Genomic DNA, 54389 nt, shown 5'->3' with positions numbered 1-54389 from the left:
ACGTAGCGATGAAAAGCGCGGCATCAAACCCAAAACCTATAAGCTTCCTTTGGACACAATTGCGCGGATTGAGTTACTCGCCAGCCAGGGTGGTATGTCCCAGGGAGCGATTATAACGGCAGCCATCGATATCTATGAGCGGTCGCTTAATCAATAACAACAAGCCAGGTATATTGTCGCGGCGAGCGTAATTACGCCGCGACGATTCAGTGCAAACAAACGTTTGCACAGGTTGCGTCCATTAAGTCAGTTCTCTTACCAATCTCACACCCGCCTCTGTCAGCCTGACTTCATAGTACCGTGTGATATCAGTTGGCAAATAGGCAAACTCAACCAGACCATCGCGCAGCAGTGGTGCCAGACTGCGGCAATTAACTTCCTTTAGCTTGCGAGTTTTGTCATCACGTCTGACTTCCAGCCCTATTGCTTTGTCACCGCGGAGTAAATATTTCGCTCCTTTCAGCATGCGTTGTAGGGCGTTACTTTTCTCCAGTGAAATAATCATTAAGTTCTCCCGGCAAAAGTTGCTAACGGTAGTCACTCATATTTCCCCAACGTTTCCCGCATCTGTGACAGGTGACTAACTCCCCGACACGCCGCGGATCATGACCCGGTTGTGATTTGTGAAGATACTGTTGCGATAGTTTTAACAATATAACCGGTATATATCCGACTAATAAGCCGAAAAATCATTAGGCATTCTCCTGGATCTCCAGGATATCTGTACGTGGGAAGCGATGAAATATTAGCCTGACAGATATTACATGAGGGATTGGCTTGCGTGGTATTCAGACCGCACAGTCACGCCAGAACAAAAACAAAAAAACCGCCCTTGGGCGGTCACGACATCACTGCTTATTGCTTTGATTTTATTCGGTTTTATCGGCAGATAAATATGGTGCCCGGGGCGGGACTTGAACCCGCACGACCTTACGATCGAGGGATTTTAAATCAGGCGCTTTTCTTATTAATAACAATGCTATAAACAATATTTTCATAAAATGAGACCAATAACCTCACACCATCTATCAATAGCTTGCGGGTCATGATGCCCTGATATTATGAAGATTTTCCCTGCCACTCTGCCACTTCGCTAGCGTTTGGTAAAAGGCCGCCTGTCATCAAGTTGTCACTTCTACTTCCCTGTGATGTTGACCATGCTTTCATTGGAAATGTTTGGCATAGGATTGTGCCTAGCCCGGCCAGCCACCGCTGCCGGGCTTTTATTTTCCTGAATATCATTCATCCAACAAATCATCTGCTATTACTGTTTAGCACATACAGAAACTGCATTGAGGTGTTATATGGTCGATGATTTTTTTAAATACCGATATGGTTGGGAGAAGTTTCATGGTGCCGTTCATTCTCTCTCTGGGGAAGGCACCATTCTGGAGCGGCTAGAGAATGCATACGTTTTTCATATCATACACCTGAGAAAAGAGAACGACATTCCAATAGAGTTACATGAGCAATTTGATGAGGTAGTTTCTCTAATGACTAATGCTGATGCACCAGAAGGCCGTGTGAATGCCGCAGTCAGAGCTATGGATCAGATGACTAGAAGTCGAGTTATAGAAAATATAATTAGCTTGTACGACAGTCTTTGCCGCTACATGCCAAAACATTAATTACTCCCAAAGAAGCTCGGAAATATGCGTTTCCGAGCTTCCTTCCCCTTCCTGGTTTTAACTTTTGCATATCATGAATGTGATGTTATGAGTTAGAAAATCATCTAAGAACGTCCAGGAGCGCCGATTTATCACGGTTGGACAACCCCTTACAAAAGCATGATTATGAACTTAGTCGAACTTAGGCGTTAATTTTTGCCCCACTGGTGCCCCATGCATGCCTCAATATCCAATCGGCAGCCATTACCTATCTAACCCCCACGCCACGCTACAAGATGCAGTCACCTCGATACATACCTGACAATCACTGATCATCTGTCAGGATGGGCTAACCGCCCGGACCAAGATATTATTTAGGGTATGTAACTGAGTTAATGATAATTTATCAGCGGCATCTCAGTGGCCGGAAGAGACGCTTTGCTAAGGAAATGGCATGTCAGTTTACACGAAGATAGCAATACCGATGTTTTGCGTAGCGTTTGCCATGTTCTACCTGGCTCGCAAGAGGCGTGATAAGAACTTTAAGATACCGGGGCTAGCCATGCTATTGGCTGGCTTCGTTAACTTAGTGCTCGGTCTGACTATAGGTTAGTGGCCGGAAGAGACGTTTAGCTGAATCCCCGATTTACTGTATAAAAAAACAGGTTTAGACTAATGCACAGGATAGGCATTTATGGAAAGTGATGATATGAAGTTTCGTATAATTTATGACGGTCCAGCATTGGAAAATCACGATATGGATGTTCGTGATTTGGCTCCGGCATTGATTGCACTTTCCGATGTTTTCGAGGAGGCAGCAAAAACCCTTTACGGCAAGAAAGCGACAGTAAGCGTGAAGGTGAATGCTTCCTTTAAAGCCGGTTCTTTTGGCATAGATCTGCTAGCCAGTTCACCGTCATGGATCAAGCAAGCTGTTGAATTTCTCTCTGGTGAGAATGTCTCCGCAACTCTTAACTTGATAACCCTTTTGGGATTAACAAAGGTTGCTGGAAAGCAGGCATCAAAAGGTCTATTAGACCTTATCAAATGGATTGGCCCAAGAAAAGTAAAGTCAATTCATAAGCTTCCGAACAGAAACGTCAAGATTTTCATTGATGATGAAGAGGAGGTTTTTGAAGAGGAAGTAGTTGAACTCTATAAAAATTATAAGCTTAGAGAAGCACTGCAGGATGTCATAGCCAAGCCTCTTGAGAGGGAGGGTATTGACTCATTTGCTGCCACCGCTGATCAGGGGAAAACTTTCATAACTGTCACCCGTGCAGAATCTGAATATTTTTACGTAGATCGACCCGTCGACTCGATTCTGTCTGAAAGCGTGGCTGAGAAAGCCTTGCAAGTAATAAGCATCTCTTTTAGTGAAGGCAATAAGTGGAGGTTCTCTGATGGTTCAGCTTCTTTCTTAGCTGAAATAACCGATGAAAATTTCTTGCATGACATTGATACTATGAGATTAAATTTCTCCAAAGGAGATATGCTTTTAACGGATTTGAAAGTGACTCAGTACATGTCAGGCGACTCGATAAAAACCTCTTATGAGGTTACCAAGGTAAAAAAACAGATCAACCCGCAGCGCCAGATAGAATTCCCCTTTGAATAAGCATTCAGCATACATTCTAGCCCGCCGCTGAGCGGGCTTTTTTGTGCCTATAATGGGCGAGATCCCAAAACCATTGCGCTGACACCTGCACCACCTGCACTTTTTCGTAGTTCCTGCACTTACTTTTTCGGGAGAGCCAGCATATCCCGGTAGTCATTAGCCGCAGACGGAAATTCCATGATTTTTACCTCTGCTGTTGAACTGTATAAAATCACAGCATATAAATTAACTGTACATCTATCCAGCACCCGTTTCAGGTAGTGGACATTAAAATAGTAATCAGGGGGAAGCATGGTTGTTGAAGTGATGATCGCGAAGGAGAAGGCCAAAGGTATGCCAAAGGGCGCTATGGATGCGCTGCGGGAGGAACTCATAAAGCGACTCAGCCGGAGCTATCCCGATCTGAATGTCGTAGTGAAGACCGCGAGTAATGACGGACTGTCAGTGCTGAGAGCGAAAGATAAGGAAGGCGACAAAGAAATTGTTTCGCAGGTACTTCAGGATGCGTGGGAATCCGCTGACGAATGGTTTCATGGCTAATACGAATGCCGCCTGGCTTGCACAGTCAGCATCTGAGTTTAAACTCAAAGGGTCATGATACACCTTTAGCCCGGACAAACTTATCCCACTGCCCGGGCTTCTTTTCGGATTCACAAAAAAATGATTCGACTTAATAGAATAAAATCATAGTTCACAATATGTACCAATAATTCAATGTCGCTATTATAGTGATGCGCAGCACAAAGTAATGTGTTGCGCCGAGATGGTTTCCATTCTTTGTTTCATGCCTGCTGAGAGCAGGCTTTTTTTGCGCATTTTACTGTGATGGCTAAAATTACCTATGCGGCATTTCTGTCCATTAGCCGTGATGACCAAATACATGGATGAAATTGCCCGTGCTGATGGTATGGCGCGGGCTTTTTTATATTTATCCTTTAAATCGTCGGCCCTTCCCCATCCCAGTTTCTTGTGATCACCTAGGTAATAACACCGGTCACGGTCACCTCCCCCAGCGGCGCGCCCTCAAGTGTGTCTCCGTCCTGGAAGATGATGTAACTGGGTCCGATCATCCCAAATTGACAATCCCTTAACGCTTCAAAGTAATCCTTAAATCCCTCTTTTGGCCGGACAAATTCGTTTGCCAGAATAAACCCTCAACTGTCGGCGCAACCATTGTTGCAGCCATAGGTGTCGGGAATGAACTATGCTTAAGTAGGAACATTAAGTTGCTTGAAAGGAATTCCACATATGAGACGTTCGTTAAGTTGGCTGATGATTATCTTTGTGAGTCTGCTTGCTTTGGCGGGATGTTATCACTCTGATCGACCGATTGGCCCTGATGGTCGCCCAAATGTACCAGCTGAGCAATCAATTCCTGGGGGGCCGATGAGCAAGGGGCCGGTCGGACAACCTCAAGCATAGGTAGCTTTAATTACACCCTCTTCTAAGAAGATTTGCTGCATCCTTTGCGATGGCCTTTACGGGCAATTCTTTCGATGCAGCTGCGATACGCTCTAGTTCGTACAAAATATTGGCCCGGTTCAGTGGGATACCTTTCGCACTCAACTCAATCACTGCTGTTCCTATTGCACAACCTATCATCCCTGCTCTCTGAGACTTCAGTTCTTTCATGTATACGTTACGACCATTAATTTGACTTAGTAATAAGCATAGAACGTATCGATGAACTTTTCCCTAGAATGAACTCCTTAAAAATCATATAGATTAATCATTATGAGGATTTCTGTACCTGCTAAAACAGCATTTATTCACTTAGCAAGGACAGGTTGTACCAGTTTCAAAATATTTATGTATAATGCTTGTTCATACATTGTATGGGCAAGCTACACACAGCATGCGTAGCGAACATGAGAGATTTGCAATTTGAATTAATTATACCTGCTCTGGGCGGGTATTTTTTTGCGCGTCATTGGCATTCTGCTAAAGTTAAGAGGTGACATGTTGAACCACCATGACACTTTCAATTCAAGTATCGTATCCATGATAAATATTGCCCGCTCCTGCACTCCACCCGCAGCGCGGGCTTTTTTATGTTTTTCCTTTAAATCGTCGGCCCTTCCCCATCCCTGGTTCTTGTGATCACCCAGGTAATAACACCGATCACCGTAACCTCTTCCAGCGATTCACCCTCTATCGTGTCGCCGTCTTCACAGATGATCGCGCTTTTCTCCAGTCGGCCAATCTGATACTTATCCCAGGCTTCAAAATAGATTGTGTCACCCAGCACCGGCTTAACTGATTTGTCCACGACCACATATCCATCAGGGGTATCAAGTATGTGTGTCATCTCACCACTGGCAGATCCGAAAATCTGGTGGTGTATGCCGGAGACAGCATCTAGCGTTTCATATCCCACGCTTTCTGAATGCCCTGACCTGCGAACCATAGTTTCCCCTTCCCGCTCTGGTTAAGGCCATCAACGACTCTCATAAGCGCTTCGCTGTTAGCCTGTGGTTGGATTTCATCAAAAAGATTGAGCTGAGCAACACCCTGGCTGAAGAAGTCGCCCAGCATCACACCTGCTTTCATATAACGGTGTCCGGGTATCCAGATACGCTCCAGTGCTTCCATTGCCATCCGGATGATGTCCCGTGTGTCATTTGATGGAGTCAGCAGTTTCCCTGTGGCTTGGTTGCCATAGAACACCTCGTTTTCAGCATGCGGGCTGGTGCGAAGGAATACGGCAATCTGGCGGCAATACTGCTTTTCGCCTCTCAGTTTCTCAGCCGCTCTCTCCGCATAAGCACAGATGGCCTGCCGCATGTCGCTGTATTCCGTAATACGGGAACCAAACGAGCGTGAGCACACAATCTGCTGCTTTGTCGGCGCGAACTCTTCCATCTCAAGACACGGCTCGCCACGTAATTCACGCACAGAACGTTCCAGCACCACATTGAAATGCTTCCTGATGATGTAAGTGCTCTGCTCAGACAGGTCTCTCGCGGTTGTGATACCCATCGCATTGAGCCTTTTACTGATACGGCGGCCAACGCCCCACACATCCTCGACCGGCACCAACGCCATTAGTTTGCGCTGGCGGTCAACATTCGACAGATCAAGCACGCCACCGGTTTTAGTCCACTTTTTGGCGGCATGATTTGCCAGCTTTGCCAGTGTCTTGGTCGGCGCAATGCCGACGCCCACAGTAAGATGCGTGTCCCGCTTTATCCGTGCGCGCACTTGCCGTCCAAATTCTTCCAGTGAGTGATGCCTCTCCATGCCTGAAAGATTCATGAAGGCTTCATCGATGGAGTAGATTTCCACTGCCGGTGCCATTTCCTCAAGGGTGGACATCACGCGGTTAGACATGTCGGCATACAGCGAATAATTGGAACTGAAGACATGCACTTTGTGGCGGCGCAGCTCGTTCTTTATCTTGAAATATGGGTCGCCCATTCGAATGCCCAAAATTTTAGACTCTGCCGATCTCGCTATTACGCAACCATCGTTGTTTGAAAGAACCACTACCGGCTTGCCTCGCAGGTCTGGCCTGAATACCGTTTCGCAGCTCGCATAGAACGAGTTCACATCAACCAGGGCAAACATCATATCCCTCCGTTCGGGTTGAACACCTGAAACAGACGTTCTTCCCCCTCTGAAGTGGAGATATCACGGAAAGTGGTTGTATGCGTCTCGATCCACTTATTGGCGGCTCGCAGCGTGTAATGCCAGTTTAGCCGGTCGAGTTCCTGCACAAAGTCGAGAGTGCTGATAGTGAAGCGGCCAGAGGCATCGCGTTTTATCGCCTGTCTGAAGGCAATCATGATTTCATAGTCGCGTGGCATCGCCTGCTACCTCTTGATGATTACTGTATATGCAAACAGTATTATTGATCGATAGAATCGATCAAGTAAATCATCGGAGGTTTTTAAGAAGGGGTTGTCGGGAAAGGATATTTAGATGTGGCGCAAACTGAGGATGGTTGCACCATGATTGACATCACAGGTCATAACCTATATGGATGATCCCATGTAAAGCATTTCTCTCACTGCTAAGGATTTTTTCCCACAACTAAGCCTACACTAATGCGGCTCTATAGCGTTGTCCCGTATGGGGTTAGATTACCAGCAGACAAATAATACGACGCAACGCATATCGTTAACATCCGCTATAGAAACCCAGGATTTACCTTAGATTTATGAAAATAATTTGTTGGAATATTTAACTCATATGCAATATGGTTATCTTAGCAATTGATTATTCTGATATTAAATCTCAAATGAGGATTAAACAGCTTATGTTTTTTAATTTTCATCATACTATTAAATAGTAAAAAATGATATTCTAATTTTTAAATTTGAATTGCAAATATAAGCAAGTATCTTTTTCTACTTTATATAGCTCATTAGTAAATGCATATGGAAATAGATATAATTATTAGCCACAATCTTGTTATTTAGTATGATTAAAAAACACCAACATGACATTAAGGATGTTTAAAATGGGATACATGGTTCTTCTTGGTGCAGGTGCAAGCTTCGGTAGTGGCGACGTTACTCCCTACCCACCACCTTTAGGAAACCGTCTGTTCGAAAAGCTTGATGGGAAAGGAGGGGTTGCATCAAAACTACCTCAAGATTTAAAAGACAAGTTCATTAATAACTTTGAAGAAGGAATGGCTGATTACTACGTTCGTTACAATCAAAATATTATGAGCTTCCAGCGGGAACTGGCTGGATACCTTGTCAGCTTTACACCTGGAGATAACAATCATTACAAAAACCTTATCAACTCACTAAATAACAAAAGGGTTGTTTATAGCAGTTTAAATTACGATATATTATTTGAACTTTCTGCATTTCAATTAAATCATAATATCACTTACCACAATAAACATGAAGATGGTTACATTAGGCTATTAAAAATTCACGGTTCAAGTAACTTCTGGCCTGACCTCGGTAATACAACATTTAGAAATTGCGAAGTTTACGGAGGCGGGATCGCTGATATAGATACTTTGGCAGAACCAGTGAGTCAGGAGGAGTCAAAAAGGAGAGCTATTTTTGAAAATAGCGTAGCTCCGGCAATTGCCATGTATGCAGAAGGTAAAGCAATAAAAGTTTGCCCAAGATACATACAGAAACAACAACAAATGTGGAACGAAACTCTTACATCGACTTCAAAGATATTCATTATCGGGGTGAGAGTTCATCAAGCAGATGTGCACATCTGGAAGATGATAGCTGACTCTAAAGCAGAGGTGCACTATTTTGGGCGTCAAAGTGACGAAAATGAATTTAATGCATGGAAAAATGAATACAATAGAAAAAATACATTTTTCTGGAAGCTAGACTTTGCTGACGCAGTTAACACCATTAAGAACCTTACTCGTTCATAAAAAACATTTGATACATGTAAAAAAAGAAAGAGCAAAAACAAGCAGCTAAAATAGCTGCTCTATAACTTAGTTAATTAGTTGCCATGCTGACAACATCCATTCAGAATGGTTTGCATAATTTATTCAGCTTACTAATTGCCAGGTGACATTGGTCTTTTCTGTCAGTTCGGTATCTTCCGATACAGCATTACTGACCATGTCAAACCGTTCTTCCGTTGTCGTTGCACTGCTAAGGTCAACATCATAGTTTTTTTCAACCGGCATCGGCCCTGCAATTGAACCATCTGCCTGCGTATACCAGACTCGTACCTGAATTGTCATAAGTCACCTTAAATAAGATTCGGGATTACATCGTCATAATCAACGACAGCGCCGTTCGCGGCACGTAGGTTAATCTGCGCATACGCAGCACCGGCAGGAACCACACCACTCACAAACCCCGCGATCACTGTCCAGTCAGTATTTGCGGCGGTAAGGTTTGAGCTGTAAGAAGCATTGGGAATTTGCACTTTTTCGTAGTTATAGAAATCAATACTTAACGTTCCTGAGTTTCCACTGGCCGCAGCAGTTATAACTCTTCCCCATGCCTGCGTGGAAAACGTCACTCCTGGCGTCACAGGAAAACGCTGAACTGCGTAAATGGAATATCCAGATATGGATGTCAGTCTTAATCCATAGCTCCCGTTCTTAGCAGCCTCTGCAATAACCTGAGCGGTCTGTGATACCTGAGATGCGTTGTTAATTTCCCAGTGTGTCAGGCCACCAGTTTCAAAGCCCGGATCACTTATTGGGCTACGCCTTCTGGACAGCGGGGCCTTTACACCACCAGACGTGTAGTCGTAAGAGCATCCGGTTGCAAACACAAAAGGTGCATCGTTTACCCACGCGCGAATGCTATTAGTTGTTTCCAGAGGGTAATTATTTGACTGAACTTTGACATTGGTAAATTTGAACGTTGAGTTAGCGACACCTTTGAAAGGAGCATCAGTAAATAGCTCAGGGCTGTTCATTACAATTGTTGCATCAGTTATCGAGGCTTCAGAATGCAAACCAGTGAGTTCAACATAGTTATAAAAATTCTCTGCTTTCGGATTCTCAATATTTCCAAGATTAAAGAAAAAATGAGATGCATTACCTGACATGAGAACACGGGTATTCACTATCGATGTGTTTACAAACATTATAGAAAAGTTGCTACATGCAACTTCAATCGGGCAGTTTTTACTGTCAGCAAACCAGCATCCATCAAAAGAGATATTCTCGCCTGAGTTGGCAATCCCATACGGTGCATAAAACTGATGCTCAAGAGGTGAGTTAAATCCGCAATTAATGAATTTATATCGCCATGTGTTAGGTCCGCAGTTAATATTTTTACCAAAATCATGGAAAGAGCAGTTCTCAAGGATACTCTGCCCATTGTAATCATTCGTATCATGCCCGGTTAAAATACCGGTCTGGCCTGATGTCCTGCTGCCGTATCCATGAATGCCGATCACGCGGTTGGTGGTATTGCGGTTCATCCCGTCAGGGTATCCGGCAGACGAGAATACACGTAATCCCGCGCTGTTACTCAGGCCGGTGAAATCAATCTGCGCCGCCCCAAACGGGCAGGTTAAGCTGAAAAACCCGATATCAACAGCGATTGTCTGTGTGGCTACGTAAGCTCCGGCACCAATGCAAATGCCAACTTTATTGGCTTTTGCATACACAGCAGCGCGCGCATAGGCAGTATCAATATTCTTTGATGCCGGGATACCACACCACTCAACATATACAGCGTCAGCGATTTTACGTTTCCACCGTTTTCCGCCTGCTGTAACAATAACGCTCCACCCATCATCTGCGGATGTCGAATCAGAGGCATCACAATAAAAGTTTCCGTCTGCCCATGATTTATACCCGGATGCGTAGATAACAACCTCGATCTTTTGCCCGTCTATAGTAGGTTCAACGGACCGGAGTGTTGCGATATTCGCACAGCGCCCGATGTATTTTAAGCCGTCGCTTGAACCAAGGTTTGCGCGAAGAGATGCATCGCCAACAGACACCCAGGCACCAATAGCCACACCACCCGCAGTTGCCGGAGTTGAACCAGCCGTAACGATTTTCGGCAACGTGCCATCCCAGCGATAGTATTCCCCTGTAGAGGTATCGCGCAGAACCTGATTTGGCAGGGTCAGCGTTGCACCAGCCTGAAAGCTGTCCATCGTGATGTAGCCATAATTGGCAATGGCGCGCTGGTTCTGTTTTTCAATACCAAACCACGTTAATCGGGAAACACCCAGGCGGTCCGGCCACGTCTCGTTGCTTAAATCATTTTCGCGGTGATCCAGATTCTGCGCGTTGTCATACAAATCTTTCGCAGCAGCAGACCCCAGCGGGTTTCTGGTGTTGTAAGTGGTCATGCGGGCCTCATAAAAAGAAAACCCCGCCATAAGACGGGGTGTGCCGGATTTAGGTTGGTCAGGTTGAGGACGTTGAATCGGTGTCGCCGGGGTATACAGCATCGTCATAGCTGTAGAAGCTATCGCGGTATTCGTTTGCTGTTACCTGGCATGTTCCATCAGACTGAGGCTCTATTTCAGCGATTAGCGCGTCATACCCGACACGGGAAGAATCACAGAAAATCAGCCTCGGTGGCTCAATGGCCGGATCATTCATAACAATTTCATCGAATGCCGTAAGATAAGGCACCGACAGTTGATAATCCCCTACTCTGGTAGCCACCATAAGCCCAGATGCTGTTCCGTCCTGGTAGCGTAGAACTGCACGCGGACTATCAAAAGACCAGTCCAGCGGTTCACTGACAGTAAATGTCGTTACGTCATCCACAGTGGCCATTGCAACAGCGAGGCATGAAACCGTTTTATTTCCCGGAATATCGTCCGTGAAGATGATGCGATCGCCAACGTTGTAGCAGAGCGCATCCATTTCAGTTGTGGCCGTGAACGTCAGTCGTTGCCGCTGATATTTCATCAGGCGGCGCATGCCAATCTGATAGGCTTTATCCTGATCTAACACGCCATCAAGGGTATAGGACTCGATCTTTGTCGGTGTTGGATTCCCCGGCAACCGGCATTGCACGGTTTCCTCTGCCCAGGTACTGCCGTTGATGTAGGTTACATCAACACCATCATAATCATCATCCGAAGGGGCAGAAAAAGAGGTTTCAAGGTGGTCGGTGGTTTCCTGTGGGCTGATAATTCCGGTCCAGGTTTTCACCCCTTCACGTCCTACCGATGCCAGTCCATCACTTAACAGGAAATAACTTTTACCCGCGTTCGTGATTTTCTGAAGAATGTCGAGAGCTGACGATGAGTCGGAACCGGATGAATCGGAAGAGAAATCAAAATAATCCGCTTCGGGAGTCCACCAAGCTGATTCCAGCGCCACAATGGTTTCCTCATCCATATCAAGACCCAGCGAATTACCAACGTGCAATAGAGCGCCGGAGATCGTTCTTGCCGTTCCGGTGTCATACTGTCGCGTCGCGACTACGTTAACCCGTCTGTCTGACTGTGCGGCCAGCTTTCCACCCGTTTCAACGGTGACACCCATAAGTGTTACGCCTGTATAAGATGATGGCCTGGTAAGCAGTCGCCCACGTAATGCCTGCCAGTACATCGAATCACGGGCGTTATCGCTTCCCTGCTCATTCAGCCTGCGACAGCGAACTTCAATCAGACCCGCAGCAGACGGTGTAATTCTCTCCGTGAACCCCAGTCCGTTGATGTTCTTAAGACTGTAATTACCGGTATGGCTGATCCATCCGGTGCCCGAGCCATAGACACGATACTGAATTTCCCACTCTACGGTACGGCTCTGCTTTTTCCCTTTGCTGTTAAATCCACATATGCCACTCGGAAATGAAAAATTCACCTCAAACATATCGCAGGTTTCATTTTCAGGGCAGGCCAGAAAAGGTCCCATCCAGGTATCGTTATCATTGATGCCGCTGGCTTCATAATCGATCATCGTCCTGGACGAAAAACCGGGCCATGCCTCATCAACCACACCATCTATCAGGCGCTGAACTGTAGCTGTGGCCCCGGAGGCAGAAACAATCTGGTATTCATAACCACGATGGGAAACTGACAGACGCTGCTGGCCGGTTGGAACGCCGGTAAATGCTGTGCCGGTAGCGCTGTCGTAACCCAGAGTGACATTAGCCGTTACTGCAGCACTGCCGCCCGATGATGCTGTACCAGCCGTGTTTACAGGGGATGCTCCGAATACGCCTGATGGTAGTGACGATGTCGTGATGCTGCCGCCAGCATAGGGGCTTGATGGCTCAGTGATCAGCACCGTACCGCTGATGTCCTGCGCGGCCAGTCCGGAACCTTCCAGCGCTTCGGTAATGGCCGCAACCAGACCGGACATCGTGACGTAATCAGCTATCAGGGATACGGTGTAAGTTATACCCTGCCAGGTCACGTCAAACGTGGCTGTATTTGTCGAAAAATCATACGTTGTCGGCGCTGCGCTGGCCTGAACAGATGCCGCGCTCCCACCCGAGCCTGGAACGGCTGCCTGTGTCGGTGTATAGCTGGCAATAAAAAGCTGATAATCGATGCTGCCGTAAGTCATTGTCACCGGCATACCAACATATGGATTTATTTCAGACAGGAAGTCACTCGCCAGCACGCTGTAACCGGAAGATGAGCTGACGTTGAAGGTCGTCGGCGCAATAATCTCAACGGTCGCCCCCTCTACCCACGAATCCGGCAGTGCTTCATCATCATCGTCCGTATCATCGTCATCATCAGTATCAAGGCCGGTGAAGGACACGCTGGCACCGGAAACCGTCATACTGTCTGCAATGATGTCATCGGCTTCCGGGGCAGTCTGCGCCATATCCAGCCCTGAGCCTGATGACGTGCCTCCGACTTCGGTAGATGAAAACCAGTTTTCACTGCGCTCATCACCAGAAACATTCGCACCAGGCTGGTAAACGGTATAATTGAAACCCGTGAGAGATGATGCTGGCGTATCCCCTACCCGGATATCACCATCAGTAAACGCGAAATTACCCATCCCGACGCAGATCAACATGCTGACACGCATGATAGTGGGATCGGTGGAATCAAATCGGGTTACGGGAGAAACAACATAATCCGGGTAAATACGGGTCCGCCCAAAGACCTCACGGATCGCATCGCCAAGTTTTGCTGAGTTGGCCTCAGCCGGATTCAGGTCCAGGCTTTTCCCGGTTGATGATGTATATGAACCGGTGTCCATATTTGCCATCATAAAGATGGAATACGCAGCCGCAGCTACTGACACCGCCACGGCTATCCACGCCAGTGTTTCTATCCCGTAAGGGACCGGGTAAATACGCACATCGCTGGACGGCGAAATATGGCACTCAAACCAGACAGATGATGGTATCTGTTTACCGTCAACATCAATGCTGATGGGATGCGCTACATCAGAGTGAAATCCCTTAACATTCGCAGTCAACCAGCCATGAACTGTTGTTTCACCATGCTGATGCACCTCCAGAGGCTCACCAGGGAGACGGGAAGGAAATATGCTTATTGTCACTGCCAGAACTCCACTTTAACAAAGCGACGCCTGAAACGGGAAAGCGGCAGAAAAGTCACGTTGGTGCCAGGATTGCATTCAGCCACATGCAGAAGGCCGTTAATTTCGACCACAATACCCACATGCGTGACTGCTGCCCCTGAATAGCAAGCAACACCTGCGCCTGCACATGGCTCACATTTCTCAAGAGACAGCATTAGCTTTCTGGCTTCACGGTCGAGACCGTTCCCGTCTTTAGTTACACCTGAAAAATCAGGCCATTCAGAAAAGCCAATGTCACGGCGGATTTCATTCACAATGCCGAAACAGTCAAGTTCAGGATATACGCGGCCACCCTTCAGCCAGGTGACTGAACGGTATTTATCTGGATCAAACAAAGGATTCTCCTTAGCTGATGTACCGAAGCCCAGGGTAATACGGAAGCGTGTATCGGTTACGCGGCCACGCAGTATCAAGAATGTTCATGTAGCCTGCCTTAATCTGCACCTTCAAAGCCGTCCAGGAACCAGATTTCACAGCCAGTGTGTAGGGTTTGGATGCAGGTGCACTGAGGTCAGTCGAGATGAAATTGCGATACTTGAGCGTGGCGCTGCTCAGGTTATCCAGCGCTGCTCGGATTGCTGTGGATACCACACCTTCGATATTACTGATGGCAAACTGTAAATCCTGAGTACCATCACTGTTTCTTGCCGGAAGGGCTATATCAATAGCGCATGCCTTGAATGTTACAGTATCGCCATCCTCGGTCACTGCCGTAATGTCCTCATAACCTTTACAAAGATAATGGACCTCATCACCGATACTGATTTCCAGTGTTTCAATGATGACTTCATTACCGGATGAGGCATAAAGCCGGTTAAGCACCGTCATGATTCAGGCCACTCACGATTCATTGCACGATCAATAATGTCGTTGTTAACGACAAAATCCGGGAAATCGGTCCACTCCGGTGAAATAATGGGACGCTGCCATAATTCAATCGTGGCCGTGTACTGCCAGAATTTACCCGCCAGCAACATTGGCCCTTCATAAATATCAGTAAACCTGCACTTATACAGTTCAACACCAAGCGGTGTTTTCACTTTCATATAGAACCATGATTCACCGTCAGTAAGACGGTCTCTGTACCAGGCTTCGAAGTACTGCGCCATGCCCTGTTTTTTGAAAAACCATTTAAGCGGAACCTGAGTCGGAACTGAGGTGTAAAGCCGCCTCTGCCTTGCACGACCTGACGTTAAATTAGTTCGCAAAAAAGGGCTTACAGGCTTGAATGACAGATCGGACTGAAGAGGCAGAGGAAGATAATCATGGGGATAATAAATATCAGCCATTAACCTGTTCTCCTTTTATTGGACCATCCTGCTGCTAATGCCTTTGATACTCTCCCCCGACCGGTCGCAATATGATCCGTAACCAGTTGGTAGGTCTCTTTGCCACCCTGCGCAACAGCGTCCTGAATCATCTGCATTGTGCGCTGGTCCGGGTCTCCATTTACCTGGATGGTCGGTGAATAATGGAATGCATTTTCGCCAGCCTTTGCCTGCTGCTGACCGCGCAGACTCTCCAGAGTGGAGTCCAGTTTTGCAGATGTCTGAGCTGTCATCACCCGTTCACCTTTTTGCAGCAACCATGTGCCTGTTTCCGGCACAGCATCAATACCGTCATGCGCCATCCCCGTCAGCGCCACTGACTGGATATTTGAAACAATACTTGCCGTGGCTGCGGCCACAGAGGCCATTGCGACCAGGTTGTAGGGGAACGGATTTGCCGCTGCCTGAGCGATGCCTGTCTGGATAGCGACCATAGACTGAGCAATTGCATAGGCTTTATCCGCAATAAAAGCTGCTTTGTAGATTGCTGATTTCTCGCCAAATGCCGTGCGTGTGATATCCACAACAGAGTCCAGACTGGACTGCGTGGCGCTGCTGATGATTTTATTTTTCTGATCTTCAATGCTCTGCTCGGCCTGTGAGTGCTTCTTACGCAGTGCCTCTTCCTGCGCATCCCACTGAACATTGAGATCGGAACGCTGCTGCCTGTACTGTGCGAGCGAGGCCAGGTTGCTCTGATACCATTTTTCCAGCTCTGAGGATTGCTGATCCAGTTGCGATAACTGGTTGGCATCTCCGGCAAACGTACCCGACAGCGTGCCGCCAAATTCGCTGGATTTCCTCACAGAACGCTGAACGTCTTTAGGCAAATCCGTAAGGGATTTACTCGCCACATCCCGAGAGGTTTTATCGTAATCTGCCTGCGATATGCCACCCTCTGCTTTCAGGCGATCCAGTAAATCAAGCCGCTGTTTGGTGATGCTGAGCGTTTTCTCTTCTTTACCGCGCAGGTCTTCCTGGAGCTTAGCCAGCGCCTGCTGCGCTACAATCTGGTCACCAAGACGTGCATTAACCTCTGCCTGCGCCAGGACTTTATCTTTACTGGCAAGCAATGACTGCTCGTCTTTGCTCAGGGCACGGTTTTTCGCTGCCTCTTCCAGTACAGAAAATTTCGCTTCGGTTTCCCACAGGGTTTTACGTTGCTGGCTGATGGTGTCATTGATACCGGCATGCTGCTGGAGCACCTTCAGCTGGGTCTGCAACGCCAGGGTTTCAGCATTTACACTGTCAGCAGCCTGATCACCGGCTGAAACGCTGTATCCTTTCTGTTTTGTTGTCTTGGGGTCCTTATACTTCTCTTCAATCCCCTTTTTAATCTGCGCGATTTCCTCATCGCTCAGCGCCTGATTAAGTTTTCTGCGCTCAGAAATATACTGATTCAGACGCTGATATTCAGCGGTGCGCTGCTGTTCCTTTGTCAGACCGGCATCAGAGATGGACTGAAAATGCTGCTGATTTAACAGCGAGCTTTGTTCAAGCGTGGCCTGCTTCTGCTTTTCCTCCGTTTTCTGCTGTTCGGCATGAAGCTGGTCAGTTAACGATGACACCTGCTGCCGGGCCAGATCGCGCGCATTTTCCAGACCCACACGCTGCTGACCCTGTGCGCTGGTAGATCGCAGAGCCTGATCAAGCTCATAGAGCTTATCTGTGGCATCCGCCAGTTGTGACTGAAGTGATTTGGCACGGCCAATATCAAGCAGCGCATTCCACATGGATTTGAAGGCGTTACCGACGCTGTCAGCAGCTGTTTCCAGCGTACCCATATTGTTCTGGATATCACCGGCCATTGTCTTAAATCCCTGTGCAGCAATACCATTGGCATAACTGAGGGCGTCGGTATACTTACCGGCGTCCTGAAGGGATTTGACGTAATCCAGCTGCTGAGCAGTAACGTTACCGTACTGCTTCGCCATTGCAGTCAGACCGCTGGTCGGGTCTGATGTTATCCGGCCAAAAACCGCAGCCAAATCGGCAACCTTAGCGCCGGTTGCATCTGACAGCGAGGAAATGGATTCAGCGACTACCTGATAATCACTCCCCAGATTGGCCCCTGCCTGGGCAAGAGCAGTAACAGCTGCGGTAGCACCACTGAACGAGCTGCCCGCTTTTTCGGCTGACTCAGAAATAAATAACAGATTGTTGGCAGTCTGACCGGCACGGTCGCCCGTCATGACCAGGGCTTTATTAAACTCACTGGTAACCGCCTGACCGGTGGCAAAAGAGTAAGCCAGTGCACCGGCTGCTGCTGTCAGCCCAACAACACCGGCCATAACCGGATTGATGGCCCCAAACAGCGCGCTAAAAGTCGGGCGCAGACCGCCGAAAGAGTCTTTGATCTGGCCGCCCTGCTGCAACAGAATAAGCCAGGGACTCTGGCCCCCCGCTAACTGAGTCGCGATGTCGGTGAACTGTGCAGGCAGCGTGCGCATAGCTGCCTTATATTGACCTACGGATATCCCGGCGCGTTTTGCGGCCAGCTCCTGCTTACTGAATGCATCCTGACCGGCCTTTCCTGCTGCGTCAGAATCCTTACCCATACCGACAAACTGTTTGCGTACAAAAGCTGTCTGCTCAGTAAAGGATGAGGAATTAAGATCGAGATTGACGACCAGATCACCCACTGACTGGGCCATAACGCACACCTCCGGAAATACCTTCAGCGAGCAACATCAGTTGCTCATCGCTGGGTTCAACATCTTTTTTATCAGGGTGCAGCAGACTGAAACTGGCAGGCGTCATGTCGTTTTTGCACATAAGAGAAATCACCAGGTGGCTGAGACTGGCAAAATGCGCATCTAAAAGATGGTCGTTGAAATAGTGGTCCCGATAAAACTGTGACCATTCACGCAGCTCCGTCGAAGTCATGCCGGAAAGCATTGCCCGCCAGTCCGGACGTCCGAACTCACGGGCCAGCCGCATCACGAACCTCAGTTCCCCGGCTATGACTTTTCCGCTGTGACAGCCTCAGAGACTGGTGCACCTTCAGAATCAGACTGTTCCTTGTCATCCGGTGGCACCATTCCCGACAGGATTTTAATCTGCCGGTCGGCCTCACCCAGTGCGGTTACCGGCCACGTAGCAAGAATTTCGTCATAAAGCTCCGGCACTGGAGGGCCTTTCCTGTCCTCGTGCCACACTGACATAGCCACCAGCATGGCACTTGACCGGATACCCATTGCCACCAGCTCAGCGTGACGAACTGAAGGATCACCTTCTGCCGGAGGTAACTTCTTTTCCATCTCCGCCAGGTAACTCAGGTATTCGATGCGCTGAAGCGCTGACAGCTCATAAAGCGTCAGACTTGCCCCGGCGAAACTGAATTCTTCCGTTTTCAGAAACATGGTTGCTCCTTATGAACCAGACTCAGCAAGTTGATTCTCAGCCAGCAGCGGCTTGCCTTTATTGGCGATTTTAACCGTGCGGGTTACCACCTCATTGGCTGCGACCGCTTTCCCCAGACTGCTGACCCATCCGGTAAACACATCCACCACACCGTTGGGGTATTTAATTTTGTAAGGCTTGTCACTGCCATCATCAAACCAGGCAATAAGCGTTTGCTGGCCGGTTTCGCCGGGTTTCCATGCCAGTGTAAAACTCGCTTCCCCTGCTGATTTCTGTCCCTGAGTCGTGGACGCCCAGTCTGCGTTATCATCATCCAGGTAGGAATCATCATAAGAATCAGCAGTCAGCTCAGCAGGTGTCAGGTCCTTGATTTGCGCCAGGCGGGTCCAGTCATCATCTGATGTCGGATTGGTATATGCATCCCCGTTGCCGCTGTACATCCAGAGCGTGGTACGGGCACCTTTTACAGGTGTGGTTGGGTCATTTGCCGCCATAATTGCCTCACAGGTAATAATTCAGATTGTGACGGAGGTCTGCTGATCCCCACGTCGCCATTTCTTCGTCGCGCTGGTAGTCGTAGCCGTCAGCAACTACCAGTTCGACCAGAGCCGTCAGTTCCGGCATGTCTGAAAATGCCGGATAAATATTGTTTTCCATCCACAGGTCGAGGACTGAATCCGGGCTTGAGGCTTTCAGAAATACCTCTACATGCAGGGTGGCCCGCCATTCATCTTCATCGAGCATGCCGCCTGTTGGCTGGGCACCCGTCAGATAAACGACTACGGCTGGCAGCTCCTCGGCGTTGATTACAGCCGGGCGACCGTCATACCAGCGCACTGAAGGGTCAGTGATGACCGTTTTCAGCGAGCTGATGACCGCCTGGCGGATAAGGGTGTGTTTGTTCATCGCTTAATGATGATCCTGAGCTGATTTTTAAGGGCTGCGGCCATCTCTTTAGGCATATCGCTTTCCATCAGCTTCGGTAGCTGATCTCTGAAAGCTGTGGTCAGCGGCATCGACATCGGGATTTTGACCACCTCGACCGGATAGCGGGTTTTGCCCGTGCGGCGCAATACGTGCCAGCGACCATTTGCAAGCCTCTGAATAAAGGCGTGCGGAAAACTAAATTTCCCGATTTTCAGCACGCTGTCTGCGCCGCGTGTCCGTCCGATACGTCTGGACAACTGAACACGGGCGGCCCCCAGTTTGATGGCGGGTAAATCACCCCGGTTCACCCGCAAAGTGGCGACAGGGTTATTGGCGGAGGCTTTTTTCAGCTTCGATCGCTGCATCACCAGCTTGCGCTGCACGCGGGTATCACGCGAGACAACTGAACTGCTGCGCCCGATGGCACGCACAGCTACACGGTTAATTGCCTGCGAAGATGCACGCGGAACGGCGGTCTGACTGATGCTGTTCATGTTGGCAATCGCCTGCTCCAGGCCTTTTATGCTCATCCGTTACTCCAGCCAGATTTGGGGCTTGCCGTTGAACTTAACGTGACGTGTCACGCTGTATTCATTGCCGTTATAAATAACGGTGTCGCCTGTTCTGGCGCTGTAGCCCGCATCAAATACCACCAGGGAAAGACCGTCGCCGCTAAGCGCTCCCATTTCCGGCAGGAAATGACTTTCAACAGCCGTCATAACCCGCCCGTTAATGGTTGCATCCCGTCCTAAACGGCTGGCAGTGACGGTATCCATACGCGCAACCAGCCGTTCAAACGGATTAGCTGCCACTTTCCGTCACAGCCGGAGCCGCACCCGCGTTGATCTTCACGTTAACCACTGTGGAGCCGGAGGCGGCATCTTCCCAGGCAATACCGGCATACACGCCACCATCTGCACTGGCCTGAGCTGTACCGTCACTGACATACACTGCTGCACCGGGTGTGAACACATCAGCGCTGGCTTTCGGTAACTGGAAAACGCCCTCTGTGAATCCGTCGCCGCTGTCCTGTACCGCAATATTGGTGATGGCAACGGCCACAATATTGCCGATCAGCACAACATCACCGCTCGCAATAGCCTCAGCTCCTGCATTCAGAATGGAAATCGTCATGCCGTTCTGTACGAAATTCTTAGCCATGTTTTTTCTCCATCCGGCCCGGAAACCGGATTTCAGGTATAAAAAAAGCCCTTACGGGCGGTTAACTGCTGGCTGACTGTCAGGAACCCTGTTCACCGTTTGATTTGACCAGACCTCGATAATCAAGCGGAGCCACACCGGCATCGATACGCACCTTGGTAGCGATGCCATCTGTGTTAAACCCTTCCATCTGATCGATATAGGGCGCGTCCACACCGTTGAGGTAAGCCACTTCAATGGTGTCCATACCCTGCGCAGCAGCCAGATACCACTGGACTGCACTCTTATCATCCAGTCGCGGCTCAGCGATGATTGTGGCGAAATTCTGGATCGGGTTGATGATACCGGCGTTGACATCAGCACCCTTGACGCTTGTTGATTTGATGGTCTGGTTCGCCAGAGTTTCCAGCGCGGTTGGCACCAGAAGGAAGGCCGGGCGGATGTTGAGCGTGCGACCGGTTGTGCCCTCTTTCTGCGTGCGCATCAGCTGACGGGCTGCATCAAGGCCGGTTACAGTAATTCCGCTGCTGGCGAGATTGCGGTGATCAGAGCTGAACAGTGCTTTGCCATCAGACATTTTCGGGTTGCCGGTCAGGATGGCATAAACCAGATCGCCGATAGTTGCTTTGGCAGCACGCCCCATCTTCAGCGGAACGTCCGTCAGCTGATTCAGGTCATCATTGATGATCGCCTGACGGGTGATGGAGAAGATTTCACCATAGGTCGCCAGCGCGATGGTTTCACCCTTATCACCCGTGGTGACATATTTATATTCCGCACCTTCACGCACCTGACGCAGTGACGGGAAACCACCCAGGCCAACGCGATGCGCAGTTTTGAAGTCAGACAACTGTCCTTTCTTGGTCCACTCTTCAAACGTTTCCGGTGCGTCATCCCAGCCCATCAGGATGGATTTATTGGCCACATCCAGCAGAATATTGCCGAAATCCGAGGTGCTGTGCGTCAGTGCCAGACCCACCATCTGCATCGGGTTGTACGATGCCACACCAATACCGCGCTCAGTCAGTGACATACGGGCGTATTCACGCATGGACATGGCATTGAACGGGTTTTCGCCGTCTCGATTTTCATATCCCGCACGCGCCATCAGCGCCTGGCGGATATTGTCGCCGGTAAAGTTCCCGTTACTGGCGTGAATATGTGCAGCCGCTGCGCTGCGGTTGGTCGGCGTAGCCTCTTTGCCGAGGGCCGCCAGCAGCTTATCTTTCGCATCATCTACAGTGCAGTCGATGTCTTCCAGACACTGCGTCTGCAATTCCTGGTGACGACCGCCAAAGCTGGCAAAAAGGTTTCGGATACCTTCCGAGCGCTGGCGCTGTTCGGCCAGAATCTGAGCACGAATTGCAGCCTCATCGGGAACCGCCACCGGATTGGCCGGTGCTGCCGGTGCAGTCGGTTGCGGTGCGGCATGGGTCGTTGCTTTTGGTGCAGTATTCAGCAGGGTTTTCAGAGAACGTGGCATAGCTTCGAATTCCTCGATACGTTTGGAGTTAATGCGGGCCATTGCCTGCACTGCGGGGGTTAACTGGTCGGCAAAACCGTGTTCAATGCATTCCTGCGCGGTCATCCAGGTTTCTTCACCCAGCATACCGGCCAGTTCTTCAGTGGTTTTACCGGTCTTTTTGGCGTAAGACGGGATTAATACCGCCTCAACCTTATCCAGCAGATCGGCGTAATCGCGCATGTCATTGGCATCACCACCGGTAATGCCCCAGGGCTTATGAATCATCATCATGGCGTTTTCCGGCATGATGATCGGGTTACCCACCATCGCAATCACGGATGCCATCGATGCGGCAAGGCCGTCGATATACACCGTTTTGGTCGCTGAATGAGCGTTCAGCAGGTTGTAAATGGCAATGCCGTCAAACACATCGCCGCCAGGTGAGTGAATATGCAGATTGATGTGATCAATGTCGCCAAGCGCCTTCAGGCTGGCGGCAAATGACTGAGCCGTGACACCCCAGTAACCAATCTCATCGTAGATATAGATATCCGCTGCGCTCTCACCGCTGGCTTTCATGCGAAACCAACTGTGATCACCGGATGACGCACGCGGAGAAAAGCGTGTTTTACTCTTCTTTTTGCTGACCACTGGTCGCCCCTTTGTCGTTTGCCGGGTCGGTATCAAACACCAGGCCCAGCTCTTTGTTTTCATCAACCTCCGCTTTACGGCGGCGTTTAATTTCGCCCGGATTCGCGCCGCGTGCGCGTACCCAGTCACTTTCCGTCGCAGAACCACCACGAATCATGGTTTTCCAGGCGTTTGCCTCTTTCTGCGGGTCAATCCACGGCATGACCGGGCCGCTGTAAACCGCATTCAGTAACGTTGCGCGGTCCACATCACCGGGAACCTTGATCACCCCGGATACCATTGCCATATTCAGCCAGCTCCGGTACATCGGGCGGGTGACGGCGGCAACAAAGGCATCCTGAAGGATGCTGTAGCCTTCAAAAGACTCCACCAGCTCCTGACGTTGTGAGCTGTAACTACCATCGTAATTACGTGAAATGCTGGAAAAACTTCCCCGACTGCCTGCGGCCACTGCGCGGAGCTGGCCGTTACGGAATGACTCAAGGTTGGCGTTCGGGCGATCAGACTTGATCATGCCGATATCCTCACCGGGCAGAAGGTTGTCAAAAAGCATGCCGGGCTGTATGTCGAGTTCACGCTTTCCTGACGTGCTCGTATCGTCATAGGTCATCCCGTCACCCTTCTTGATGTACATGCCCAGCGCAGCGGCGATACGTGCCGCCGTCAGCTCTGAATCCTCGTACTCTTTCAGGGCACTGAGGCGGATCAGAATGCCCGTGAGAACGCTGTTACCCCGAATCTGATGCAGTCGGCGCATAAACTTGAGATGTAGCATGTTGTCTGCGCTGACCTGCTTAACATCGCCAAGCGCAATGCCTTTGGTGATCAGGTTCTTACACACCGCGTATTTGGTCGGACATCCCCATTCATTGAGGTATATCCCCTGGACCAGGTTGTTGCTCTGTTCGGAAAGCTCAATCGGGACAAAATCAGGCTCCAGCGCCTCTATCCAGAAAGGAATCCCGTTTGACGGCGTCAGTCCTGCCGCTGTGCCCTGCACTAACTGCGCAAACACTTCGCCATCGCGTAGCCAGGTGCGGGCCATCAGTCGTTCAAGGACCGGGCGGGTAAACTGTCCGGTCACATCAGGCGAAACAGACCATTCCGCCCAGGCTGTGCGAATCTGCCGGGAGAGGTCATCAGCCAGCAGGCCGCCTTTTAGCATCGGCTGTGGGTCAACAACAATGCCGCGCGCGCCGACAATGCGCTCTTCCAGCTTATCCAGCAGGCCGATGACCAAATCATGGTTGTTGTCCAGCCAGCGGGCCTGTTCCCGGATGGAGCGACCGCTAAACTGGTTTACCTGGTTGGCGTTGCGGTTTTCACGCTTCGCACGGTGCGTGCGGGTCGGCATGGCTGCTTCATAGGCTTTAATTTCAAGGCGGGAGCGCAGGCGTGCCGCCTTCCATCCGGGGGAAATCAGCCCGATGGCGTTATCCAGTAGCGTCATTATCGAAACCTCGCCAGGCTGTACTGCGGTCGGCGGCGTTGCGCATCGATAGCCTGCTGCAACCGGCGCTCCCACGATTCACGCCCTTTTCTGATTTCACTGAGGCTTTCCATCGTCATGGACTGCCCGTTGATTTCTACGGACTTGCCATCAAGTACAGCCATTTCCGCATCAATGTATTTCTGTAACATGCGTTCGATATCGGCCTGATTCACAGCCAGCCTCCGTTAGATGCGGGTGCCCACGCTGAAGGCGCTGCGGCCTGGCGTGTCTCCACTGGTTTTGATTCGGGTTCGGTTTGCCGGGCCACCGGTTGAGATTGCTGAATTCTGCGTGGTGCAGATGCGCTTTCAGGTGGCCGCGCCCACTCGGGCGGACTGTCCCAGTTAATGCGCTCGTAGCCACGCAGGATTACCAGCGCCTGGGCATAGACCAGCAGGTCAAAAGCCTCGTTAGCGCCTTTGCCCGGTTTATGCCATTTGCCGTCTGTGCTTCTCTCTTCGTAGGTCAGTTCGTCGTAGAACCATTCACCCAGCCAGTCAGGGAAATGCACGTAATTAGGGCCGGGAGAATCACGCAGAAGCGCGTTATTTATCCTGTCCTTAAGCTGGTTTGTCTGAAGCAGGTACAGCGGCACATCGCCACGCGCTTCAGCGCTCCTGTTTGGCCTGTCGGTATTGTCAGGTAACGTTTTGGTGATCAGCTTGCTGCGGCTGGTGCTGTCACCTTTGAAGAGATACACACGCTTGTGAACGCTGTCCTGGCGGCATTTGCGCCAGAACTTGTAAGCGTTATCTGTCACACCATCCTCGCCGCCTGAGTCCACGGCCATTGCCAGCACCGGCAGGGCGGAAGACGGGTCAGAGGACATCGGCCAGTGCTTATCCAGCACATCTGATCGCAGCAGATTCCAGTCTTCCGGGTACGCTGCCGGGTCGATGGGGAGGCTTTCACCATCCGGGCCACAGCGCAGCGAGTGACGGATGTTGTAGCGGTCCACAATCCAGCGCTCTCCGTGCGTGCCGTAGCCCACCACCTGAACGACAAAGCGTTTATTTTTCCCGCCCTGAACGTCTACCGTTGCCACCAGGAAATGCACACCATCTGGCACCGTGCGGCGGTTAACCGTCTCGGCTCGCGCCATCAGGGTTTCAGCTTTACGGGTTTCGGTCGCTGACCGTGGCAGATAAGGCAGACCCCAGTCAGTATTGATAACTGCCTTCAGCGTTTCCTCGCTGCCGGTCGTCTCGTATTCCTGTTCTGCGGTAAGCAGTTTATAGGTCAGCTGCGCCCAAGTCTGATAAGCCGCTGCCGGACCCTCCATCCAGAAGGAAGCGATGCGTGATCGACGTGGCTCACCTGATCGGTTGCCAGCCGCGTCGATTTTCTCCCCTTCACGCAACCAGACGTGCGCCTTGTTTAACTCCCGCTTTTTATCTGCCGTGATGACTTTATTGCAGTGCGGACAGCAGATGTGTGCGGCCTCACTGGCTTTGACCGGGTCAGCATCATCCCGATAGCCGGTCATCGCATCCATAGACGGCTGAAAGTATTCACCGCAGTGTGGGCAAGGCCAGTAAAGTCGGCGGCGATCTCCACGGTTATACAGAGAAAGGCTCCCTGTCGTCGGCGGCGCTTCATGCGGGGTCTGCCGACGCCATTTTGTATCGGTAATTTCCCTGCCCGGCGAACCTTCTACGAGCGTCATACCGGCTGACATAAACGTTGTGGTACGTTTTGAAGCCAGCGAGAATCCATCCCCTTCACCGTCAATATTTTCCGGGAAGCGGTCATAATCCGTCAGCGCAACGCACTTAAAGTCGGACGATGACATGATGTTGACTGACGGCCAGCCAATCTTTAAGTAGTTGCCCGCCAGGAAAGTACGGTCATGAACGTTGTTATCATTGCGCAGCGGGCTGAGTCGCTTAGCGACTTCAGGACTGACGCGAAAGGTTCGGGCAAGGCGTTTCTTGGAGTGCTCACGCGCCTTTTCCTCTGTCATCTGAACAACCAGCATGTCAGAAGGATCACAGACCACGTTGTAAACAACCCAGCCGTCTATCAGGCCGATTGTTTTACCCGTCCTCGCCGGTCCGACAAAAACCACAGCATCATATTCACGGGACGCCAGGCAGTTCATCGGCTCAATGATATAAGGAGCGACATCGGGGTCCCATTCAACAGAGTTACCCACCCCGACAGGAACACGCATAAACTTATTCACTGCTTCCGCAACGGGTAACTTGCGAGGCGCACGTAATATCGTGGCAGTATTTTTCCTGATCGCTGCTGCCGTGGCCTGACGCATGGCTACTCCTCTTCTGGCAAATCCTCCTCGTATTCGGGTGTATCGGCCATCTCAACCTTCAAAGCGATCTGATCACGCAGGTCATCAATAACCTTCTGGACACGCACAACCGCAGCCGGGGTCATGGCGCAGTCGCGCTCCAGGATATCGGGCAGCGTTTCAAGAACTTGCACCACCGCTTTAGCCATCGAAGAAAACTCTCTGGCGACTTCAGAGGCCGGTATCAGCTCACCTGTCTCCTGCTGAAATTTGAGCCTTTCACGCTCTGACTGAAACCAGGCTTTCCGGTCTGGCGGCAGCATTTTGTCCACGTCCAGCAGTTCATCAGACGTAGTTCTGCTGAGCAGCTCTTTCAGCACATCCAGCAGTGAATACAGTTTGAGTTTTGCGTTACTCCCCGGCGCAGGCTGCACATTACTGAGCCTGCTGGACACCGTCTGACGGTGCAAATCGGTGAGCGTGGCGATCTGGTTGATATTGAGTCGGAAATTCTTTAATTCGTTATCCATGATGATGAACAAAATTTAATCATTTCGACATCGCGAAAAATTTCACGACTGAAATATCAGAGAGTTAATAGGATGATGATGATTCTGATTAAATGCAGAAAACTAGCCGTTTTCCGCGAGTGTGCCGCCCCGTGGATGGCTCCCCCTCTGGAGGGACCCATTGAAATAAGAATCATTCTCATTATCATCTATGCGTGAGTGCAACTGCTACCCGTTCGCATTTGAAGCCACGCACGCCAGCCGCCAAGCCCGCCGCCGCTCAGCCCTGCCCTCACCATCAGGATGCACCTCGACCGCGCTGCCATCTGCGTGGTCGACCAGCGAGTAGTACGGGTAAATGATGCCTGCGCCATACGCGTCACCAACAGCAAAGTCAGCAGGCTTCGCAGTGTCCCATCGCGCCAGTATGCCCGAGAGCGCAGCCTGTGGCGGGCTGTAGCACACGCCGTGAATCAGGCGCGGCAGCGTTATGCAGTCCCAGCAATGGCGGTCGGCCTCAATGAGTCGCTGCGCTATCACCGCCTGATACTGTGGCGGCCTGCCGGTGCCGAGGTAGAAGCTCACCAGATCATCGGGGAATCGTTCAACCCATTTCGCGACCAGAGACAGGAAGCCGTCAACCAGCTTTGCATCGTCTTCAAGGATGACAACCCGGCAGTCCTGTTGTGCAGCCCACTCAACAGCTCGGCGGTGATTCCAGTTAGCACCCCTGCATTCATCATCAATCAGCAAATGCGCACCGATTGAACTGGCAAGACGCACTGCTGAATAGCTTCGGGTGTGATGGCCGACCACCACAAACTTTATTTGCGTTGCCATCAGGTACACTCCTTACCGGTGCTGATATTTGAAACGCGGTTTATCTCTGGCGCGTAACTCACACCATAAACAACAGCGTTTATTTAGAATATTTATCTGGTCAGATAGATATAACCCTCGGCAATGGTGAGACCATCAGCCGATGATTCATTGTGTTTATGCTGAAAAGTGAACTCAGTGAATGCAGTTTTCAGCACAAAATAAAACCGCCACTTGGGCGGTTAGTACGCTGGTATGTATATTTGAGTGGAGATGCACTAATCAGTGAATTTTTGATTTTTAACAAACCGCCTTCTACTGAACTCCGCACTACTTCTGCGACTTTTTATCCTCCTAACTGCATGCGATATCACTATGCTCCAGGCTGGGTCAGCTCTGCTATTCCGGTACCCCTCTAACGCGTCGAGCAGAAATGACCATTTCTCAATCTGGACTTCCTTATCAGGGCCAATAATTTCTCTGATTGACTGGATTAATCCATCCACATCTGCTTTCACTTCTTTAAGAGCTTTGCCCGATTGATGCTCAGCGGCTAATTTTTTGATTTCAATGGCGAAAAAATTTATATCAATATTCTTCAAAATCAGCTCATAAGCTTTCTGTTGGGTTTAATAAAAAGCATAGCTGATTAATTTTTACTTAGCTGACCGAGCAATCCAGTTATGAGAGTACCCTCAAGTGTTTTCTCCAGCTTCGCAGAATGGCTAACCGTTATCCCTTGCCGGTAGATTCTTCTTAATACACTGAATCAGTTTGCTCTCAACTCATATGACCACACACAATGATCAAAAAAAATTGTACAAAAATTTATTTATTGCATAAGTTTTTCAGGTGTTAATGAGTTCCTTGAACGAATGGTGCTTTGCATCGCCTCTGAAGGTGTTGCGGATTTTCACCTTCAGAGGCTATTTTTTGAACGACTAACAGATACACAGCTAAACTTACTATTCCCACAGCCCGGTATGCTTCATAAAGCAGCCACTCATTTGAGGCTTAAGATGGAACAGATAACATCGATGGAATCTCAGCTCTCTGTTTACTTAAAAAGTATGGACTCACAATTCGTAAGCGAGAAAGCTGTTTTAGTAGAGATTTATCAGGATTTATCCTCTCGTAAGGCGGTTGTTGGCAACAAAGACATCATCCATTCCTTACTTGAAAAGCTTGAGACCGAAAAAGATGTGATAAAGCTTGATGTCTATCGTCAAGCTCTTGAGATGGTCGTCCAACTAACCCCGGATGACACCATCAACTGAATTCCTGTGTACTATAATTTATCCGTAAATATAAAACGGAATTTCGATCCCTTCCCTCAATTGGTTAGCCCCCTTCTGTCCAGGGGGCTTTTTTTACATCATCAGACGCACTCGCAAGAATGCGCCTTGTGATGACTACACCAGCTTTTTCACCACGGCGATCAGGTCATCAATCACCGTATGCGCCTTATCGCCAGCAGCTACCACCAGCTCTTTCAGTTTTGCCAGGACCACATCGGTGTTGTCAGTTACTGCCGGTTGCTCAGTCTGTGCTACTTCATTTTCATCAGGCATTTCGCTTTTCTCTTCTTTGGGTTTAGTGAACTGGCTTTTAAGCCATTCGAGGATTTTCATTTTTGCCCTGCCTCTATCTTGCGGATACCAGCCCGGTCGATGTTGCATTGCTTCACAACGCCATAAAGCAACGCGTTTAGTTCAACGCTGTCGCCATACAAAAGGCCAGGTTTTGGCTCGGGAGCTTCAATCGGGCTTGTCAGTTCCGCTGGCAGGTTTAACCGGGGCTGGCTGATTGTCCGGTACTCCACCACTGGCTGACTTTGCCGCGTCCCGCAACCGCTCAACAGCGCGACTGTCAACAGGAGCAGCAGCGCATTTATCCGCTGCGAGATAGCGCTTAATTTCATTCTGTAATTTCCTGTTCTGCTCTACGGTAACGGCGCGTTGTTCTGCTACCTCACTCATCACCGCGTTCTGCTGGTTCACTGCTTTTACCAGGTCATTAACGCTTGATGCGAGGTCGTCATTTTTGGAGCGGAGATCGTTAATCTGGCTGTCTTTGCTGTCAGTCAGTTTTTCCAGCCGGTCATTGGTTGCTGACAGTTGTGAATTACGGGCGTTAAGTCCCCACAGGCAGACACATACCAGGCCAATGATGATGATGTGAGAATAATTTCGGATGAAGCTGATTACGTTGAGCATAGAATCCCCTTAGCTTTGGTTAAGCGGGATTTCCTGTCTTCCAGTCCGTTCGTGCCGCCGTTAATGATTCTGGTGATGCGGTCAACATCATCAGAATCAGCAAGCTCGTTTAAACCGTGATTCTTCCACCACGCCGCCGCTGATGCTGCTGCCATCTGGTAACCGGTCAGCAAATCAGGATTCGCCACAATGTCAGCGCCAAGCTGTTTAACCAGTGCTGCATAGTTGGCTTTGCCGGTGATCTGAATAAGCCCCCTTCCGCGATATCGATAACCATCGCCGGAATTAACATCACCATTGCCGTTACGACTGGCGTAGATGATGCTGGCAATCATCTTCTGATTCGCGGCATGCATAGCATTTCTGCCATATAGTCGGGCTTGCTCAGCAGTGATGCGTTTGCGGAACATTGCCGTTAGCGCGTTCTCGCTGTAATTCAGACCTTCTTCAACCTTTGTGAAGCCGGTAGACTCATGGCCCGTTTGCGCCAGAAAGTGCGCCTGACGTAATGGCGTGTTGATCTGGAAATCAGTCATTGCCCCGGCGATATACGGGAACCAGGAAGCAGCAGCGCCAAGGGATACACCTGTCGCCATCTGAAATTTATTGGCTGTCAGCATTGCTGTCCCCTAATCGCTTATCAATCAACCGGCGCAGTTTCGTAGAAAGCCAGTCGACACCGAGGAACCCGAGGAACACAGCCGCGACCTGTGTCGCACCAGGGCTGAAGTTCCAGTTAAATACTGAGCCGATCACTTGTAGCGTCGGCTGTAGGAAAAAAGCAAAGATGCTACACATCGCAGCATCCAGGAGACGCCGGGGCCATGTATCTTTACCAATGTAAGTTGCTCTCAGGAGCGCCATAACACCCGCCAGACCGGCATAGCCTGATTCGTTTTTGTGGGCGACCAACCAGGCGATCAGGCTGGCCCAAAACCCAACGTCTTTTTCCGGCATGCGCTTCATCTCCACCTCCCGCTTTTTGGGGTGGCTGTCTGTAGTCAGAAAATAAAAAAGCCAGCTCTATGGCTGGCATCTGAAAAGGTGCGGGCGCTACCCCGCTGCATTAGCGTGTTATTAATACCCTGCCGCACATCGGCGTTAACTACCTGGCTCGTCAGCCGCAGGGATAATGCTGTCGTGGATTCCCCACAATATGAAAGGCGCTGGGTATTTGCAGTCACCGGCATGGGTTGGGCTATGAACCCGTCGTGCTTAGCGACTTTGGTATTGTGTAGAAATTAAAAAACCCCGCCATCAGGCAGGGTTTGGAAAAGAATTAAGTCAAACTAACTCAACCACGATGGCAATGGAGCGGGTTCCGATTTATGCGCATCTCGTTCACTCTCAAACAACAAGCCAATGCACCTTTCAGGTATACATCTGATAATGAACTTCTTCTTTGCCTTATTAAAACAGACAGCAAACCTTGTCCCGTCTGACATTTCTGAAGCAAGCAAACCAACTTCGGCTATAGCCGTATTATTCCCATTACTAAAGTTCTGGTAAAGAACTGCAACAATAGTGTCCATCGTAAAGACTCTCACAAATGAGCACGTCCTGCGCGGGATTTCGATGATAAGTAGTACTGCGTAGTAACGACTCTTACCACACTACACACCTTTTTGCGGACCGCGCTAATGATTTTTTCCTAAAAATGATTTATTTTCTTGAACCACAGCACGAGCCGTTTCCATAAATAAATTTAATCACTCGGCTTCAACTTCCACACAGCACAAGAGGACGCCACTTTGGCTCAGGAAGAAATCCTCGTTACAACTGAAGACCAAGCATATGAACTGATCGAAAGCTATCTTTCCGGTCATCAATTGCCAGAGCACATTTCATTTGACGGATGGCCCAACTTATCGTTTAAGCTTGAGGGTGAAAATTTTGAGCAAAGCCTGACTCCTTCGGTCATGAAAGGCTTCATCGAAATGCAAAGCCAGATAAACAGAGCCTTTGCCTTGGCAAAATTTGGGAGTCCTGACCCTCGCCGTCTATCAAAAGAAGACCGCGATGAACTGGAAATCAAAGTTGAGGTAAAAAAAGGTTCTTCAATCTTAACGGTTGATATGGATGGTTTTTTAACAAAATTATCTCAGGAACTTGTAGGTAAGATGAGCGCCCAAGAAATTATGATAACGGTCATCAGTGCTGGCCTGATATGGGGCGGCGTCTCCATATTTCGCCGATACATTGATAATCGTAAAGAGGTGCGTTTAGCCGAGATAAACAAGGATGGTGACAAAGAACACCTCAAAACACTTCAAACAATGAGTCAGGAAGAAACAAAACGCGTTGAAATTATGTCAACGTTCATCAAGCGCCAGCCTCTTCTTGATAACATGGACCGTATGGCCTATGACGCCAAAAGCGAGATGGTTAAGTCCTTTGTCAAAGCAGACAGAGCAGTGATAGATGGTGTTACCTTAGACTCAGAGATGGCGCGAGAATTAACAACGAATGCAAGACGTCGTTCTACTGAGGTCCGTATTGATGGTGTTTATCGCATTGAAGAAGTCAACAATACAGACCCTGAAGCATTCAAGGTAAAGGTAAGGAACGTAAGAACAGATCAACGTTTGACTTGTCTAGTTCAAGACATTTTCTTGGATGAATCGGGAAACAAGGAAGCCTTACAGCAGGCCGAATGGGAACGCAAACCAGTTCACCTGAGCATCAACGCCAAGCATGTTGATGGAGACATAAAATCAGCTGTAATTCTTTATGTGAAAGACGTTGAAGAAAAGCCCGAGTAATCGGGCTTCATACACACTCTAATTTGTATTAGCTCAGACTTGAGCTGACAGTTTTGACCGGCAGCACACAATCAAATCTGACAGTCTGCTTAGAGCGAAAAGCGGAAATTTATACTAGAGACCTAACAAAAAATGACTTTTAAAGTAGTGGTGATTAATGTCGTTGAGATTGAACTCAAAGTATCTCAAGTGGAAACTTTGAGTTTATCTATTAACAGACTGGGGTAATGTTCAGCCTACTGTTTTTTCAAGTGCTTCCTTTGTAATCTTCTCAAGATATCTTACTTTTCCAATCTCAGAGCCTTGATTAAGTGCATTACTCAGTAAGTGTCTGTTTTTACTATCTATTTTCTCTATAGCTTCGTTTATTTCTAATAAATATTTGTCATATTTTACATGCCGAATATATTTTGATTTATCAAAATCTCGCTTGCTCTCTGAAATTTTTTCCAGGTCCATTTGAATTTTATTCAAAATATCAACCCTGATTTTAAGTTCATTCCCTACTTCAACGAAACAATTTTCTATATCTTTTTTATTCTTATTCGTATTTTTTTTGATTTGTTGATCTATTATTTCATTAAAAAGCTTAACTTCAATTTCACGTCTTTTTCTAACAGACCTGATAGATATAAGTGCACCTATAAAAGCAGCTACTAAGCTGGATATAGATAGTATTGCCGGGAGAATTGTATCGACCATAGCGCCCCCTTAAAACTCAAAAAATGGTGTGCAATCAGCAACATGCCTGTTGTAACGCTCACATGCATGTATAATAAATATAGCAACAATACACACAATTGGAGAATAAAAATACATGTTCTCATTAAGATTAGGATTTGACGTAACGATCCCAAACAAAGCAGAGAAACAAACACCTACAAATATGCTCAAACCAAACATAGCAACGTTCTTAGAAGAAAGTCCAATCGCGATAGCATAAAACGCTGCTGTGATGTTTAACGTTTGTATTGATGGCGAGTGCTCGGGACGCACAAGCATCTCAAAACCTAAAGGCAGGAGAGGTAAACACATGTGTAGTAATAGACAAAGGAGATAGTTAGACCATTCTTTACTAACCCCTGGAATCCGCTTAGCCATGATACGGTAGAGCCTTGAAAGTCTTGAGATTGTTTATGATGTTTAATTGTAGTTTCTTCGGCTGGTGAATGCACCAACAATGTTTATGCAAATATATTGCTGAGTTGTTTTTATGCAACAATAGGATGTATGGACCATTTCCTTTCGATTAAACCACTCTGCTTTCGCAACGTCCGCTGTTGGCACAGAGCTGCCTGTCAGATTAGGTTTGGCTCTGTGCCATAGCTGTGTCAGGTAAAATCTAAGCTAATACATCTAATTTGATTTTGATGTTTCGAATTCAACATCCATATCAAGCCTTGTATCAAGCCACGCGAGACAGCCCTCTACGAAACCTTCAGCCATCTGAACTTGTATGCGAATCATTTTCTCGTCACGTTTCGCGCGCTGCGCCAGCTTGCGTTTTGGGATATTATAAAAGTAATGCAGAACGATAAGCTGATGCTCATCAGGCCGCTTGATTCTCAGCCTGGCTAAACAGGATTCAATAACCAGCCCATCATCATCACTACAAGAAAGGGTCATTTTTGATGTTTGGGGAAGTAGCCCTTTGAAACCGGCAGCTATCGCTGAATAATCCACACCGCTATTTTCCGAGCGCGCCCAGCCTGCCCAACGTTCTAATACTCGTGACATGTCACGCATTATTATTTCTCCATACCGTTTTATTTTTTCGCTATCCCGATCACGCCGATGCCTATCGTGCGATCAAGGAATCTGAACAGCAGCTCTAACTGGCTCCCGTATTTGTTTTCGAATGCCACCGGGTCGCGATGGAGTTCGTCGTGATGCGCCCTGCAAAGCGGTATCACAAACAAATCGTGTGCCTTGGTTCCCATTCCTCCCTGTCCGTGTCCGATGATGTGGTGCGGGTCATCTGCCGGATTATTACAGCAGGCGCATGGCTGCGCTTTTACCCAACGCGTGTACTTCTCGTTTTCCAGTCGGCGGCGCTTTGGCCGCTTCATGAATGATTCTGGTGATTCCGGGTCGATAGCCAGGTTGATGACGGCTTTAACCACCTCAGCCGCTTCCTGTATAACTTCCCGTGCGGCACGTTCCGGCTGGATGCGTGATTCCTTCAGTGCTCCTGTAGCCGGTTTCTCTTCTGGCATACGCAGCACACGGCGCGCTGGTGCTTCAGGTATCAGGTCCGTAACGTCATTAAGACAGGCCCACCAGCACAGCTCTGGTAATGTCATCCGATGGTCCGAACCTAACCCCATCTGAATACAGGCGGATTCGATAATCCACCGCGCCATATTACCAGCCGCAACACTTTCAAGTGATTCAGGTAAGCCATTCTCACGGCAGTAATTATCATCGTGATAACACAGGCAAACCGTTCCAGATTCGGTCCGCAAGGTAGTGTAATGCGGATGATGATACGAATCCTTTTTCTGAAGCTGGCAGGCGTTAATTTTTTGCACCCACGCGTCATGCGCTTCCCATCCGCCAGCGGCTTTAATCACCCGGTCATCATTAAAGAATCCTGCCAGTGATTTTTCGTCCAGTAATGGCTGGCTGCTGTCGTTGACTAAGCCTGATGGAAGGTGTGACATGTCACGGGGCATCGTACAGACCAAGACACGCTCGCGGAACATCGGCATCAGGTCGCGACCAGGCTTTAACAGAACAATTCCGGTATTGATGGCAACATCAGGTGTGAGAATTGCTCTCATGCGGCCACCGCTTGGTATTCACTGATCGTCACCTCAGCTTTGCCGCCTTTGATGACCGGCCCCCACTCAATGATGATTCGCTTAATCTGGCTGTCGTCCAGCCATACACCGGCATGCGTCAGGCTGTCGAATAGCGCTTTCTGGTAGTTGTCCAGGTCGCGACTTCTCGCTGTTGGCGGGTGCAGGATCACATTCACCTGAACGTCAGTGGTGATAGGCTTTGGTCGGCGCTTTAACTGCTTCCAGACCGACGCAATAGACTCGTTACGGAAAGAGCGCCCGGAGGCGCTGATTAATACTCCCTTTGGCGTGTTACGCCAGTAGGTGTTTACTGTTGGAGGGAATGGCAGGGTTAATTTCATGCCGCGCCCTCCCCAATATCTGGAATTGCAATGCGAGACAGGCGGGAGCTGAATTCACAGCGTAACTCTCGGATGTTGTAACCACATTCAAGGTTGATACCATCCAGCAGCGCCAGAATCTGGTCGAGAGGCATATCGGTTTCTGAAATCACATCCGCGTAACGCTTCGTGACCCCTTCAATATCTGGATCGCCCTGATATTTATCCGACACCCAACCCGAAATCTCTTCATGCGCAATGTGTTTGCTGATGAAAGAGACTGCTTTGTCGATGGTCTCGGCAGGTATAACAAGGAATTCAGGGGATGCTACGCTATCAGCGGCCCATGTGTGCGCGTACTTGGATTCCGAATGCGTGTAAGTCTCTTTATCGCCGAACGCGGCAACTACACAGGCCAGAACTTCAATACCGCTACACTCCAGGATATCTGAGCGTTTGAGTGGTAATGGGGTTTCATGTAGACCAATGTCATCATGTGAGCCTGACGATCCGTAATGTTCTTTGGCTTCCCTGATAATTTGCATAACTTCCAGCGCCTGAAGGCCGGTTTCAAAGTCGAGGCTGATTTCGAATGTTTCCTCCGCCAACTGCGCTTCGCAGTTTTTGGCTAGCAACTCCACCAACTTGCGCATTTGGGTTGCACTAAACTGCGGAATGGCAGCGGAGCGGGTCAGTTTCTTCTTCCCGCTGGCTTTGGCCTTCTCCAGTTGAGTTTTGGCAACGCTTTCGGCTTTCGCTCCATGCTCACGAGCTAACGCTACTGCCGTAGTTGCGGCAACTTCGCCAGTTTTGACCATCGCAAGCAGGCCATCACCAACGGTCAGTAACTGGAGGTGATGATCAACATCGGCGGGAGAGCGTTTCACCTTTTTGGCAATTTCTGCCGGTTCCCAGCCCTGATTGATCATGCGCTGATACGCGGCGGCACGCTCCAGCGGCTCCAGCGCTCTGCCCTGGCTGCTTGTGACCATGAAGGCAATGCGATCGGCTTCACTGCCTACAAAGTCTTTGCACTCCAGGCGGATTTCATGACCTGCTGCCTGTGCCAGCTTCGCGCCATGCCAGCGGTGATGACCGTCGATAATCTTAACGCCCTGCTCTGTCACCTGAACGGTCAGGGGGGGTACGTGTTCCCCAGCGATAAACGCATCACGGAATTCTTCAACGTGCGTCTGGTCAATCTCACGCACGTTGTAACCCGGCTCAATGTAGAGTTCATCCACGCCCAGCAGGTAGGTTTTACGCGTGGTGATGTTGGTTTCGGTTTTTGCTTTATTGTCGTAAATCCGTGCCAGTGTAGTCATTTGGTTGCCAGCTCCCATGCAAGGGTAATAATCAGACCGGTTATCATCAGGACCGCAGGACGTGCTCCACGGTAGAAATCTTCGTTGCGCCGCCAGTGGCGATATAGGGCTGCTTTCATCGGAAGTTACCCCTACGGCAGAAAGGATCAGGACCAGGTCGAGGGTCTTTCTCTCTGGCCCTCTCGACACACAGGATTGCCTTGATTCGTGCCTTCTCGCGTAGCCCCGGCTTGAGTGTTGCCTCTTGGGCCTGATGCCAGACGTGCGCGGCTGGGTTCCATAAATTCCGCTCTTGAAGGCGATATGCCTCGTCACAAAGCGCAATGTATTTCTCATCACCCTCGCCTGCTGGCTCTGCGGTGTAATAGCGAGCTTCGGCATCACTCCAGATGTCACCAACAGCAACCATCACTGGCAGAGATGCGCCAACAGTGCTGCGGGTGCGTCCGATTGCATTGGCAATCTGCGCTGGGGTCTGACCGGGAAAGCTCATCAGGTGAGTCAGAATTAACGTCTCTGTGTTCATCATGCCCCCCGCCAGCCATCAGGAATGGTGTAATCAACATTCGCGGTTTGATTAACATCACGCGGGCCTACTGCCGGGCTTAACTTGAGGGAAAGCTCATCCCACTTTTCACGCAGCTTTGAGGGGCTTAATACATTGCGGCACCAGAATGCATCACGTTGCGCACGCCCAAACAGCTCACATATCTGGCGATGATTACGGCCATCACGAGTACACATCAGGCGAATCTCGTTCGCCCAGTCCACCCAGTTGGGTTCTTTGGGTTTGCTGATCTCCCCATCGGTCTCTGCGGCTTTCTCGTACAGGTCGGTAATGCGGGACCAGATCCATTTGGCGCAGCGAAGGTCTTCTGCTGTACCCCACTGGCGTTTCTTGGCGCTGTAGATGGCTGCTTCAGGGTAAGAGGATAAAAAATCAACTTCGTCGTCGGGTTTCGCAGAAACCTGACAAGAGTCTTTACCTGTAATCTCTGTAGTATTCTCTGTTGTATTCTCTGTAAGAGATGAGGGCAATTTGCCCCCCATCGATGAGGGCAGATTGCACCTGTTCGATGGTGGCAGCTTGCCATCTTCGACTGGTGCATTTTGCATTTCTCGATTGTTGGTTTTTGCACTGCTCGATGAGGGCAAATTGCACTCATCGGACAGAATCGGGTTTTCAAAGTTAATTGAGTAAAAATTAGTCCTGTCATGACGCGACTTATTCAACTGTTCTGAACGGATGAGTTCCTGTTTTTTGAGGCTGTTCAATGTGCGTTTAACAGTATCAAGTGACCAGAACGGGAATTGCTCACACCACTGCTCATGCGTGTTATAAACCCACCTGACGCCATCCCGCTCAACACCAGATTCGGTCTCTTCCAGCCAGTAACAGATTTGCTGGAGAACAATGGCCTCGTTCAGCCCAATCCGAGCTGCAAGTTCAGGGTTCACCACCAAAGGTTTAACTTTCATCAATAAATTCATGACGCTACCTTCCTGAACCTCTTTCCCCATGTCTCGCGCGCGAGCGCGCATGGGTGCTCATACCCCTGACTGATGCGGCGGAAAATCACTCTGTGATTGACCACATCAACGCCAATGGTCTGAACGATATGGCCTTTGTTTTCTTTGTAGCGCTCAACCCAGGGCCTGATGACTTCGCCCGGTACGCCCTGAGAATTAATGTCGTGACATGTCACAGTAATTTCTCCTGACGGTTTTTAGAGTTGCGCGCTGGCTTAGGCTTGCGCTCGTTCTGAGGGGTCTGGAAGCGCGCCTCCTGGCGGGCAAAGTAAAGGCAGTCGTCAAACATCCTTCCCTTGCGTGATGCCTGTGAGCAACGGTGATAGTGTTCTACGCCTTTGTCAGCTCCACGCAGTGCGACATCCTGCGGATACCCTTCACCCACCAGCTGTTTAACGATGTTTTTGTGAATGAAATCAGCAGGGTTCATGCTCACCCCCCCCCTGACTCATCTCCGAATTGAAATTACCCACAGCTTCGGCTGTATCATCGTGATTGATGGGTTCCCACGCTCCGTTTAACATCTGCACATACCGGAATTCATCTGAACGGCCATGAAGTGGCAGGCAGCGGAATTGCGGAATACCAGTTTCTCTGGTTAAAATGTTCATGCGGTTTTGTCTCCATACCAGGAATTAATCGCAACCGAACGCTCCGGGCTGCAACCTGGGGCGTTCAACTCTTCTGGCTGGCAAAAAGTGCGGTAAAGCAACGTAAGATGCTGTTGCCATTTCGCCATCACCTGATAGCTGTTCTCTTCAATCTGCTCGCGTTCCCCTTTATCAATTTCTCCATCCGCTGTTGCTTCACGCAGATAGGCAGTGTGCTTACCAATCCATTCAATGGTTTCCATCAGGCGATCATTGATGTCAGCGTTATCAACCTCTTCAATGTCCACCAGCGGCACGTTAACGCTGTTAGACTGGCGAGAAACTGCATCTGCGATGTGCTTAGTGCCGCTTGCCTGCTGCAACACCATCGCCCAGCCCATCGGGAAGATTTGGTCACCATTGCTGCGGAGGCGGTTAAACAGAGCATCCTCTGTTACGCCCAGCCACTCAGCAGCCTCTGCATAACCACCAGGAAGACTTGAAATCGTCTTCTTGATTGCGGCCACCAGCCAGGCTGGTTGTTTTTCTACTTGCCAGTGTTTGTGATCCACGGTTATCACCTTGCTACTGTGGTTTTGTAATTTCCGGTTTGAGTATTTAATTCTTACCGGGTGGGTTCGTTCGTTGTTCAGCTTCAGTTAGAACAAATCGTTTTGGATAAAGAATCTGCATTTCAGTGACTTGGCCCTTGAAGAAAACCGAAAGCCGTTCAGCTACATCGAGCGAGGCAATCTGAATCCCTCTCTCAATTCGGCTAAGGTTTCCAACATCTAACTGAATTGCTTCTGCCACCTGATTTAGTGTTAAGCCTTTTGCCTGTCTAACGGCTCGCAATGGCGTTTGCGGATTTTGCATTTTTACCCCCTTAATTGCGTAATGCGCATATTATGGCAGTCTAGGGACTTGCGCAAGATGATTTGCGTGTCATGCAAATAAGACTTGTAATAAACGCATGAACATTGGAATGAAGATAAGAGAGCTGCGCAAAGCGCGTGGTCTCAAAATTGAAGAGCTGGCTGAAGCCGTAGGTATAGACGGTGCCAATATTTCACGTCTTGAAACCGGTAAGCAGAAATCATTTACCGAACAATCGATTAAGAAGATAGCAGACGCACTATCTGTCAACGTAAGTGATCTATTTACTACTGGTCCTGCTGAAATTACTGTATATAATCACAGTAAAGAAAGTGTAAAGCAGGAGGCTGGTATTGTGTATCGTGTGGATATCTTGGATGTGAGCGCCAGTGCTGGGCCAGGTTCTATCAAATCAGGTGACGTGATAGATATCATCCGTTCCATCGAGTATGAGAATGAGCATGCACGGTCGCTCTTCAACGGAATGCCATCATCATCAATTAAGGTGATTAATGTTCGCGGTGATAGCATGGCTGGCACAATTGACCCAGGCGATCTGATTTTCGTTGATGTTTCAGTGCATGCCGTTGATGGTGATGGCATCTATGTTTTTGGTTTTGATGAAAAAATACACGTAAAACGACTACAAGTTATTCCAGACCAAATATTGGTCCTTTCAGACAATACGAAGTACCGTGAGTGGCACATTGATGAAAAAAATGAGCATCGCTTCTACGTTTTTGGCAAAGTGATGATGAGTCAGACACAAGCCTACAAACGACACGGTTAACCTTTCTCCCTGCATCACTAGTACCGCCCAAAGTGGCGGTATTTTTTTGCCCACCACAATAATTTGCATATTGCGCAATTTAAATATTGCGAATATCGCAAACAATGTTTATGATGAATCCATCGACAGCAATCAGGTAACACCAAATGAAGATGGTTAAGAACATGGCGAACACCAGCCTGGCCGACTTACTCACCTTCCTGAGACTGTTCCCTGAGGCTGAGCTTATTTGTGATGGTGATCTGTGTGTAGTGACGGTGGAGTGTTAGGCGCTTTGAGCAAGTAGTTGTTTGGCGGTTTCTCTGGTTATTGCTCTGGTTTAACCGCCCTTTTTTTCACAACGACAAGGGCATTTGCAAAACGGGTGTTTTCGAACGCTTTAGAGACGTGGAGTAAGTGCCCTTGATTTTTGTGGTAATTGAGTTCGTTTATAAATCAAAGAGGAATTTTCATGAAATTAAAGGCCCTGTTTCTCCTAGGTTTGCTGTCGTTCGGTAGCCAGGCTGAAACGTTTAATGTCAGTGCTATCAGCAACTGCATTTACCCACCGCTCAGTAATACCCAGATTCAAAAAGGTACCCCTATTCTGTTCAGTCTGAGTCAGGGTACTTACACCTTTTCTTTGTCATCTAACACCATGAACTGCCAGGGCGGCACTGGTTGCCCTATTGATCGTGTGTTTTTGCAAGGTGGTATGGGTAATGCGCGCTGGGGTGCAACAGTCAGCAGCTCACCGACTACCGTCACGGTTACACAGCCTACGGCAACATTCCAGGCTTTCATTAGTGACGATTCGTGTAGCAACAATGTGGGTAGCGCCACTATTCAGGCGACAAAAGTCAATTAAGCAGCAATCTCAGTTTTTGAATTAACTCGCCGCAAGGCGGGTTATTCAACAAAGGTAAGTCGCCGTGAAACATTCCGGCACACAACAGGTTAGAGCATTGGCCGATGGCGGGTATAGCGCCTGAAGCACCCTGACAGTGCTCTTACCGTTGTGGTGAATGCGGCTCAGCGCTCGCGGTAAAACTGACAAATCACCTTAGTATCCGGTGCGTCAATACTATCAGTCACCGCCCTGCACTTTGTCAGCTTACACAGGGCACCGGGAGGCACCCGGCACCACACATCCTTTCAGGTATGGAGTAACGGCGGTGAGCGTTGCAGTGCTCACCAGCCAATTTGAATGAATCCCTTTTTGATTTATTGCTAATTCAGGCAAGGGATTCGTGCAACTAAAAATCGGCATGGAGACAGATATGCAGCATCCACACGATCACATCGTTGTCGGGTTTGTCACCCTTCCCTACAGCATCATCCTGGGCGGATGGGTAATGCCTGACGGCTCAATTATCAGCAATCCTCTGGCGGCACAGAAAGAAGCTGAACGCCTGAATAATGCTAACCGCACCATTCACTGAGGCCACCAGCATGCACAACACAAAATCAAACAAAGAGCTGGTGAAAGCCGGTCATGCGTTTGCGGAGAATTTGTCAGCTGATACCGGCTTGATGGATATGGCGAAAATGGTTACTGACTTGGCTACCCGCCTCGATGTGGCGAATGCTCGCGCCAACGTAATGGCTGGTGAAGTCCTGCGCTTTAACGCCCTGATTCCTGGCGTGATCGAGGCGCTCCAGGCTTCTGGTGATCACACCATTTGCCTTATTGCCGACCTGAACGAAGCGATGATCACTCCTACTTCCGACCAGTGGATTAAAGAGTTGAACGCTCAGGCGGTCGGGCAAACGCATAAATACGTCCAGCTCCGGGCAAACCACCAGCAGCCAGGCGTGTCGCACTGCCTCAATCTCATCTCTCAACTGGAGATGGACCTGTTACGCGATAAGCAAACAACTATCGGGAGTGCAGCATGATTAAGCCAGTTGAAGTGCAGCGCGATCAGTATGGCTACTGGACTCACCCTGATTATTTAGCCTTCTGTGATGGCCGGGAATTCATTCCTGCTGCTGAGTTTAACCAGTGGATGACCGATCAAGGTCTTCAGTGGATCGTTGAATACCGCGATGAAGAAATGATCGACCCGTCTGTTGATGGTTGCGATATTTCAGCCTGGCAACCTGAAGCACCGGCTGGTGAAGGATGGTTTGTTGGTTCTATCCACGACACTGAAGACGGTGTGGTTTGTATCTGGTTGCGTGCGGCTAAGGATGGTGAGTGATGGAAAGAACGAGCAAGGGTGAAATCATCATCGGTCCAATTCTCGACCTTCGACTCAAACCAGGTATGGAACGAGTTAGAAACGGCAGGGTTCAGCAATTCGGCCCGCGCATTGTTCGTGCTGGCAAAGAAATTCAGCCCTGCGACTTTTCCTTGCAGCCTGCTGAAAAACACCACTATGCACTGGAAATAGAGGGTAAGTGGATGTGGGTCAATGGGTGTGGTCATTGTAATCAGAATGGCGAAAAAATGTCTTACGTCGTTTGTGATGAGCATGACCGCTGCCAGTCTTGCCGCGTAAAGAGAGAGGATGCAACGACTATTCCGCCTCGGAATGAATGGGATAGTGGCGGCGGAGTGTGGGGTTCAAAAGACGAAAACGGTGTTTGGGGATTTACTTGTCACGCATGTCACGCAGCACAAGAAGCTGAAAAGCGCGCTGAAGCTCTCGCTCGGATAGTACCTGATGAAGACTATGACGAATGGGACTTCTACAGCGAAGATACTGCCAAGTGCCCCTGGTGCAGCGCGAAAATCTGTACTGAGGAAAGTTACGATGCTGATGGCGAGTCGCATGAATGTGTTGAGTGTGGCCGCTCCTTCTCACTTACAGCAGAGCATAGCGTGTCATGGACTACTAAGCGCGTGGAGGGTGGAAGCCATGATTAAGGGGGATTTGATCAGTTGCCAGCGTTACACCAATAAGGCAAAGGTCTTAGACAAGGCTTCCCGATTTAAGCGCTTCATTGTGGCCGTATATCCGATTGTGCTGCGCGGAAAGCAATACACCGTCTTGATGGACGGGCATCACAACTATGCTGCTGCGAAACTCGTTGGGGATAAACCCGATTACCGGCCTATAGGCAAGAAAGTATTGCGGATTCTTAATGCGATGCCTGAGAAAGAGCGGGAAGCCCACTTCATCAACAACATCACGGACAGCCATTACTATTTTGTTGAAACCGGGGAAGTGGTTGAGGATTTAGTGTTACCGGATACCTCTCATCCCCTTGCGGTGCATGTAAATAATCAGTGGGTGCTCGGTCATGGCTAAGTCACCCGCAGAACGCAAAAAGGAACAGCGCGCACGTCAGGCCGCTGCCGGTGATAAGAAACTTGAGCTTGTGCTCGATAATCAGGAACTCGACATGCTGACGCGTAATTGCGCCGCCCGCAGGCCAGGACGCGAGCCTTATGACGCGATGGAGTATATCGCGCTGCTGATTCGCCAGGATGATGCACGGATGCACTCCCTGATTAAATCCATCAGTAAACGTAAGTGTGGTAAGTGCGGTGATTCACTGCCGGTGCAAGATTGTTGCTTTAGAAAAGAAGATGCGTGTTGGTGCCGCCTTGGGTGGCATGAAACGAAATTAAAAATCACACCGTGACATGTCACGGTAATTAATCCCCTGTTGCAGCAGGTCAGGTATGGAGAGATGGATATGCAGACCAACGATATAATTTCTGACGCTGACATTGAACAAATCACCGGGTACAAAATCCCGTCTAAACAATGCCAGTGCCTAAAGCAAGCCGGGGTTTTCTTCGTGGTTCGCCGTGATGGACGTCCACGCACGACCTGGCAACATTTCAACGATCCCATCACTCACCGTAAGGCAGCAGTGCCGGATGCATTCGAACCTAACTTTGGGGCACTCGACTAATGGCCCGGACCAGAAAAAATAAAGAAGATAGTTGGATGCCGCCCCGGGTGTACCGGGGCAAGTCTGCGTTTGAGTTTCACCCGAAAAATGGTGGAGCAATCAGGCTTTGCAGCTTTGATGCTCCTCAGTCTCAGGTGTGGGCTGCATATGAAGCTCTTTTAAACGAATTGCCAGATGACAGCCTTGTTGCTGCTCTCGCTGATCGTTTCTTCAAGTCAGCCGATTTCTTTGAGCTGGCACCAGAGACACAGAAGGATTACAGAAAATATTCTAAAAGTGTCTTAGCTGTTTTCGGCGCGATGCCTTCTGATGCCGTTAAACCTGAGCACATCCGTAAATACATGGATAAGCGCGGCCTGAAAAGCCGCACCCAGGCTAACAGGGAAAAGGCTTTCATGTCGCGTATTTATCGTTGGGGTTATGAGCGGGGCATAGTTAAGCGCAACCCTACGAAAGGTGTAAAGCAGTTCAAAGAGAAGGCCCGTGATCGCTATGTGACAGATGCTGAATATTCCGCACTGTTTAGTGTTGCACCTGACGTTGTTCAGATTGCTATGGAGTTGGCCTATCTGTGCTGTGCTCGCCAGGGTGATGTTCTCGAAATGAAGAAAAGCCAATTGATTGACGAAGGGATATTAATCAAGCAGAGCAAAACTTCAGTGTCTCAGATTAAGGGCTGGTCTCCGCGCCTTGAGAAAATTATCAAAGATGCTTCATGCCTGCCGTTAAAAACCGGAATGAGTAGCATTTATGTGATCCACCAGCCATCAGGTGCAAAATATACCCGTGATGGCTTTAACAGCCGCTGGCTGAAAGCGAAGAAGGAAGCAAAAGAGAAGTTTCCAGAGATAACCTTCGATTTCACTTTCCACGATCTGAAGGCCAAGGGCATTTCGGATTTGGATGGGAATTTATATGAGAAGCAGGCGATATCGGGGCATAAAAATGTTGAGCAAACTGCTCGCTACAATCGCAAGATTGCAGTTGTCCCTGTGGTCGGTGGTCAAAAATAGAACGGAGAATATTAGGAAAGGATATTAGGAAAGCGAGGTGGAGAAACAAAAAAACCGCCCTTGGGCGGTCACGACATCACTGCTTATTGCTTTGATTTTATTCGGTTTTTATCGGTAGATAAATATGGTGCCCGGGGCGGGACTTGAACCCGCACGACCTTACGATCGAGGGATTTTAAATCCCTTGTGTCTACCGATTTCACCACCCGGGCAGGGTGTAAAGTGGAGGCGCGTCCCGGAGTCGAACCGAGGTGGACGGATTTGCAATCCGCTGCATGGCCACTCTGCCAACGCGCCTTTTAATCTGATGTGCATTCCGTTACTGAAACAGAGTGCTAAATCTGGAGCGGGAAACGAGACTCGAACTCGCGACCCCGACCTTGGCAAGGTCGTGCTCTACCAACTGAGCTATTCCCGCATATTCTTATTACTATCAAACTTACTGATTTTATTCAGCTTTTAGCAAACTCACTGCCGTTCGATGCGATGCATTCTACTGAACTGGCGCAATGAGTCAATAGAATTATCCACACAGTGCGTCCGTTTGCTGCTTTTTAAATCGCATCGATCATCGTTCGAACAAATCGCCACGCGCTGCGTTCAAATATTGATACATTGACCAGAATGTCAGCACCGCTGCGATATACAACGCGACCACACCAACGCCAATCACCGTGGCATCATGTCGCCACAACAACGCGACCAGAGACAACATCTGCGCGGTGGTTTTGACTTTGCCGATCCAGGAGACGGCCACGCTGCTGCGCTTGCCAATTTCTGCCATCCACTCACGTAACGCAGAAATAATGATCTCACGGGCAATCATGGTGGCTGCGGGTAAGGTTATCCACCAGGAGTGGAAATGCTCCGCCACTAACACCAGCGCGATTGCCACCATAACTTTGTCTGCCACAGGATCGAGAAATGCACCAAAACGTGTGGTTTGCTTCCAACGACGTGCCAGGAAACCATCAAACCAGTCAGTGACCGCAGCGACCACAAAAATAAGCGCGGTGACGAACGGCGCCCAGTGAAATGGCAGATAAAATGCCAGCACAAAGAAAGGAATCAGGACAACTCGAAACAGGGTCAGATATGTCGGAATGTTAAATTGCATATGCCAGTAACTGTCTGGTATGGGTAGAATTTAACGTATGTTCCTACATTGCCCCCCCTGTTTCAATGTTAGTGTTTAAGGGAATAGTAGATTTTTTCTGCCAGGGCGAAAGAAATGCCCGGCACCCTGGCAATCTCTTCGACACTGGCATTCATCAGCGGCTGTAGGCCCCCCATGTACTTAAGCAACTGCTGACGCCGTTTTGGCCCAACGCCCTCGATGCTTTCCAGTGCGCTGGTGTTCTTAACTTTGGCTCTTTTTTTACGGTGACCCGAGATCGCATGATTGTGAGCATCATCACGAATATGTTGAATCACATGCAGCGCGGGTGAGTCCGGCGGCAGCGATACCCCCTCTCCTTCAGCTTCGAAAAACAGCGTTTCCAGACCCGCTTTACGATCGCTGCCTTTTGCCACACCGAGTAGAATCGGACGATCTTTATCCCAGGGCACATCCAGCTCGGCAAACACCTGTTTCGCCTGCGCCAGTTGTCCTTTACCACCATCAATCAGGATCACATCCGGTATTTTCTCTTCTTCTAGCGCCTTACCGTAGCGGCGGCGCAATACCTGATTCATTGCGGCGTAATCATCGCCAGGCGTAATGCCTTCAATGTTGTAACGCCGATAATCACTGCGTAACGGGCCGTTGCGATCGAACACGACACAAGAGGCAATGGTTTGCTCACCCATCGTGTGACTGATATCGAAGCATTCCATGCGATTGATCTGATCCAGTTCCAGGAACGCCGCCAGAGCCGCCAGACGCTGCTGAATCGTTGAATGCTGTGATAAGCGAGTTGTTAGCGCGGTCGCCGCGTTAGTACGCGCCAGTTTGAGATAGCGAGCCCTGTCGCCACGCGGTTTGCTTTGGATATTGACTTTGCGTCCCGCCATTTCACTGAGCGATTCCGCCAGTAATTCGCGATCCGGAAGACTGAAATCCAGCAAAATCTCTGCCGGTAAGGTTCGTGCCTCACTGCCTTGCAAATAGAACTGCCCCAGAAACGTTTGCACGACTTCCGCCAGTTCAGTATCAGCCGGGACTTTGGGAAAGTAACTGCGGCTTCCCAGCACTTTACCCTGACGAATAAACAATACGTGCAGACAGGCCATACCTGCATCGTAGGCGACGCCCATCACATCCAGGTCATCTCCCTGATTAGAGACAAACTGCTTCTCCGTGATACGACGTACCGCCAGAATTTGATCACGTAAACGTGCCGCTTCCTCAAAACGCAGCGCCTGACTGGCAGCCTCCATCCTTTTTACCAGTTGATTTAATACCTGGTCATCTTTGCCCGCCAGGAACAGCCGCACATAATCGGTTTGCTGGGCATACTCTTCCTCACTGACCAAACCGGCGACACAGGGGCCGAGGCAACGACCAATCTGATATTGCAGGCAAGGTCGCGAGCGATTGCGGTAGACGCTGTTTTCACACTGACGAATCGGGAACACTTTCTGCAACAGCGCCAGGGTTTCACGCACGGCATAGCCGTTGGGAAACGGGCCAAAGTATTCACCTTTGGCATGTTTCGCCCCACGATGCATCGCCAGTCGTGGATGGCTATCGCCGCTGAGAAAGATGTAAGGATAAGATTTGTCATCACGCAACAGCACGTTGTAACGCGGCTGGTAAAGCTTGATGTAGTTATGCTCCAGCAACAGCGCTTCCGTCTCGGTGTGCGTCACAGTGACATCGATTTGCTGAATGTTACTGACCAGCGCTTCGGTTTTGCGACTCCCCACCTGTGTACGGAAATAGCTGCTAAGGCGTTTTTTGAGGTCTTTGGCTTTACCAACATAGATCACCGTGCCTGTCGCGTCATACATACGATAGACGCCGGGCTGACTGGTCACGGTGCTGAGAAAGGCTTTTGAATTAAAAACGTCACTCACTACTGATTAACGGCTCCGCATTAAACAGGCCATGTCGTATGGCCAGATGCGTTAACTCCACATCGCCACTGATGTTCAGCTTGCTGAACATACGATAACGGTAGCTGTTAACGGTTTTCGGGCTGAGGCTAAGCTGTTCGGAAATCTCCGTCACTTTCTGCCCACGCGTGATCATCAGCATAATCTGCAATTCCCTTTCAGACAAACAACTGAAGGGCGATTCGGCTTTCTGCGGCTCAATCTGGCTGAGCGCCATCTGCTGAGCAATATCAGAAGCAATATAGCGCTGCCCTGCATGTACTGAACGAATAGCGCTGACAACTTCCTGTGGCGCGGCTCCCTTACTCAGGTAACCCGCAGCACCGGCCTGCATGACTTTCGCTGGCAGCGGATTCTCCGTATGGATGGTCAGCATGATAATGCGGATATCCGGGTTGTAACGCATGATCTTACGCGTAGCTTCCAGACCGCCAATGCCAGGCATGTTCATATCCATCAGCACGACGTCCACCGGATTGTTACGGCACCACTTCACCGCATCCTCACCACAAGCCACTTCCCCGGCAATTACCAATCCCTTCATATCTTCCAGTATGCGACGAATACCAACGCGTACCAGTTCATGGTCATCAACAAGAAGCAAGCTGATCAACGGGACGTACTCCGCAGGTTAGTGATGGGGGAATATATTTCAGGAGGCTTATCTTACCGGGTTTTCCGGTGAAAAAACATCGTCTGGGGAGATAAATCCTGGTTGAAATGACACACATCAAATAGATGTTAAGGACCACGTATTTTTAGTCATCAGCGATATCATGCGAGAATAAAAAAGTAAAATAATGACTAATATCATTATGTTATAATTTATGCGTCGCTTCGCTTTTTCCACGCCCTGCTTTAAATAAATAATCGCTTCCGTCATTATTTATTGACGATAAATACAGCAATTTCTCATTCCATTTCTGACATGAATTTCTGATTTCAGTGCTAATAAATTCTTTTGACAACCCTATGATATACTCTGTTTTTCGTGCACAGGAAGAATGTGTCAAGACCATGCAACACAACCAGGGAGTCAATTATGAGTGATGAAGACTTTGCAACTTCGCAGGAAACGCAGAAGCTGGCGGATGAAGTCGCCTGTCTGAAAATGATGGTGACACTGATTCTGAAAGGGATGGGCCAGGCTGATGCCGGAAAAGTGATCATCAATATGGAACGTTATGTGCAAACGTTAGGGGAAAAACCGCAGGCTGAAGTGTTCAGCAACACCATTCGCCAAATCAAAACCGCCTACCGCCAGTAAGCGGTCTGCCCCGCGCCTGATGCGCGGGGAGATTTAACCGTGCGACTGCCAGTTAACGGACACGCCCAATGTTGGCAGCACCTCTTCAGGGCTGAAGCGACGTGTACCCCGGTACTTTTCAGCCAGCGCCGGTTGCTGAACCGGAATACGAATGGCGAACAGGTTGTCCTCAGACTGAATCAGCCCCGGCGACAACGGTTCATAGACCACCCGATGTTGCTCAAACATTTTCTCCAACATCGGCGTAGCGGAACTGATAAGAAACTCGATCCCGCTCAATTCAGCGAGCTGAACCGAATGCCAGAGGATATTTAGGGGCAACTCTGCATCCACTTCCAGTCGGGCGGAAAAACGCGACATCTCCCAAACTTTTTCATGACTAAAAGGCAAAACTAACCCCTCGGTCATTTCGGGTTCTTGCCACGGCATTAAACGCGCACAACCACAAATGCCCTGCCGCGCGTTCCAGGCAATCATCCAGGTCACGTCTGAGCGATCGAAACGATCATACTCCTGGCCCGGGGTGCTCAAGCGGGGTGGAATTGACCAGCCTTCACCGCGCGCAAATACGCTGTAGCGATAGGTTCCCAATTCGGCCAGCAGAGAGGACGGCATATCCTTTAACTGGGTTTGAATTATTTTCATCATGCGCCCCTGACATCCCCATGTTTGCAATGATTTTTATGTGCGCCAGCCTGGCAAAGTTCCGGCGCAGGGTAGACAACTGGCTTCAGGCTGGGAACTACTAAAATTAGTAGTTGCCTTTTTGCTATATCAGTCCAATTGCTGCGGCATAACAGGCAATTTGCGTTTTATTGGAAACATTAAAGCGCTTTTGCATATTCTTTTGGTGGAAGTTCACCGTGTGTTCTGAAATCGCTAAAATAAGTGAAATTTCCGCAGAGGTTTTCCCTTCTGCCGTCCATTTCAAAATTTCCAGCTCCCTCTGACTGAAATCATTAGATAAAATCACCATAGCGTTATCGTTCAGGCGTTCCAGGACACGCAGGCTCAGTTCCGCCAGAAAGTGTAGTTTCACTTCCAGCTCAACACGTAAGTGCTGGGTCTTACTCTGTTGCTTAGATGCAATAGATAATATACCAATGGCACGATTTGATGCCATTGCCGAGCAGGAAAATCCACTCAAGAGGCCGTAAGCGTTCGCTTCTGCCCATAAATTACCCGCACCGGTAAACAAATCGCGCGTCCACTCCACCCCACGTCCTGGCTGCTGACAAAGTAGCAGCACCGGATCGACGGCAAAATAGTTCTCACTTTCGTAGTGTTTAACCCAGTTTTCCGGATACGTGCTGAACAAAAAAAGTCGTGGCCGGGTAAAGGGCACCGGATGCTGGATCAAAAAAGCAAAGTGATCAAAACCCAAGTTTTCAACGTGTTTCTGTAAAAGCGGTTTCAATTGCATCACGGCCGTCACCGCCTGAAATTGAATTTCGGTCTCGCCTCGCCAGACGAAATAATTATCGGTCGTCATTATTGCCTCAGCGTCTTGCAACGCTCTTGCGCCTTGTTATTCGGTCCGGTTAACACAAAAATTAAATTAACTAGAGAAAAAATATTGATTGAAAGAGATCCAACCACCCGCCGCAATCTTAAACATCCGGCGCTCAATGTGTTACCACAATGGAATGGATTGAGCTTTCAAATCTTTGTTAACACCATCACAACTTTTAATGCGACGGATGTTTAGAATAGGATTTTTCTGATGTTGTTTCAATATCCCCATTCATTGAAAATTTTCAATACTGTGATAAGCGTTGAGCATCGTCATTAACTGAAATCGATTGTTTACAGTGTTTTAACCTTAATCTCTCGGTTATTTTATGCCACATTTCCCCATCACTTTATTCTTAATCCCATTTATTTCTGCCATGTGGTGGCTTTTTCACCCCTCGCAGTGATTCCAGTCAGGCACGTTTCCGGCTACTCTTTAGCTGTGAGCAGCGTAGCACGCAACGGTGATTTGCAGGGGAAGACAATGCCGCAGCCGGGCTGACCGCATTGTCGCGCGTATTCGAGAAGCTAAGCGGGACTGACTATGTTGAACCAGTTGGCATTACCTTTCCTTGTTCTGGGTGGCTGCACCGCCCTGATGATTTTAAAAGACCTCTTCCGCCACCCTCACCCGGTCGCGGTGATGAATATCATTTGGCCATTAACCGGGCTATATATGCCTTTCGTTGGTTGGCTGGCCTGGTGGTATCTGGGAAGAAAACCTTCCCGCCAGGTAAAACTTGCCCTGCTGGTTCCTCAAAAATTACATCGCAACGCAGGCTGGCAAACCATCTTTATTTCGACTTCCTTGTCAGCCGCAGCCTGTATATTTGGCAATATAATGACAATCCCGATAATCACCTTACTAAATCAGTTCGCCATTAATCCGGCATTGTGGCTTGAGGCAATTATTTGCGTTGGGATTTCGTTATTGATGGGCTTATTTTTTCAATTTCTGGCAATTCGACAACGTGAAAAACGTTCATTTGGCCGTGCGTTATTATTAGCCCTGAAAACTGAAGTCTTTCCCTTGTTGATTTATCAATTAGGTATCTTTCTCTTTATGGGATTGGCGCTGAAATTTGTGCTAAATCAGCAAATCAATCCACTGTTGGTCGGCTTCTGGTTTATGTTGCAACTTGCCATGATGATTGGCTTTCTGTTTTCCTGGCCGGCTAATCACTTCCTGATTAAACGTGGATTGAATCCCGCGGTGTAAACTCAGCGACAATAGCCGCTTCCGCGCATGCCAAAATGAAAATGGCTGGCATGTGCGGCATTGTAATCAGGGCCAAGCGCATTGCCGAAGTTGGCACAACCATTCTGCCATAGCGCATGTAATGCGGCTGAGGCGTCCTGCGGCTGTTGCCAGTGCTTCTCCACCCGTAACCAACGTCCGTTCGCCAGTTGAAATCCCGTAATATCCCAGGCATCTGCCGTCGCATGCTCGCTTAAACGTCCCTCCTGACGATGATAAATATTGCGACAGGCATAACTGCCAACATGCGCAATACGCTGCAATGGACTGTTGATCCCTGCCTGTTGTAACTCCGCCTGGCTTTGCACTACATACATCGTACTTGCCACTGCCAGTGGGCAGCTGGCGAGAAAACTGCTGCTGAGCATCACCGCACCAAAACTGCTAACACGCAGTGGCTGCGCCAGCGGGCATGCCCCTTGCCGTGTGGGTTCCTCACTGAACTGCACCTTGCCACTCCGCTGCGCCCGGCGCATCACATCCAGACAAGCAGCAGGATCACCTGCCAGTCGTTTGATTTTGTAACGCGTCAACCAACCCGGTGGATCGGTCACGGCTAGCGGGGTAAAGGGATTCCAGCCCGGCGGCAGATGCTGTAGCAACCACGGCAGACTCCACCAGCCAGCAAGCACCAACAAAATAATCATTAGCAATATGCGCATAACACCCCTCTGGTCATACCGCGAGTATCACAAAGGTAGCTGCTATAGCAGGAGGAATGGAGGATACGCACTGAAACTGCTGACTTTTTACCCATACTGACGGAAGATTGTACTGTGTAAATATTTACTGACAGAGCAAAGCGCGTAAAAGGTCACAGTTGTTAAAAAACAATTACCGAAAGTTGCTGCTGTTCCACTATCTTATGCCATCTCACAACGTGCAACAGCACGTTATCTAACAGCCAGCAGAGCTGACACGACATCAAGACAGGAAAGAAATCTTTATGGTTGACCAATCTAAAGAGGCGCTGCTTAGCGCTGAGCAGCCCGACAAGCTGCAACGAAATCTGCACAATCGCCATATTCAGTTGATCGCCATTGGCGGAGCCATCGGTACCGGATTATTTATGGGCTCCGGTAAAACC

The 54389-nt window shown here is 49.2% G+C and carries 68 protein-coding genes, 3 tRNA genes and 2 pseudogenes (2 of these 73 cut by a window edge); 20 read left to right on the top strand and 53 right to left on the bottom strand.

Going from position 1 to position 54389, the window contains the following annotated elements:
• Positions 1-157, top strand: partial view of a ribbon-helix-helix protein, CopG family gene (locus CTZ24_RS07510; RefSeq protein ID WP_208725211.1) — the 3' portion only. The gene continues 29 nt to the left of window position 1, outside the view; only the last 157 of its 186 coding nucleotides appear in the window; its start codon lies beyond the left edge, outside the window; the stop codon is at positions 155-157.
• Between the two features lie 84 nt (positions 158-241).
• On the opposite strand, the gene CTZ24_RS07505 is transcribed toward CTZ24_RS07510, so the two are convergent.
• Positions 242-505 (bottom strand): hypothetical protein, encoded by a 264-nt coding sequence (locus CTZ24_RS07505; protein WP_021182721.1) that lies wholly within the window; start codon positions 503-505, stop codon positions 242-244.
• A 799-nt stretch (positions 506-1304) separates the two neighbouring features.
• Here CTZ24_RS07505 and CTZ24_RS07500 point away from each other — a divergent pair.
• The 3 genes from CTZ24_RS07500 to CTZ24_RS07490 all read left to right on the top strand — a co-directional run bounded on the left by CTZ24_RS07500 (position 1305) and on the right by CTZ24_RS07490 (position 3765).
• Positions 1305-1628, top strand: a complete 324-nt coding sequence (locus tag CTZ24_RS07500; protein WP_208725210.1) for a hypothetical protein — start codon at positions 1305-1307, stop codon at positions 1626-1628.
• 673 nt (positions 1629-2301) lie between these two features.
• Entirely contained in the window at positions 2302-3225 is a 924-nt protein-coding gene (locus CTZ24_RS07495; RefSeq protein WP_208725209.1) for an LAPAL motif-containing putative phage structural protein, read from the top strand.
• A 291-nt stretch (positions 3226-3516) separates the two neighbouring features.
• Positions 3517-3765 carry a DinI-like family protein gene (locus CTZ24_RS07490; protein WP_208725208.1) on the top strand — a complete coding sequence of 83 codons (249 nt, stop codon included), beginning with the start codon at positions 3517-3519 and terminating at the stop codon, positions 3763-3765.
• An 888-nt stretch (positions 3766-4653) separates the two neighbouring features.
• Here the strand turns inward: CTZ24_RS07490 and CTZ24_RS07485 are convergent.
• The 4 genes and pseudogenes from CTZ24_RS07485 to CTZ24_RS07465 all read right to left on the bottom strand — a co-directional run bounded on the left by CTZ24_RS07485 (position 4654) and on the right by CTZ24_RS07465 (position 7031).
• Complete coding sequence (locus CTZ24_RS07485; RefSeq protein ID WP_208725207.1) at positions 4654-4857, bottom strand: hypothetical protein; 204 nt, start codon at positions 4855-4857, stop codon at positions 4654-4656.
• 430 nt (positions 4858-5287) lie between these two features.
• Positions 5288-5494, bottom strand: a complete 207-nt coding sequence (locus tag CTZ24_RS07480; protein ID WP_208725206.1) for a hypothetical protein — start codon at positions 5492-5494, stop codon at positions 5288-5290.
• A 35-nt stretch (positions 5495-5529) separates the two neighbouring features.
• A pseudogene (gene umuC / locus CTZ24_RS07470) lies at positions 5530-6792 on the bottom strand (translesion error-prone DNA polymerase V subunit UmuC).
• Positions 6792-7031, bottom strand: coding sequence for a DNA polymerase V (locus CTZ24_RS07465; RefSeq protein ID WP_208725205.1), 240 nt, complete (start codon positions 7029-7031; stop codon positions 6792-6794). The pseudogene umuC and the gene CTZ24_RS07465 overlap by 1 nt, the downstream one beginning before the upstream one ends.
• Positions 7032-7687: 656 nt before the next feature.
• Between CTZ24_RS07465 and CTZ24_RS07460 the strand changes: the two genes are divergently transcribed.
• Positions 7688-8584 carry a hypothetical protein gene (locus tag CTZ24_RS07460; protein ID WP_208725204.1) on the top strand — a complete coding sequence of 299 codons (897 nt, stop codon included), beginning with the start codon at positions 7688-7690 and terminating at the stop codon, positions 8582-8584.
• 123 nt (positions 8585-8707) lie between these two features.
• Here CTZ24_RS07460 and CTZ24_RS07455 read toward each other — a convergent pair whose 3' ends face one another.
• The 21 genes and pseudogenes from CTZ24_RS07455 to CTZ24_RS07355 all read right to left on the bottom strand — a co-directional run bounded on the left by CTZ24_RS07455 (position 8708) and on the right by CTZ24_RS07355 (position 28735).
• The gene (locus CTZ24_RS07455; protein ID WP_208725203.1) at positions 8708-8905 is read right to left on the bottom strand and encodes a hypothetical protein; all 198 of its coding nucleotides are present in this window, start codon (positions 8903-8905) and stop codon (positions 8708-8710) included.
• Between the two features lie 8 nt (positions 8906-8913).
• Entirely contained in the window at positions 8914-10989 is a 2076-nt protein-coding gene (locus CTZ24_RS07450; protein WP_208725202.1) for a putative phage tail protein, read from the bottom strand.
• Between the two features lie 58 nt (positions 10990-11047).
• Positions 11048-14128 (bottom strand): host specificity factor TipJ family phage tail protein, encoded by a 3081-nt coding sequence (locus tag CTZ24_RS07445; RefSeq protein WP_208725201.1) that lies wholly within the window; start codon positions 14126-14128, stop codon positions 11048-11050.
• A complete protein-coding gene (locus CTZ24_RS07440; RefSeq protein WP_208725200.1) occupies positions 14125-14505 on the bottom strand; it encodes a nitrite transporter in 381 nt (126 codons plus the stop codon). The genes CTZ24_RS07445 and CTZ24_RS07440 overlap by 4 nt, the downstream gene beginning before the upstream one ends.
• 10 nt (positions 14506-14515) lie before the next feature.
• Positions 14516-14998 (bottom strand): DUF1833 family protein, encoded by a 483-nt coding sequence (locus CTZ24_RS07435; protein WP_208725199.1) that lies wholly within the window; start codon positions 14996-14998, stop codon positions 14516-14518.
• Entirely contained in the window at positions 14995-15459 is a 465-nt protein-coding gene (locus CTZ24_RS07430) for a hypothetical protein (protein WP_208725198.1), read from the bottom strand. The genes CTZ24_RS07435 and CTZ24_RS07430 overlap by 4 nt, the downstream gene beginning before the upstream one ends.
• Positions 15459-18152, bottom strand: coding sequence for a phage tail length tape measure family protein (locus CTZ24_RS07425; RefSeq protein WP_208725197.1), 2694 nt, complete (start codon positions 18150-18152; stop codon positions 15459-15461). Before CTZ24_RS07425 ends, CTZ24_RS07430 begins: the two co-directional genes overlap by 1 nt.
• On the bottom strand, positions 18133-18438 hold the full coding sequence (locus CTZ24_RS07420; protein ID WP_208725196.1) for a phage tail assembly protein T: 306 nt from the start codon (positions 18436-18438) through the stop codon (positions 18133-18135). Before CTZ24_RS07420 ends, CTZ24_RS07425 begins: the two co-directional genes overlap by 20 nt.
• A 20-nt stretch (positions 18439-18458) precedes the next feature.
• Entirely contained in the window at positions 18459-18860 is a 402-nt protein-coding gene (gene gpG / locus CTZ24_RS07415; RefSeq protein ID WP_208725195.1) for a phage tail assembly chaperone G, read from the bottom strand.
• Positions 18861-18890: 30 nt separating this feature from the next.
• Positions 18891-19355, bottom strand: a pseudogene (locus tag CTZ24_RS07410) (phage tail tube protein); the annotation flags it as partial.
• 7 nt (positions 19356-19362) lie between these two features.
• Complete coding sequence (gene gpU / locus CTZ24_RS07405) at positions 19363-19767, bottom strand: phage tail terminator protein (protein ID WP_208725193.1); 405 nt, start codon at positions 19765-19767, stop codon at positions 19363-19365.
• On the bottom strand, positions 19764-20318 hold the full coding sequence (locus tag CTZ24_RS07400; protein ID WP_208725192.1) for a phage tail protein: 555 nt from the start codon (positions 20316-20318) through the stop codon (positions 19764-19766). Before CTZ24_RS07400 ends, gpU begins: the two co-directional genes overlap by 4 nt.
• 3 nt (positions 20319-20321) lie before the next feature.
• A complete protein-coding gene (locus tag CTZ24_RS07395; protein ID WP_256402055.1) occupies positions 20322-20600 on the bottom strand; it encodes a DNA breaking-rejoining protein in 279 nt (92 codons plus the stop codon).
• Positions 20590-20949 (bottom strand): DUF2190 family protein, encoded by a 360-nt coding sequence (locus CTZ24_RS07390; RefSeq protein ID WP_208725191.1) that lies wholly within the window; start codon positions 20947-20949, stop codon positions 20590-20592. Before CTZ24_RS07390 ends, CTZ24_RS07395 begins: the two co-directional genes overlap by 11 nt.
• A gap of 79 nt (positions 20950-21028) precedes the next feature.
• A complete protein-coding gene (locus tag CTZ24_RS07385) occupies positions 21029-22993 on the bottom strand; it encodes a ClpP-like prohead protease/major capsid protein fusion protein (protein WP_244634043.1) in 1965 nt (654 codons plus the stop codon).
• Positions 22994-23042: 49 nt separating this feature from the next.
• The gene (locus tag CTZ24_RS07380) at positions 23043-24515 is read right to left on the bottom strand and encodes a phage portal protein (RefSeq protein WP_208725189.1); all 1473 of its coding nucleotides are present in this window, start codon (positions 24513-24515) and stop codon (positions 23043-23045) included.
• The gene (locus CTZ24_RS07375) at positions 24515-24730 is read right to left on the bottom strand and encodes a DUF6148 family protein (protein WP_208725188.1); all 216 of its coding nucleotides are present in this window, start codon (positions 24728-24730) and stop codon (positions 24515-24517) included. Before CTZ24_RS07375 ends, CTZ24_RS07380 begins: the two co-directional genes overlap by 1 nt.
• Positions 24727-26826: a phage terminase large subunit family protein gene (locus tag CTZ24_RS07370; protein WP_208725187.1), complete on the bottom strand. Its 2100-nt coding sequence runs from the start codon at positions 26824-26826 to the stop codon at positions 24727-24729. The genes CTZ24_RS07375 and CTZ24_RS07370 overlap by 4 nt, the downstream gene beginning before the upstream one ends.
• Before the next feature lie 2 nt (positions 26827-26828).
• Positions 26829-27335 carry a DUF1441 family protein gene (locus tag CTZ24_RS07365; protein WP_208725512.1) on the bottom strand — a complete coding sequence of 169 codons (507 nt, stop codon included), beginning with the start codon at positions 27333-27335 and terminating at the stop codon, positions 26829-26831.
• A 207-nt stretch (positions 27336-27542) separates the two neighbouring features.
• Positions 27543-28154 carry a hypothetical protein gene (locus tag CTZ24_RS07360; protein WP_208725186.1) on the bottom strand — a complete coding sequence of 204 codons (612 nt, stop codon included), beginning with the start codon at positions 28152-28154 and terminating at the stop codon, positions 27543-27545.
• Positions 28155-28411: 257 nt separating this feature from the next.
• Positions 28412-28735, bottom strand: coding sequence for a hypothetical protein (locus CTZ24_RS07355; protein WP_208725185.1), 324 nt, complete (start codon positions 28733-28735; stop codon positions 28412-28414).
• Between the two features lie 435 nt (positions 28736-29170).
• Here CTZ24_RS07355 and CTZ24_RS07350 point away from each other — a divergent pair, with 435 nt between their 5' ends.
• Positions 29171-29410: a biofilm development regulator YmgB/AriR family protein gene (locus CTZ24_RS07350; RefSeq protein ID WP_244634027.1), complete on the top strand. Its 240-nt coding sequence runs from the start codon at positions 29171-29173 to the stop codon at positions 29408-29410.
• A gap of 135 nt (positions 29411-29545) precedes the next feature.
• On the opposite strand, the gene CTZ24_RS07345 is transcribed toward CTZ24_RS07350, so the two are convergent.
• From CTZ24_RS07345 to CTZ24_RS07330, 5 genes are read right to left on the bottom strand one after another with little or no spacing between them, the layout of a single operon-like run.
• Complete coding sequence (locus tag CTZ24_RS07345; RefSeq protein ID WP_021182697.1) at positions 29546-29764, bottom strand: hypothetical protein; 219 nt, start codon at positions 29762-29764, stop codon at positions 29546-29548.
• Positions 29761-29955: an Rz1-like lysis system protein LysC gene (gene lysC, locus CTZ24_RS26925; protein ID WP_437180274.1), complete on the bottom strand. Its 195-nt coding sequence runs from the start codon at positions 29953-29955 to the stop codon at positions 29761-29763. Before lysC ends, CTZ24_RS07345 begins: the two co-directional genes overlap by 4 nt.
• Positions 29891-30349 carry a coiled-coil domain-containing protein gene (locus tag CTZ24_RS07340; RefSeq protein ID WP_208725183.1) on the bottom strand — a complete coding sequence of 153 codons (459 nt, stop codon included), beginning with the start codon at positions 30347-30349 and terminating at the stop codon, positions 29891-29893. Before CTZ24_RS07340 ends, lysC begins: the two co-directional genes overlap by 65 nt.
• Entirely contained in the window at positions 30337-30969 is a 633-nt protein-coding gene (locus CTZ24_RS07335) for a glycoside hydrolase family 19 protein (RefSeq protein WP_208725182.1), read from the bottom strand. Before CTZ24_RS07335 ends, CTZ24_RS07340 begins: the two co-directional genes overlap by 13 nt.
• Positions 30953-31315: a phage holin, lambda family gene (locus CTZ24_RS07330; RefSeq protein ID WP_244634026.1), complete on the bottom strand. Its 363-nt coding sequence runs from the start codon at positions 31313-31315 to the stop codon at positions 30953-30955. Before CTZ24_RS07330 ends, CTZ24_RS07335 begins: the two co-directional genes overlap by 17 nt.
• A 785-nt stretch (positions 31316-32100) precedes the next feature.
• Between CTZ24_RS07330 and CTZ24_RS07325 the strand changes: the two genes are divergently transcribed.
• Complete coding sequence (locus tag CTZ24_RS07325; RefSeq protein ID WP_208725181.1) at positions 32101-33111, top strand: hypothetical protein; 1011 nt, start codon at positions 32101-32103, stop codon at positions 33109-33111.
• Positions 33112-33342: 231 nt separating this feature from the next.
• On the opposite strand, the gene CTZ24_RS07320 is transcribed toward CTZ24_RS07325, so the two are convergent.
• The 13 genes from CTZ24_RS07320 to CTZ24_RS07265 all read right to left on the bottom strand — a co-directional run bounded on the left by CTZ24_RS07320 (position 33343) and on the right by CTZ24_RS07265 (position 40556).
• The gene (locus CTZ24_RS07320) at positions 33343-33813 is read right to left on the bottom strand and encodes a hypothetical protein (RefSeq protein ID WP_208725180.1); all 471 of its coding nucleotides are present in this window, start codon (positions 33811-33813) and stop codon (positions 33343-33345) included.
• 9 nt (positions 33814-33822) lie between these two features.
• Positions 33823-34212 (bottom strand): hypothetical protein, encoded by a 390-nt coding sequence (locus tag CTZ24_RS07315; protein ID WP_208725179.1) that lies wholly within the window; start codon positions 34210-34212, stop codon positions 33823-33825.
• 255 nt (positions 34213-34467) lie between these two features.
• Positions 34468-34857 (bottom strand): antiterminator Q family protein, encoded by a 390-nt coding sequence (locus CTZ24_RS07310; protein ID WP_208725178.1) that lies wholly within the window; start codon positions 34855-34857, stop codon positions 34468-34470.
• Positions 34858-34877: 20 nt separating this feature from the next.
• Entirely contained in the window at positions 34878-35894 is a 1017-nt protein-coding gene (locus tag CTZ24_RS07305) for a DUF968 domain-containing protein (protein WP_208725177.1), read from the bottom strand.
• Positions 35891-36256, bottom strand: a complete 366-nt coding sequence (locus CTZ24_RS07300) for a RusA family crossover junction endodeoxyribonuclease (RefSeq protein ID WP_208725176.1) — start codon at positions 36254-36256, stop codon at positions 35891-35893. Before CTZ24_RS07300 ends, CTZ24_RS07305 begins: the two co-directional genes overlap by 4 nt.
• Positions 36253-37560, bottom strand: a complete 1308-nt coding sequence (locus CTZ24_RS07295; RefSeq protein ID WP_208725175.1) for a ParB/RepB/Spo0J family partition protein — start codon at positions 37558-37560, stop codon at positions 36253-36255. The genes CTZ24_RS07300 and CTZ24_RS07295 overlap by 4 nt, the downstream gene beginning before the upstream one ends.
• Positions 37557-37679 carry a hypothetical protein gene (locus tag CTZ24_RS26840; RefSeq protein WP_256402054.1) on the bottom strand — a complete coding sequence of 41 codons (123 nt, stop codon included), beginning with the start codon at positions 37677-37679 and terminating at the stop codon, positions 37557-37559. Before CTZ24_RS26840 ends, CTZ24_RS07295 begins: the two co-directional genes overlap by 4 nt.
• Positions 37676-38089 (bottom strand): hypothetical protein, encoded by a 414-nt coding sequence (locus tag CTZ24_RS07290; RefSeq protein WP_036624658.1) that lies wholly within the window; start codon positions 38087-38089, stop codon positions 37676-37678. The genes CTZ24_RS26840 and CTZ24_RS07290 overlap by 4 nt, the downstream gene beginning before the upstream one ends.
• A complete protein-coding gene (locus tag CTZ24_RS07285; RefSeq protein ID WP_208725174.1) occupies positions 38086-39051 on the bottom strand; it encodes a phage replication protein O in 966 nt (321 codons plus the stop codon). The genes CTZ24_RS07290 and CTZ24_RS07285 overlap by 4 nt, the downstream gene beginning before the upstream one ends.
• Positions 39048-39266, bottom strand: a complete 219-nt coding sequence (locus tag CTZ24_RS07280; RefSeq protein WP_244634025.1) for a DUF4222 domain-containing protein — start codon at positions 39264-39266, stop codon at positions 39048-39050. Before CTZ24_RS07280 ends, CTZ24_RS07285 begins: the two co-directional genes overlap by 4 nt.
• The gene (locus CTZ24_RS07275; protein ID WP_208725603.1) at positions 39263-39520 is read right to left on the bottom strand and encodes a hypothetical protein; all 258 of its coding nucleotides are present in this window, start codon (positions 39518-39520) and stop codon (positions 39263-39265) included. Before CTZ24_RS07275 ends, CTZ24_RS07280 begins: the two co-directional genes overlap by 4 nt.
• A 177-nt stretch (positions 39521-39697) precedes the next feature.
• A complete protein-coding gene (locus tag CTZ24_RS07270) occupies positions 39698-40252 on the bottom strand; it encodes a YmfL family putative regulatory protein (protein WP_208725173.1) in 555 nt (184 codons plus the stop codon).
• A 46-nt stretch (positions 40253-40298) separates the two neighbouring features.
• The gene (locus CTZ24_RS07265) at positions 40299-40556 is read right to left on the bottom strand and encodes a helix-turn-helix domain-containing protein (RefSeq protein WP_208725172.1); all 258 of its coding nucleotides are present in this window, start codon (positions 40554-40556) and stop codon (positions 40299-40301) included.
• Between the two features lie 97 nt (positions 40557-40653).
• Between CTZ24_RS07265 and CTZ24_RS07260 the strand changes: the two genes are divergently transcribed.
• The 10 genes from CTZ24_RS07260 (at position 40654) to CTZ24_RS07215 (ending at position 46208) form a co-directional block, all read left to right on the top strand.
• A complete protein-coding gene (locus CTZ24_RS07260) occupies positions 40654-41346 on the top strand; it encodes an XRE family transcriptional regulator (RefSeq protein WP_208725171.1) in 693 nt (230 codons plus the stop codon).
• Between the two features lie 451 nt (positions 41347-41797).
• The gene (locus CTZ24_RS07255; RefSeq protein ID WP_036624652.1) at positions 41798-42193 is read left to right on the top strand and encodes a hypothetical protein; all 396 of its coding nucleotides are present in this window, start codon (positions 41798-41800) and stop codon (positions 42191-42193) included.
• A gap of 412 nt (positions 42194-42605) precedes the next feature.
• Positions 42606-42767: a DUF1317 family protein gene (locus CTZ24_RS07250; RefSeq protein ID WP_208725170.1), complete on the top strand. Its 162-nt coding sequence runs from the start codon at positions 42606-42608 to the stop codon at positions 42765-42767.
• Positions 42768-42777: 10 nt separating this feature from the next.
• The gene (locus CTZ24_RS07245; RefSeq protein WP_208725169.1) at positions 42778-43224 is read left to right on the top strand and encodes a hypothetical protein; all 447 of its coding nucleotides are present in this window, start codon (positions 42778-42780) and stop codon (positions 43222-43224) included.
• Positions 43221-43529: a hypothetical protein gene (locus tag CTZ24_RS07240; RefSeq protein WP_208725168.1), complete on the top strand. Its 309-nt coding sequence runs from the start codon at positions 43221-43223 to the stop codon at positions 43527-43529. Before CTZ24_RS07245 ends, CTZ24_RS07240 begins: the two co-directional genes overlap by 4 nt.
• A complete protein-coding gene (locus CTZ24_RS07235) occupies positions 43529-44197 on the top strand; it encodes a hypothetical protein (protein ID WP_208725167.1) in 669 nt (222 codons plus the stop codon). Before CTZ24_RS07240 ends, CTZ24_RS07235 begins: the two co-directional genes overlap by 1 nt.
• Complete coding sequence (locus CTZ24_RS07230) at positions 44190-44582, top strand: chromosome partitioning protein ParB (protein WP_208725166.1); 393 nt, start codon at positions 44190-44192, stop codon at positions 44580-44582. The genes CTZ24_RS07235 and CTZ24_RS07230 overlap by 8 nt, the downstream gene beginning before the upstream one ends.
• A complete protein-coding gene (locus CTZ24_RS07225) occupies positions 44575-44919 on the top strand; it encodes a hypothetical protein (RefSeq protein WP_208725165.1) in 345 nt (114 codons plus the stop codon). Before CTZ24_RS07230 ends, CTZ24_RS07225 begins: the two co-directional genes overlap by 8 nt.
• A 48-nt stretch (positions 44920-44967) precedes the next feature.
• Positions 44968-45195, top strand: coding sequence for a DUF4224 domain-containing protein (locus tag CTZ24_RS07220; protein ID WP_208725164.1), 228 nt, complete (start codon positions 44968-44970; stop codon positions 45193-45195).
• Positions 45195-46208 carry a tyrosine-type recombinase/integrase gene (locus tag CTZ24_RS07215; RefSeq protein WP_208725163.1) on the top strand — a complete coding sequence of 338 codons (1014 nt, stop codon included), beginning with the start codon at positions 45195-45197 and terminating at the stop codon, positions 46206-46208. The genes CTZ24_RS07220 and CTZ24_RS07215 overlap by 1 nt, the downstream gene beginning before the upstream one ends.
• A 125-nt stretch (positions 46209-46333) precedes the next feature.
• Here CTZ24_RS07215 and CTZ24_RS07210 read toward each other — a convergent pair.
• The 6 genes from CTZ24_RS07210 to uvrY form a co-directional block, all read right to left on the bottom strand.
• Positions 46334-46420: transfer RNA gene (locus CTZ24_RS07210), tRNA-Leu, on the bottom strand.
• Positions 46421-46431: 11 nt separating this feature from the next.
• Positions 46432-46505 (bottom strand) — tRNA-Cys (locus CTZ24_RS07205).
• A 45-nt stretch (positions 46506-46550) separates the two neighbouring features.
• A tRNA-Gly gene (locus CTZ24_RS07200) sits at positions 46551-46626 on the bottom strand.
• 150 nt (positions 46627-46776) lie between these two features.
• Positions 46777-47325: a CDP-diacylglycerol--glycerol-3-phosphate 3-phosphatidyltransferase gene (gene pgsA, locus CTZ24_RS07195; protein WP_208725162.1), complete on the bottom strand. Its 549-nt coding sequence runs from the start codon at positions 47323-47325 to the stop codon at positions 46777-46779.
• Between the two features lie 68 nt (positions 47326-47393).
• Positions 47394-49226, bottom strand: coding sequence for an excinuclease ABC subunit UvrC (uvrC, locus tag CTZ24_RS07190; RefSeq protein ID WP_021182673.1), 1833 nt, complete (start codon positions 49224-49226; stop codon positions 47394-47396).
• On the bottom strand, positions 49219-49878 hold the full coding sequence (uvrY, locus tag CTZ24_RS07185) for a UvrY/SirA/GacA family response regulator transcription factor (RefSeq protein WP_013508586.1): 660 nt from the start codon (positions 49876-49878) through the stop codon (positions 49219-49221). The genes uvrC and uvrY overlap by 8 nt, the downstream gene beginning before the upstream one ends.
• A gap of 429 nt (positions 49879-50307) precedes the next feature.
• Here uvrY and CTZ24_RS07180 point away from each other — a divergent pair, with 429 nt between their 5' ends.
• On the top strand, positions 50308-50532 hold the full coding sequence (locus CTZ24_RS07180) for a DUF2594 family protein (RefSeq protein WP_013508585.1): 225 nt from the start codon (positions 50308-50310) through the stop codon (positions 50530-50532).
• Positions 50533-50565: 33 nt separating this feature from the next.
• On the opposite strand, the gene CTZ24_RS07175 is transcribed toward CTZ24_RS07180, so the two are convergent.
• Positions 50566-51177, bottom strand: coding sequence for an acyl-homoserine-lactone synthase (locus CTZ24_RS07175; RefSeq protein WP_036624636.1), 612 nt, complete (start codon positions 51175-51177; stop codon positions 50566-50568).
• A 124-nt stretch (positions 51178-51301) separates the two neighbouring features.
• Entirely contained in the window at positions 51302-52024 is a 723-nt protein-coding gene (locus CTZ24_RS07170) for an autoinducer binding domain-containing protein (protein WP_021182671.1), read from the bottom strand.
• A gap of 564 nt (positions 52025-52588) precedes the next feature.
• Here CTZ24_RS07170 and CTZ24_RS07165 point away from each other — a divergent pair.
• Positions 52589-53263: a DUF4396 domain-containing protein gene (locus CTZ24_RS07165; protein WP_021182670.1), complete on the top strand. Its 675-nt coding sequence runs from the start codon at positions 52589-52591 to the stop codon at positions 53261-53263.
• A gap of 2 nt (positions 53264-53265) precedes the next feature.
• Here the strand turns inward: CTZ24_RS07165 and CTZ24_RS07160 are convergent, their stop codons facing one another.
• Positions 53266-53964 (bottom strand): extensin-like domain-containing protein, encoded by a 699-nt coding sequence (locus CTZ24_RS07160; protein ID WP_208725161.1) that lies wholly within the window; start codon positions 53962-53964, stop codon positions 53266-53268.
• A 284-nt stretch (positions 53965-54248) separates the two neighbouring features.
• Here CTZ24_RS07160 and cycA point away from each other — a divergent pair, with 284 nt between their 5' ends.
• Positions 54249-54389: the 5' end (the start) of a D-serine/D-alanine/glycine transporter gene (cycA, locus tag CTZ24_RS07155; RefSeq protein WP_021182668.1), read on the top strand. 1251 nt of this gene lie beyond the right edge of the window; the window shows 141 of its 1392 coding nt (coding positions 1-141); its start codon is at positions 54249-54251; its stop codon lies off the right edge, out of view.

Source organism: Pantoea phytobeneficialis (assembly GCF_009728735.1).
Lineage (GTDB): Bacteria > Pseudomonadota > Gammaproteobacteria > Enterobacterales > Enterobacteriaceae > Pantoea > Pantoea phytobeneficialis.
This window is presented reverse-complemented; position numbering and strand designations above follow the sequence as displayed.

Excerpts from the sequence above, each read along its gene's own strand:
- CTZ24_RS07450 (WP_208725202.1), bottom strand. The coding sequence starts at position 10,989 with ATGACCACTTACAACACCAGAAACCCGCTGGGGTCTGCTGCTGCGAAA.
- CTZ24_RS07435 (WP_208725199.1), bottom strand. The coding sequence starts at position 14,998 with ATGACGGTGCTTAACCGGCTTTATGCCTCATCCGGTAATGAAGTCATC.
- CTZ24_RS07160 (WP_208725161.1), bottom strand. The coding sequence starts at position 53,964 with ATGCGCATATTGCTAATGATTATTTTGTTGGTGCTTGCTGGCTGGTGG.
- CTZ24_RS07390 (WP_208725191.1), bottom strand. The coding sequence starts at position 20,949 with ATGGCTAAGAATTTCGTACAGAACGGCATGACGATTTCCATTCTGAAT.
- CTZ24_RS07260 (WP_208725171.1), top strand. The coding sequence starts at position 40,654 with ATGAACATTGGAATGAAGATAAGAGAGCTGCGCAAAGCGCGTGGTCTC.
- CTZ24_RS07380 (WP_208725189.1), bottom strand. The coding sequence starts at position 24,515 with ATGACGCTACTGGATAACGCCATCGGGCTGATTTCCCCCGGATGGAAG.
- CTZ24_RS26840 (WP_256402054.1), bottom strand. The coding sequence starts at position 37,679 with ATGAAAGCAGCCCTATATCGCCACTGGCGGCGCAACGAAGATTTCTAC.
- CTZ24_RS07465 (WP_208725205.1), bottom strand. The coding sequence starts at position 7,031 with ATGCCACGCGACTATGAAATCATGATTGCCTTCAGACAGGCGATAAAA.
- gpG (WP_208725195.1), bottom strand. The coding sequence starts at position 18,860 with ATGTTTCTGAAAACGGAAGAATTCAGTTTCGCCGGGGCAAGTCTGACG.
- CTZ24_RS07350 (WP_244634027.1), top strand. The coding sequence starts at position 29,171 with ATGGAATCTCAGCTCTCTGTTTACTTAAAAAGTATGGACTCACAATTC.
- CTZ24_RS07400 (WP_208725192.1), bottom strand. The coding sequence starts at position 20,318 with ATGAGCATAAAAGGCCTGGAGCAGGCGATTGCCAACATGAACAGCATC.
- pgsA (WP_208725162.1), bottom strand. The coding sequence starts at position 47,325 with ATGCAATTTAACATTCCGACATATCTGACCCTGTTTCGAGTTGTCCTG.
- CTZ24_RS07175 (WP_036624636.1), bottom strand. The coding sequence starts at position 51,177 with ATGAAAATAATTCAAACCCAGTTAAAGGATATGCCGTCCTCTCTGCTG.
- CTZ24_RS07290 (WP_036624658.1), bottom strand. The coding sequence starts at position 38,089 with ATGATGAACACAGAGACGTTAATTCTGACTCACCTGATGAGCTTTCCC.
- CTZ24_RS07275 (WP_208725603.1), bottom strand. The coding sequence starts at position 39,520 with ATGAACCCTGCTGATTTCATTCACAAAAACATCGTTAAACAGCTGGTG.
- CTZ24_RS07215 (WP_208725163.1), top strand. The coding sequence starts at position 45,195 with ATGGCCCGGACCAGAAAAAATAAAGAAGATAGTTGGATGCCGCCCCGG.
- CTZ24_RS07430 (WP_208725198.1), bottom strand. The coding sequence starts at position 15,459 with ATGGCTGATATTTATTATCCCCATGATTATCTTCCTCTGCCTCTTCAG.
- CTZ24_RS07315 (WP_208725179.1), bottom strand. The coding sequence starts at position 34,212 with ATGGCTAAGCGGATTCCAGGGGTTAGTAAAGAATGGTCTAACTATCTC.
- CTZ24_RS07305 (WP_208725177.1), bottom strand. The coding sequence starts at position 35,894 with ATGAGAGCAATTCTCACACCTGATGTTGCCATCAATACCGGAATTGTT.
- CTZ24_RS07320 (WP_208725180.1), bottom strand. The coding sequence starts at position 33,813 with ATGGTCGATACAATTCTCCCGGCAATACTATCTATATCCAGCTTAGTA.
- CTZ24_RS07365 (WP_208725512.1), bottom strand. The coding sequence starts at position 27,335 with ATGGATAACGAATTAAAGAATTTCCGACTCAATATCAACCAGATCGCC.
- CTZ24_RS07485 (WP_208725207.1), bottom strand. The coding sequence starts at position 4,857 with ATGAAAGAACTGAAGTCTCAGAGAGCAGGGATGATAGGTTGTGCAATA.
- CTZ24_RS07490 (WP_208725208.1), top strand. The coding sequence starts at position 3,517 with ATGGTTGTTGAAGTGATGATCGCGAAGGAGAAGGCCAAAGGTATGCCA.
- CTZ24_RS07220 (WP_208725164.1), top strand. The coding sequence starts at position 44,968 with ATGGATATGCAGACCAACGATATAATTTCTGACGCTGACATTGAACAA.
- CTZ24_RS07265 (WP_208725172.1), bottom strand. The coding sequence starts at position 40,556 with ATGCAAAATCCGCAAACGCCATTGCGAGCCGTTAGACAGGCAAAAGGC.
- CTZ24_RS07345 (WP_021182697.1), bottom strand. The coding sequence starts at position 29,764 with ATGAAAATCCTCGAATGGCTTAAAAGCCAGTTCACTAAACCCAAAGAA.
- CTZ24_RS07500 (WP_208725210.1), top strand. The coding sequence starts at position 1,305 with ATGGTCGATGATTTTTTTAAATACCGATATGGTTGGGAGAAGTTTCAT.
- CTZ24_RS07300 (WP_208725176.1), bottom strand. The coding sequence starts at position 36,256 with ATGAAATTAACCCTGCCATTCCCTCCAACAGTAAACACCTACTGGCGT.
- CTZ24_RS07165 (WP_021182670.1), top strand. The coding sequence starts at position 52,589 with ATGTTGAACCAGTTGGCATTACCTTTCCTTGTTCTGGGTGGCTGCACC.
- CTZ24_RS07295 (WP_208725175.1), bottom strand. The coding sequence starts at position 37,560 with ATGACTACACTGGCACGGATTTACGACAATAAAGCAAAAACCGAAACC.
- CTZ24_RS07420 (WP_208725196.1), bottom strand. The coding sequence starts at position 18,438 with ATGCGGCTGGCCCGTGAGTTCGGACGTCCGGACTGGCGGGCAATGCTT.
- CTZ24_RS07235 (WP_208725167.1), top strand. The coding sequence starts at position 43,529 with ATGGAAAGAACGAGCAAGGGTGAAATCATCATCGGTCCAATTCTCGAC.
- CTZ24_RS07240 (WP_208725168.1), top strand. The coding sequence starts at position 43,221 with ATGATTAAGCCAGTTGAAGTGCAGCGCGATCAGTATGGCTACTGGACT.
- CTZ24_RS07180 (WP_013508585.1), top strand. The coding sequence starts at position 50,308 with ATGAGTGATGAAGACTTTGCAACTTCGCAGGAAACGCAGAAGCTGGCG.
- CTZ24_RS07255 (WP_036624652.1), top strand. The coding sequence starts at position 41,798 with ATGAAATTAAAGGCCCTGTTTCTCCTAGGTTTGCTGTCGTTCGGTAGC.
- gpU (WP_208725193.1), bottom strand. The coding sequence starts at position 19,767 with ATGAACAAACACACCCTTATCCGCCAGGCGGTCATCAGCTCGCTGAAA.
- CTZ24_RS07385 (WP_244634043.1), bottom strand. The coding sequence starts at position 22,993 with ATGAAAGCCAGCGGTGAGAGCGCAGCGGATATCTATATCTACGATGAG.
- CTZ24_RS07360 (WP_208725186.1), bottom strand. The coding sequence starts at position 28,154 with ATGGCAACGCAAATAAAGTTTGTGGTGGTCGGCCATCACACCCGAAGC.
- CTZ24_RS07425 (WP_208725197.1), bottom strand. The coding sequence starts at position 18,152 with ATGGCCCAGTCAGTGGGTGATCTGGTCGTCAATCTCGATCTTAATTCC.
- CTZ24_RS07495 (WP_208725209.1), top strand. The coding sequence starts at position 2,302 with ATGGAAAGTGATGATATGAAGTTTCGTATAATTTATGACGGTCCAGCA.
- CTZ24_RS07335 (WP_208725182.1), bottom strand. The coding sequence starts at position 30,969 with ATGCTGACAGCCAATAAATTTCAGATGGCGACAGGTGTATCCCTTGGC.
- CTZ24_RS07230 (WP_208725166.1), top strand. The coding sequence starts at position 44,190 with ATGATTAAGGGGGATTTGATCAGTTGCCAGCGTTACACCAATAAGGCA.
- CTZ24_RS07455 (WP_208725203.1), bottom strand. The coding sequence starts at position 8,905 with ATGACAATTCAGGTACGAGTCTGGTATACGCAGGCAGATGGTTCAATT.
- CTZ24_RS07245 (WP_208725169.1), top strand. The coding sequence starts at position 42,778 with ATGCACAACACAAAATCAAACAAAGAGCTGGTGAAAGCCGGTCATGCG.
- CTZ24_RS07250 (WP_208725170.1), top strand. The coding sequence starts at position 42,606 with ATGCAGCATCCACACGATCACATCGTTGTCGGGTTTGTCACCCTTCCC.
- CTZ24_RS07340 (WP_208725183.1), bottom strand. The coding sequence starts at position 30,349 with ATGCTCAACGTAATCAGCTTCATCCGAAATTATTCTCACATCATCATC.
- CTZ24_RS07505 (WP_021182721.1), bottom strand. The coding sequence starts at position 505 with ATGATTATTTCACTGGAGAAAAGTAACGCCCTACAACGCATGCTGAAA.
- CTZ24_RS07370 (WP_208725187.1), bottom strand. The coding sequence starts at position 26,826 with ATGCGTCAGGCCACGGCAGCAGCGATCAGGAAAAATACTGCCACGATA.
- CTZ24_RS07225 (WP_208725165.1), top strand. The coding sequence starts at position 44,575 with ATGGCTAAGTCACCCGCAGAACGCAAAAAGGAACAGCGCGCACGTCAG.
- CTZ24_RS07330 (WP_244634026.1), bottom strand. The coding sequence starts at position 31,315 with ATGAAGCGCATGCCGGAAAAAGACGTTGGGTTTTGGGCCAGCCTGATC.
- CTZ24_RS07285 (WP_208725174.1), bottom strand. The coding sequence starts at position 39,051 with ATGAATTTATTGATGAAAGTTAAACCTTTGGTGGTGAACCCTGAACTT.
- CTZ24_RS07460 (WP_208725204.1), top strand. The coding sequence starts at position 7,688 with ATGGGATACATGGTTCTTCTTGGTGCAGGTGCAAGCTTCGGTAGTGGC.
- CTZ24_RS07310 (WP_208725178.1), bottom strand. The coding sequence starts at position 34,857 with ATGCGTGACATGTCACGAGTATTAGAACGTTGGGCAGGCTGGGCGCGC.
- CTZ24_RS07170 (WP_021182671.1), bottom strand. The coding sequence starts at position 52,024 with ATGACGACCGATAATTATTTCGTCTGGCGAGGCGAGACCGAAATTCAA.